The sequence below is a fragment of the Streptomyces sp. YJ-C3 genome, from assembly GCF_053891275.1.
In genome coordinates, this window is the sequence record NZ_CM132685.1 from 227,023 (window position 1) to 283,343 (window position 56,321).

Annotated in this window: 55 protein-coding genes (1 of these 55 running past the window's edge); 36 read left to right on the plus strand and 19 right to left on the minus strand. The window is 72.4% G+C overall.

From position 1 onward, the window contains the following. The 8 genes from ACVHNB_RS01025 to ACVHNB_RS01060 form a co-directional block, all read left to right on the plus strand. Positions 1–569, plus strand: partial view of an SRPBCC family protein gene (locus ACVHNB_RS01025; protein WP_428953380.1) — the 3' portion only. Its footprint begins 256 nt before the window's first position; only the last 569 of its 825 coding nucleotides appear in the window; the start codon falls outside the window, past its left edge; its stop codon occupies positions 567–569. A gap of 35 nt (positions 570–604) precedes the next feature. Beyond that, positions 605–1,393 (plus strand): aldose epimerase family protein, encoded by a 789-nt coding sequence (locus ACVHNB_RS01030; RefSeq protein ID WP_428953379.1) that lies wholly within the window; start codon positions 605–607, stop codon positions 1,391–1,393. A gap of 24 nt (positions 1,394–1,417) precedes the next feature. Beyond that, on the plus strand, positions 1,418–1,972 hold the full coding sequence (pyrE, locus tag ACVHNB_RS01035; protein ID WP_428953378.1) for an orotate phosphoribosyltransferase: 555 nt from the start codon (positions 1,418–1,420) through the stop codon (positions 1,970–1,972). Between the two features lie 189 nt (positions 1,973–2,161). Continuing rightward, positions 2,162–3,193 carry a class II fructose-bisphosphate aldolase gene (gene fbaA, locus ACVHNB_RS01040; protein ID WP_428953377.1) on the plus strand — a complete coding sequence of 344 codons (1,032 nt, stop codon included), beginning with the start codon at positions 2,162–2,164 and terminating at the stop codon, positions 3,191–3,193. Positions 3,194–3,265: 72 nt separating this feature from the next. Continuing rightward, a complete protein-coding gene (locus ACVHNB_RS01045; protein WP_428953376.1) occupies positions 3,266–4,432 on the plus strand; it encodes a MalY/PatB family protein in 1,167 nt (388 codons plus the stop codon). Positions 4,433–4,478: 46 nt separating this feature from the next. After that, positions 4,479–4,892, plus strand: a complete 414-nt coding sequence (locus ACVHNB_RS01050; RefSeq protein WP_428953375.1) for a DUF3151 domain-containing protein — start codon at positions 4,479–4,481, stop codon at positions 4,890–4,892. 146 nt (positions 4,893–5,038) lie between these two features. Beyond that, positions 5,039–5,863 (plus strand): tryptophan 2,3-dioxygenase family protein, encoded by an 825-nt coding sequence (locus tag ACVHNB_RS01055; RefSeq protein ID WP_428953374.1) that lies wholly within the window; start codon positions 5,039–5,041, stop codon positions 5,861–5,863. Beyond that, on the plus strand, positions 5,856–7,064 hold the full coding sequence (locus ACVHNB_RS01060; RefSeq protein WP_428953373.1) for a kynureninase: 1,209 nt from the start codon (positions 5,856–5,858) through the stop codon (positions 7,062–7,064). The genes ACVHNB_RS01055 and ACVHNB_RS01060 overlap by 8 nt, the downstream gene beginning before the upstream one ends. 6 nt (positions 7,065–7,070) lie before the next feature. Here ACVHNB_RS01060 and ACVHNB_RS01065 read toward each other — a convergent pair whose 3' ends face one another. Continuing rightward, positions 7,071–7,679, minus strand: a complete 609-nt coding sequence (locus tag ACVHNB_RS01065) for a TetR/AcrR family transcriptional regulator (protein WP_428953372.1) — start codon at positions 7,677–7,679, stop codon at positions 7,071–7,073. Positions 7,680–7,850: 171 nt separating this feature from the next. On the opposite strand from ACVHNB_RS01065, the gene ACVHNB_RS01070 reads away from it, so the two are divergent. From ACVHNB_RS01070 to ACVHNB_RS01105, 8 genes are all read left to right on the plus strand, one after another. Next, a complete protein-coding gene (locus ACVHNB_RS01070) occupies positions 7,851–8,726 on the plus strand; it encodes an alpha/beta hydrolase (protein ID WP_428953371.1) in 876 nt (291 codons plus the stop codon). Positions 8,727–8,899: 173 nt separating this feature from the next. Next, complete coding sequence (locus ACVHNB_RS01075) at positions 8,900–9,874, plus strand: alpha/beta hydrolase (RefSeq protein ID WP_456227216.1); 975 nt, start codon at positions 8,900–8,902, stop codon at positions 9,872–9,874. Continuing rightward, a complete protein-coding gene (locus ACVHNB_RS01080; protein ID WP_456227217.1) occupies positions 9,867–11,207 on the plus strand; it encodes an acyltransferase family protein in 1,341 nt (446 codons plus the stop codon). The genes ACVHNB_RS01075 and ACVHNB_RS01080 overlap by 8 nt, the downstream gene beginning before the upstream one ends. Before the next feature lie 47 nt (positions 11,208–11,254). Then, on the plus strand, positions 11,255–12,592 hold the full coding sequence (locus ACVHNB_RS01085) for a sensor histidine kinase (protein ID WP_456227218.1): 1,338 nt from the start codon (positions 11,255–11,257) through the stop codon (positions 12,590–12,592). Further along, entirely contained in the window at positions 12,592–13,272 is a 681-nt protein-coding gene (locus ACVHNB_RS01090) for a response regulator (RefSeq protein ID WP_456227219.1), read from the plus strand. The genes ACVHNB_RS01085 and ACVHNB_RS01090 overlap by 1 nt, the downstream gene beginning before the upstream one ends. Positions 13,273–13,358: 86 nt before the next feature. Next, positions 13,359–14,675: a sensor histidine kinase gene (locus ACVHNB_RS01095; protein WP_456227220.1), complete on the plus strand. Its 1,317-nt coding sequence runs from the start codon at positions 13,359–13,361 to the stop codon at positions 14,673–14,675. Next, a complete protein-coding gene (locus ACVHNB_RS01100; protein WP_428953365.1) occupies positions 14,672–15,337 on the plus strand; it encodes a response regulator in 666 nt (221 codons plus the stop codon). The genes ACVHNB_RS01095 and ACVHNB_RS01100 overlap by 4 nt, the downstream gene beginning before the upstream one ends. 19 nt (positions 15,338–15,356) lie before the next feature. Further along, positions 15,357–16,568, plus strand: a complete 1,212-nt coding sequence (locus ACVHNB_RS01105) for a cytochrome P450 (RefSeq protein ID WP_428953364.1) — start codon at positions 15,357–15,359, stop codon at positions 16,566–16,568. On the opposite strand, the gene ACVHNB_RS01110 is transcribed toward ACVHNB_RS01105, so the two are convergent. The 3 genes from ACVHNB_RS01110 to ACVHNB_RS01120 form a co-directional block, all read right to left on the minus strand. Further along, positions 16,531–16,779 carry a hypothetical protein gene (locus tag ACVHNB_RS01110; protein WP_456227221.1) on the minus strand — a complete coding sequence of 83 codons (249 nt, stop codon included), beginning with the start codon at positions 16,777–16,779 and terminating at the stop codon, positions 16,531–16,533. The two genes, ACVHNB_RS01105 and ACVHNB_RS01110, sit on opposite strands and share 38 nt — an antisense overlap. 67 nt (positions 16,780–16,846) lie before the next feature. Continuing rightward, positions 16,847–18,466: an ABC transporter permease gene (locus tag ACVHNB_RS01115; RefSeq protein ID WP_456227222.1), complete on the minus strand. Its 1,620-nt coding sequence runs from the start codon at positions 18,464–18,466 to the stop codon at positions 16,847–16,849. Beyond that, entirely contained in the window at positions 18,463–19,386 is a 924-nt protein-coding gene (locus tag ACVHNB_RS01120; protein WP_428953361.1) for an ABC transporter ATP-binding protein, read from the minus strand. The genes ACVHNB_RS01115 and ACVHNB_RS01120 overlap by 4 nt, the downstream gene beginning before the upstream one ends. Positions 19,387–19,477: 91 nt before the next feature. Here ACVHNB_RS01120 and ACVHNB_RS01125 point away from each other — a divergent pair, with 91 nt between their 5' ends. Both ACVHNB_RS01125 and ACVHNB_RS01130 read left to right on the plus strand, forming a co-directional pair. After that, positions 19,478–19,954: a GbsR/MarR family transcriptional regulator gene (locus tag ACVHNB_RS01125; RefSeq protein WP_428953360.1), complete on the plus strand. Its 477-nt coding sequence runs from the start codon at positions 19,478–19,480 to the stop codon at positions 19,952–19,954. 198 nt (positions 19,955–20,152) lie between these two features. Further along, positions 20,153–20,572, plus strand: coding sequence for a MarR family winged helix-turn-helix transcriptional regulator (locus ACVHNB_RS01130; protein ID WP_428957600.1), 420 nt, complete (start codon positions 20,153–20,155; stop codon positions 20,570–20,572). Between the two features lie 43 nt (positions 20,573–20,615). Here ACVHNB_RS01130 and ACVHNB_RS01135 read toward each other — a convergent pair whose 3' ends face one another. Next, entirely contained in the window at positions 20,616–21,455 is an 840-nt protein-coding gene (locus ACVHNB_RS01135) for a diacylglycerol kinase family protein (RefSeq protein WP_428953359.1), read from the minus strand. 172 nt (positions 21,456–21,627) lie between these two features. Here ACVHNB_RS01135 and ACVHNB_RS01140 point away from each other — a divergent pair, with 172 nt between their 5' ends. Beyond that, complete coding sequence (locus ACVHNB_RS01140; RefSeq protein ID WP_428953358.1) at positions 21,628–22,911, plus strand: adenylosuccinate synthase; 1,284 nt, start codon at positions 21,628–21,630, stop codon at positions 22,909–22,911. Between the two features lie 91 nt (positions 22,912–23,002). On the opposite strand, the gene ACVHNB_RS01145 is transcribed toward ACVHNB_RS01140, so the two are convergent. Then, entirely contained in the window at positions 23,003–24,871 is a 1,869-nt protein-coding gene (locus tag ACVHNB_RS01145; protein WP_456227223.1) for a serine/threonine-protein kinase, read from the minus strand. 194 nt (positions 24,872–25,065) lie between these two features. On the opposite strand from ACVHNB_RS01145, the gene ACVHNB_RS01150 reads away from it, so the two are divergent. Together ACVHNB_RS01150 and ACVHNB_RS01155 are read left to right on the plus strand one after the other, a co-directional pair. Then, positions 25,066–25,617, plus strand: coding sequence for a DUF4956 domain-containing protein (locus ACVHNB_RS01150; protein WP_428953356.1), 552 nt, complete (start codon positions 25,066–25,068; stop codon positions 25,615–25,617). Beyond that, positions 25,614–26,411 (plus strand): polyphosphate polymerase domain-containing protein, encoded by a 798-nt coding sequence (locus ACVHNB_RS01155; RefSeq protein ID WP_428953355.1) that lies wholly within the window; start codon positions 25,614–25,616, stop codon positions 26,409–26,411. Before ACVHNB_RS01150 ends, ACVHNB_RS01155 begins: the two co-directional genes overlap by 4 nt. A 125-nt stretch (positions 26,412–26,536) precedes the next feature. On the opposite strand, the gene ACVHNB_RS01160 is transcribed toward ACVHNB_RS01155, so the two are convergent. Next, positions 26,537–26,686, minus strand: coding sequence for a hypothetical protein (locus tag ACVHNB_RS01160; protein WP_456227224.1), 150 nt, complete (start codon positions 26,684–26,686; stop codon positions 26,537–26,539). Positions 26,687–27,014: 328 nt separating this feature from the next. Here ACVHNB_RS01160 and ACVHNB_RS01165 point away from each other — a divergent pair, with 328 nt between their 5' ends. Beyond that, the gene (locus ACVHNB_RS01165; protein WP_428953353.1) at positions 27,015–28,370 is read left to right on the plus strand and encodes an aspartate aminotransferase family protein; all 1,356 of its coding nucleotides are present in this window, start codon (positions 27,015–27,017) and stop codon (positions 28,368–28,370) included. 55 nt (positions 28,371–28,425) lie between these two features. On the opposite strand, the gene ACVHNB_RS01170 is transcribed toward ACVHNB_RS01165, so the two are convergent. The 3 genes from ACVHNB_RS01170 to ACVHNB_RS01180 all read right to left on the minus strand — a co-directional run bounded on the left by ACVHNB_RS01170 (position 28,426) and on the right by ACVHNB_RS01180 (position 30,720). Continuing rightward, positions 28,426–29,076: a hypothetical protein gene (locus ACVHNB_RS01170; RefSeq protein ID WP_428953352.1), complete on the minus strand. Its 651-nt coding sequence runs from the start codon at positions 29,074–29,076 to the stop codon at positions 28,426–28,428. 98 nt (positions 29,077–29,174) lie between these two features. Further along, entirely contained in the window at positions 29,175–29,867 is a 693-nt protein-coding gene (locus tag ACVHNB_RS01175) for a GntR family transcriptional regulator (protein WP_428953351.1), read from the minus strand. 97 nt (positions 29,868–29,964) lie between these two features. Further along, positions 29,965–30,720, minus strand: a complete 756-nt coding sequence (locus ACVHNB_RS01180) for an SLATT domain-containing protein (RefSeq protein ID WP_428953350.1) — start codon at positions 30,718–30,720, stop codon at positions 29,965–29,967. A gap of 278 nt (positions 30,721–30,998) precedes the next feature. On the opposite strand from ACVHNB_RS01180, the gene ACVHNB_RS01185 reads away from it, so the two are divergent. From ACVHNB_RS01185 to ACVHNB_RS01215, 7 genes are all read left to right on the plus strand, one after another. Further along, on the plus strand, positions 30,999–31,343 hold the full coding sequence (locus tag ACVHNB_RS01185; RefSeq protein ID WP_428953349.1) for a YbaB/EbfC family nucleoid-associated protein: 345 nt from the start codon (positions 30,999–31,001) through the stop codon (positions 31,341–31,343). 61 nt (positions 31,344–31,404) lie between these two features. Further along, positions 31,405–32,004 carry a recombination mediator RecR gene (gene recR / locus ACVHNB_RS01190; RefSeq protein WP_428953348.1) on the plus strand — a complete coding sequence of 200 codons (600 nt, stop codon included), beginning with the start codon at positions 31,405–31,407 and terminating at the stop codon, positions 32,002–32,004. Continuing rightward, positions 31,997–32,662 carry a DUF5063 domain-containing protein gene (locus ACVHNB_RS01195; RefSeq protein WP_428953347.1) on the plus strand — a complete coding sequence of 222 codons (666 nt, stop codon included), beginning with the start codon at positions 31,997–31,999 and terminating at the stop codon, positions 32,660–32,662. The genes recR and ACVHNB_RS01195 overlap by 8 nt, the downstream gene beginning before the upstream one ends. A gap of 232 nt (positions 32,663–32,894) precedes the next feature. Beyond that, positions 32,895–34,169, plus strand: a complete 1,275-nt coding sequence (locus tag ACVHNB_RS01200; protein ID WP_428953346.1) for an aspartate kinase — start codon at positions 32,895–32,897, stop codon at positions 34,167–34,169. Continuing rightward, positions 34,169–35,248: an aspartate-semialdehyde dehydrogenase gene (locus ACVHNB_RS01205; protein ID WP_428953345.1), complete on the plus strand. Its 1,080-nt coding sequence runs from the start codon at positions 34,169–34,171 to the stop codon at positions 35,246–35,248. Before ACVHNB_RS01200 ends, ACVHNB_RS01205 begins: the two co-directional genes overlap by 1 nt. 371 nt (positions 35,249–35,619) lie before the next feature. After that, positions 35,620–36,297: a SigE family RNA polymerase sigma factor gene (locus ACVHNB_RS01210; protein ID WP_428953344.1), complete on the plus strand. Its 678-nt coding sequence runs from the start codon at positions 35,620–35,622 to the stop codon at positions 36,295–36,297. Beyond that, a complete protein-coding gene (locus tag ACVHNB_RS01215; protein ID WP_428953343.1) occupies positions 36,294–37,418 on the plus strand; it encodes a hypothetical protein in 1,125 nt (374 codons plus the stop codon). The genes ACVHNB_RS01210 and ACVHNB_RS01215 overlap by 4 nt, the downstream gene beginning before the upstream one ends. A gap of 6 nt (positions 37,419–37,424) precedes the next feature. Here ACVHNB_RS01215 and ACVHNB_RS01220 read toward each other — a convergent pair whose 3' ends face one another. The 3 genes from ACVHNB_RS01220 to ACVHNB_RS01230 form a co-directional block, all read right to left on the minus strand. Then, positions 37,425–38,195 carry an SURF1 family protein gene (locus ACVHNB_RS01220; protein WP_428953342.1) on the minus strand — a complete coding sequence of 257 codons (771 nt, stop codon included), beginning with the start codon at positions 38,193–38,195 and terminating at the stop codon, positions 37,425–37,427. A 59-nt stretch (positions 38,196–38,254) separates the two neighbouring features. After that, the gene (locus ACVHNB_RS01225; protein ID WP_456227225.1) at positions 38,255–40,078 is read right to left on the minus strand and encodes a prolyl oligopeptidase family serine peptidase; all 1,824 of its coding nucleotides are present in this window, start codon (positions 40,076–40,078) and stop codon (positions 38,255–38,257) included. Positions 40,079–40,530: 452 nt separating this feature from the next. Beyond that, positions 40,531–41,901 carry a tetratricopeptide repeat protein gene (locus ACVHNB_RS01230; RefSeq protein ID WP_456227226.1) on the minus strand — a complete coding sequence of 457 codons (1,371 nt, stop codon included), beginning with the start codon at positions 41,899–41,901 and terminating at the stop codon, positions 40,531–40,533. Positions 41,902–42,054: 153 nt separating this feature from the next. Between ACVHNB_RS01230 and ACVHNB_RS01235 the strand changes: the two genes are divergently transcribed. Together ACVHNB_RS01235 and ACVHNB_RS01240 are read left to right on the plus strand one after the other, a co-directional pair. Beyond that, a complete protein-coding gene (locus ACVHNB_RS01235) occupies positions 42,055–43,377 on the plus strand; it encodes a M64 family metallopeptidase (protein ID WP_456227227.1) in 1,323 nt (440 codons plus the stop codon). Between the two features lie 138 nt (positions 43,378–43,515). Then, a complete protein-coding gene (locus ACVHNB_RS01240; protein WP_456227228.1) occupies positions 43,516–45,615 on the plus strand; it encodes an MMPL family transporter in 2,100 nt (699 codons plus the stop codon). Between the two features lie 321 nt (positions 45,616–45,936). Here the strand turns inward: ACVHNB_RS01240 and ACVHNB_RS01245 are convergent, their stop codons facing one another. Beyond that, a complete protein-coding gene (locus tag ACVHNB_RS01245; protein WP_428953337.1) occupies positions 45,937–46,242 on the minus strand; it encodes a hypothetical protein in 306 nt (101 codons plus the stop codon). Beyond that, a complete protein-coding gene (gene ctaD, locus ACVHNB_RS01250; protein WP_456227229.1) occupies positions 46,239–47,864 on the minus strand; it encodes an aa3-type cytochrome oxidase subunit I in 1,626 nt (541 codons plus the stop codon). Before ctaD ends, ACVHNB_RS01245 begins: the two co-directional genes overlap by 4 nt. Positions 47,865–47,970: 106 nt before the next feature. Between ctaD and ACVHNB_RS01255 the strand changes: the two genes are divergently transcribed. Together ACVHNB_RS01255 and ACVHNB_RS01260 are read left to right on the plus strand one after the other, a co-directional pair. Then, positions 47,971–48,525, plus strand: a complete 555-nt coding sequence (locus tag ACVHNB_RS01255) for an RNA polymerase sigma factor (RefSeq protein WP_428953335.1) — start codon at positions 47,971–47,973, stop codon at positions 48,523–48,525. After that, positions 48,518–49,426, plus strand: a complete 909-nt coding sequence (locus ACVHNB_RS01260; protein WP_428953334.1) for a CU044_5270 family protein — start codon at positions 48,518–48,520, stop codon at positions 49,424–49,426. Before ACVHNB_RS01255 ends, ACVHNB_RS01260 begins: the two co-directional genes overlap by 8 nt. Before the next feature lie 7 nt (positions 49,427–49,433). Here the strand turns inward: ACVHNB_RS01260 and ACVHNB_RS01265 are convergent, their stop codons facing one another. The 4 genes from ACVHNB_RS01265 to ACVHNB_RS01280 form a co-directional block, all read right to left on the minus strand. Further along, positions 49,434–50,234 (minus strand): SDR family oxidoreductase, encoded by an 801-nt coding sequence (locus ACVHNB_RS01265; protein WP_428953333.1) that lies wholly within the window; start codon positions 50,232–50,234, stop codon positions 49,434–49,436. Further along, positions 50,231–51,895 (minus strand): FAD-binding dehydrogenase, encoded by a 1,665-nt coding sequence (locus ACVHNB_RS01270; protein ID WP_428953332.1) that lies wholly within the window; start codon positions 51,893–51,895, stop codon positions 50,231–50,233. The genes ACVHNB_RS01265 and ACVHNB_RS01270 overlap by 4 nt, the downstream gene beginning before the upstream one ends. Beyond that, complete coding sequence (locus ACVHNB_RS01275) at positions 51,892–52,500, minus strand: TetR/AcrR family transcriptional regulator (RefSeq protein ID WP_428953331.1); 609 nt, start codon at positions 52,498–52,500, stop codon at positions 51,892–51,894. The genes ACVHNB_RS01270 and ACVHNB_RS01275 overlap by 4 nt, the downstream gene beginning before the upstream one ends. A gap of 91 nt (positions 52,501–52,591) precedes the next feature. Continuing rightward, complete coding sequence (locus ACVHNB_RS01280; protein ID WP_428953330.1) at positions 52,592–53,173, minus strand: TMEM165/GDT1 family protein; 582 nt, start codon at positions 53,171–53,173, stop codon at positions 52,592–52,594. 371 nt (positions 53,174–53,544) lie between these two features. Here ACVHNB_RS01280 and ACVHNB_RS01285 point away from each other — a divergent pair, with 371 nt between their 5' ends. From ACVHNB_RS01285 to ACVHNB_RS01295, 3 genes are all read left to right on the plus strand, one after another. Further along, positions 53,545–54,348, plus strand: coding sequence for a thioesterase family protein (locus tag ACVHNB_RS01285; protein WP_456227230.1), 804 nt, complete (start codon positions 53,545–53,547; stop codon positions 54,346–54,348). A gap of 151 nt (positions 54,349–54,499) precedes the next feature. Next, positions 54,500–55,195, plus strand: a complete 696-nt coding sequence (locus ACVHNB_RS01290; protein WP_456227231.1) for a hypothetical protein — start codon at positions 54,500–54,502, stop codon at positions 55,193–55,195. Between the two features lie 397 nt (positions 55,196–55,592). Further along, positions 55,593–56,225, plus strand: coding sequence for a C1 family peptidase (locus tag ACVHNB_RS01295; protein WP_456227232.1), 633 nt, complete (start codon positions 55,593–55,595; stop codon positions 56,223–56,225). The last annotated feature ends 96 nt before the right edge of the window (positions 56,226–56,321 follow it).

Here is a 56,321-nt window from a genome sequence, read left to right on the forward strand (position 1 = left end):
TGAGCGCCCGCGTCGCCGCGTCCGGCGGCGGCTGCGCCCTGGTCTTCACCGGCACCGCCTCCGGCGACGGCCGCGTCGCCGAACTCCCGCAGGACGCCGTGGAATCGGCGGCCCACCGACTGCTGAACCGTTTCGCGGGGAACCTCGGCGCGGCGGTCCAGGAGCCCGGCTCCGAGGAACCGGACGAGGAACCGCGGGACGACACGGACACCCCCGCGGAGCAGCACGTGTCCGTCCACGAGACCGAGGTGCCGCCGTCCTCCCTGGCCCCCGGGGCTGATGCCGGCGTGATCGACGGCATCGAGGAGATGGCCGACCTCGACGGCATCGAGGTCGCGGAGAGCACCGGCGACCTCCCGGCCGAGCCCGCCGCCGCCCACGCCCGCCGCACGATGATCGGCCGCAGCGCCGAGGAGGTCGACCACGCGCCGCCGCGCGGCCGGTACGCCCCGGTGCCCGCGCCGGAGGGCGTCACCGCGAGCGCCACGCTGCGCTGGGCCGCGCCCGCCGCCGCCCTCGCGGTCGCCTCGGCGATCGTCGTCGGCCGGGCCCTGCGCAGGCGCCGGTAGCGCGGCCGGGAGGCCCGGGTCATAGGGTCGGCGTCGTGACGACAAAGGAAACGACGCTGACCGCGGGCGACGCGGAAGTGACCGTGGCGCCGGGCAACGGCTGCCGGGTGAGCAGTCTGAGGATCGCCGGCACCGAACTGCTGCGGCAGGGCGAGCGCTACGGCTGCTTCCCGATGGTGCCGTGGTGCGGGCGCATCAGGGACGGCCGGTTCCGGGACGGCACGCACGTCCACCAGATGCCGCTGAACTCCCCGCCGCACGCCATCCACGGCTTCGCCCGCGACGCCGAGTGGACCACCGCGCGCGTCAGCGACACCGAGGCCGTGTTCACGTACGACCTCGCCGAGCCCTGGCCGTACACCGGCCGGGTCACGCAGCTGGTCGCCCTCACCGAGGACTCGCTGACCCTGACCCTGGGCATCGAGACGTACGGCGACTCGTTCCCCGCGCAGGCCGGCTGGCACCCCTGGTTCAACCGGCAGCTGGGCGACTCCCAGGTGGAGATCGCCTTCGACGCCGCCTGGCAGGAGCAGCGCGGCGAGGACCATCTGCCCACCGGCAAGCGCATCGACGTACAGCCCCAGCCGTGGGACGACTGCTTCGGCATGCCCGACGGCGTCGACGTCACGCTGACCTGGCCCGGCGAGCTGGAGGTGAACGTGAAGAGCCGCGAGCAGTGGGTCGTCGTCTACGACGAGCAGGAGGCGGCGGTGTGCGTCGAACCGCAGACCGGCCCGCCGAACGGGCTGAACACCGCGCCCCGCCTGGTCACCCCGGTCGAGCCGCTGGAGGCGAGCACCACATGGACCTGGCGGCGGCCGTAAAACCGGGCCTTTAAGCTCGTAGGCATGACGACGAACGACGTGCGCGACGCGCTGCTCCAGCAGATCAAGGACAAGGCCGTGGTGCACGGCAAGGTGACGCTCTCCTCCGGTCTGGAGGCCGACTACTACGTCGACCTGCGCCGCGTCACCCTCGACGGCGAGGCCGCCCCGCTCGTCGGCCAGGTGCTGCTCGACCTGACCGCCGACCTGGACTTCGACGCGGTGGGCGGCCTGACCATGGGCGCCGACCCCGTCGCCGGCGCGATGCTGCACGCCTCCGCCGCCCGCGGCGAGCGGCTGGACGCGTTCGTCGTCCGCAAGGCCGCCAAGGCGCACGGCATGCAGCGCCGGGTCGAGGGTCCGGACATCAAGGGCCGTCGGGTGCTCGTCGTCGAGGACACGTCCACGACCGGCGGCTCCCCGCTGGAGGCCGTCCAGGCGGTGCGCGAGGCGGGCGCCGAGGTGGTCGGCGTCGCCACCATCGTGGACCGGGCCACCGGCGCCGCCGAGAAGATCACCGAGGGCGCCGGGGTCCCGTACCTCTTCGCGTTCTCGAAGGACGAGCTCGGCCTCGACTGAGGCCGGACCTCGGGCCAGGTCCTATGACCCGCCATGTCAGGCCTTCCCCGGACTGGAGCATTCGCGCAAGTCTGGAAGGATGGGGGCGACGATGATGTCACCCCATGGTGCTTGGTGAGGGTCGGACCACCGGTCGAGACACCTGAACAACCCAAACCCGCAATCGCGCGCTTCACGAGGAGTCGGCAGATGGCCATCGCAACCCCGGATCAGTACAACGAGATGCTCGACCGGGCCAAGGCGGGGAAGTTCGCCTACCCGGCCATCAACGTCTCGTCGACGCAGACCCTGAACGCCGCGCTGCAGGGCTTCGCGGAGGCCGAGTCCGACGGCATCATCCAGATCTCGACCGGTGGCGCCGAGTACCTGTCGGGCCAGGGCGTGAAGGACATGGTGCCGGGCGCCGTCGCCCTCGCCGAGTTCGCGCACGTCGTCGCCGAGCGCTACCCGAACAAGATCGCGCTGCACACCGACCACTGCCCCAAGGGCAAGCTGGACGGCTACGTGCGCCCGCTGCTCGACATCTCCGCGGCCCGCGTGGCCGAGGGCAAGAACCCGCTGTTCCAGTCGCACATGTGGGACGGCTCGGCCGAGACCCTCGCCGACAACCTGGACATCGCCCAGGAGCTGCTCGCCAAGGCCAAGGCCGCGCACATCATCCTGGAGATCGAGATCACCCCGACCGGCGGTGAGGAGGACGGCGTCTCGCACGAGATCAACGACAACCTCTACACCACGGTCGACGACGCGGTGCGCACCGTCGAGGCCCTCGGCCTGGGCGAGAAGGGCCGCTACCTGCTGGCCGCCTCGTTCGGCAACGTGCACGGCGTGTACAAGCCGGGCAACGTCGTGCTTCGCCCCGACCTGCTCGCCGAGCTGAACGCGGGCATCGCCGAGAAGTACGGCAAGCCGGCCGGCTCCAAGCCGTTCGACTTCGTCTTCCACGGCGGCTCGGGCTCCACCCTGGAGGAGATCCGCACCGCGCTGGAGAACGGCGTCGTGAAGATGAACCTCGACACCGACACCCAGTACGCCTTCACCCGCCCGATCGCGGGCCACATGTTCGAGAACTACGACGGCGTCCTGAAGGTCGACGGCGAGGTCGGCAACAAGAAGACGTACGACCCGCGCGTGTGGGGCAAGAAGGCCGAGACGGGCATGACCGCCCGCATCGTCGAGGCCTGCGAGAGCCTGCGTTCGACGGGTACGCGCATCAAGTAACCCGTATCAGCCCGTGTGCGGGCCCGGCGTTCCTTCGGGGTGCCGGGCCCGTGCCATGCCCGGAGGTATGCAGTGACGCCGACGTACGACTTCGACACCCCCGTCGACCGGCACGGCACCTGGTGCGTGCAGTGGGACGGCATCACGGACCGCTTCCCGGTGCCGGACCTGCTGCCGTTCACCATCTCCGACATGGACTTCGCGTGCGCGCCCGAGGTGCTCGGCGCCCTCGGCACCCGGCTCGCGCACGGCGTGTTCGGCTACACGGACTGGCAGAACGAGGACTTCCGCGGAGCGATACGCGACTGGTTCCGCACCCGGTACGCCACCGAGGTCGACGTCGACCGGCTGGTGTACGCGCCGTCCGTCCTCAACCAGGTCTCCCAGCTGCTGCGCATGTGGACCGGACCGGGCGACGGCGTCGTCCTGCACGCGCCGACCTACGACGGCTTCCGCAAGGCGGTCACCGGCCTCGGGCGCGAGATGCGCACCGTCGGGGTCGACGACTGGGCCGGTCTGGAACGGGAGCTGGCCCGCCCGGACAGCCGCGTCCTGATCCTCTGCTCGCCGCACAACCCGACCGGGCGCGTGTGGACGGACACCGAGCTGCGGCGCCTCGCGGACCTCGCGCGGACCCACGACGTGGCGGTGATCAGCGACGAGATACACGCCGACCTGACCCACGACGGACACCTGCACCTGCCGTGGACGCGGTACGCCGACGGGCTGCGCTGGGCGCTGGTCACCTCGGCCACGAAGTCCTTCAACTTCCCCGCGCTCAGCGGAAGTTACGGGTTCATCGGGGACCCGGACGACCACGCCGAGTTCGTCCGGCGGATGAACACCGGCGAGGGCCTCGCCTCCCCGGCCGTGCTCTCGCTCACGGCCCACGTCGCCGCGTACCGCGAGGGCGGCGCGTGGCTGGATGCCCTGCGCGCGTACACGTACGGCAATCTGCGGCTGCTGGAGGAGCGGCTCGACGCGGCCTTCCCCGAGCTGAAGTGGCGTGTCCCGCAGGCCGGATATCTGGCCTGGATCGATCTGCGCCCGCTCGGCGTCACGGCGGACGAGGAACTGCAGCGCATCCTCGTCGAGCAGGAGAAAGTCGCCGTCATGCCGGGCGGCACGTACGGCGCTCCCGGTTTCGTGCGGCTGAATCTCGGCTGTCCGCGCGCCAAGGCGGAGGCCGGGATCGACGCGGTGGTGCGGGCCGTGCGGACGCTCACCGCAGGTGACTGATTGGCGCCGTGGAGCGCAGCCACCCGGATGGCGCAGACTGGAACCCATGAGCCTTCACGAGAACCTCCTCGGGGGACCGCCCCCGACCCACCTGCCCGACGACCCGGAGCCGCGCGAGCTGCTCGCGAACGGCACGGCCCCCGCCGATGTCGCCGCGAAGTACCCGACCTCCTCGCTCGCCTGGGCGCAGCTCGCCGACGCCGCGTACGAGCGGGGCAGCGTCGTCGAGTCGTACGCGTACGCCCGCACCGGGTACCACCGGGGCCTGGACGCCCTGCGCCGCAGCGGCTGGAAGGGCCACGGGCCCGTGCCGTGGGAGCACGAGCCGAACCGCGGCTTCCTGCGCGCCCTGCACGCCCTGGCCCGGGCCGCCGGAGCCATCGGCGAGCAGGAGGAGTACGAGCGCTGCTCGCAGTTCCTGAAGGACTCCTCGCCGGCCGCCGCGCAGACGCTCGGCTAGTCGCCCGCACCCGTGAGGCCCGCCTGTGATCAGGCGGGCCTTGCCGTTTCGGGGGACGATTGTGAAGGATGCGAGGCGGGGACCGGGGCCCCGTGCCGGTAACGGCAGGGCGGACCGCTACCCGGAGTACGCAACAGGAGACAGCGATGTCCCACGACGCGGAAGCAACACCGCATCTCGACTTCGCGGGCACCACGCCTTACGAGGACTACGTCCAGGCCGATGTCCTCACCCACCTTCAGCACCTGCGCTCGGACGATCCCGGCGAGATGGTCTTCCTGGTGACGACCCAGGTGATGGAGCTGTGGTTCACCGTCATCGTCCACGAGTGGGAGACCGCGGCCCGGGCTCTCGCCGACGACGACGTGCCGGCCGCGGTGGCCGCGCTCAAGCGGTCCGTGCGCGAGCTGGACGCGCTGAACGCCTCGTGGCGTCCGCTGGCGCAGCTCACCCCGGCCCAGTTCAACTCCTACCGGTCGGCCCTCGGCGAGGGCTCCGGATTCCAGTCGGCGATGTACCGGCGCATGGAGTTCCTGCTCGGCGAGAAGTCCGCGTCGATGCTGGTGCCGCACCGCGGCGCGCCCCGTGTCCACGCCGAGCTGGAGAAGGCGCTGCACGAGCCCAGCCTGTACGACGAGGTGCTGCGGCTCCTCGCGCGGCGCGGCCACCACGTGCCGCGCGCCGTCCTCGACCGGGACGTGTCGCAGCGCTACGAGCCCTCGCCGGAGGTGGAGGCCGCCTGGACGGCCCTGTACGCCGGGGACGAGAGCGCCGAGCTGGCCCGGCTCGGCGAGGCGCTGACGGACGTGGCCGAGCTGGTGTGGCGCTGGCGCAACGACCACCTGGTGGCCACGCGGCGCGCCATGGGCGCCAAGACCGGTACCGGCGGCTCCGCCGGGGTGGCGTGGCTGGAGAAGCGCGCGCAGAAGAACGTGTTCCCCGAGCTGTGGACGGCGAGGTCCCATGTCTGACGCTTCTGACCTGTCCGAGCGGGCGCGGAAGCTCGACGCCGACGATCAACTGGCTGATGTGCGAGGCGACTTCGTCCTGGACGACGTGGTCTACCTGGACGGGAACTCGCTGGGCGCGCTGCCCGCGAACGTCCCCGGACGGCTCGACGACGTGGTGCGGCGCGAGTGGGGCCGGCTGCGCATCCGCTCCTGGACCGAGTCCGGCTGGTGGACGGCGCCCGAGCGGATCGGCGACCTGATCGCCCCGCTGGTCGGCGCGGCGCCCGGCCGGATCGTGGTCGGCGACTCCACCAGCGTCAACGTGTTCAAGGCGCTGGTCGGCGCGGTGCGGCTGGCGGGGGGACCCGAGGCGGGCCGGGACGAGATCCTCGTCGACGCCGCGACGTTCCCGACGGACGGGTACATCGCCGCGTCCGCCGCGCGGCTGACCGGCTGCTCGGTGCGGGCCGTCGCCCCGGACGAGGTGCCGGGCGCGCTGAACTCCCGTACGGCGGCGGTGCTGTTGAACCACGTCGACTACCGCTCCGGCCGGCTGCACGACCTGCCGGGTCTGACGGCGGCGGTCCGCGCGGCGGGCGCCGTCGGCGTCTGGGACCTGTGCCACAGCGCGGGCGCGCTGCCGGTCGGCCTCGACGAGCACGGGGTGGACCTCGCGGTCGGCTGCACGTACAAGTTCCTGAACGGGGGCCCGGGTTCGCCCGCGTACCTGTACGTGCGCGGTGAGCACCAGGACGCCTTCGACTCCCCGCTGCCGGGCTGGAACTCGCACGCCGAGCCGTTCGGGATGCGCCCCGCGTACGAGCCCGCCGACGGGGCGGTGCGCGGCCGGGTCGGGACGCCGGACATCCTGTCGATGCTGGCCCTGGAAGCGGCGCTCGCGGTGTGGTCGCGGCCGGACGTCTCCGTCGCGGCGGTCCGCGCCAAGTCCCTCGCCCTGACGGACTTCTTCCTGGAGTGCGTCGCGGCGTACGTGCCCGAGGGGCGGGTCGAGGTCGTCACCCCGGCCGCGCACGCGGAGCGGGGCAGCCAGGTGGCGCTGCGCTGCGCGGACGCCGGTGCGGTGATGGAGCGGCTGATCGCGGCCGGTGTCGTCGGCGACTTCCGGGCGCCCGACGTGCTGCGGTTCGGCTTCACACCGCTCTACCTGGGGTTCGCCGAGGTGGAGCGGGCGGCGCGGGTCCTCGCGGACACGCTCGGCTGACCGGTCTCAGCTGACGTAGGCGCCCGCCGCGACCGCCGCGAGCGCGGCCTCCACGGCCCGGGCCGCGTCCGCCTCGGTGGGCGCGGCCCCGGTCGTCAGCAGGCGGTAGTAGAGCGGCGCCGAGACGGCGCGGACGACCTCCGGGGCGTCCGTGCCGGCCGGAGCCTCGCCCCGGGCGACGGCCTCCTCGACGGCCGGCGCCCACTCGGCGACCCGCACCTCGTAGAACCGGCGCAGCGCCTCGGCCGTGCGCGCGTCGCAGGTCGCCGCCGCGATCACCGCGCGGAACAGCGGGCCCTGGCGCGCGTCCGCCAGCGTCCGGCGCACCAACTGCGCGTTGGCCGTCAGGTCGCCGCGCAGCGAGCCGGTCGCCGAGCGGGGCAGCGACTCCTGCGCCATCTGCGCGAGGAGATCGGCGACCAGGCCGGTGGGCGAGCCCCAGCGCCGGTACACCGTGGTCTTGCCGACGTCCGCGCGGCGCGCGACATCCGCCAGGTCGAGGCGGTCGAAGCCCTGCTCGGCCAGCACGTCGCCCGCGGCGTCGAGCACCGCGGCGCGGACACGGGCCGTACGGCCGCCGGGACGGAGCGTGCCGGGTTCGGGTTCGCTGGTCATGACAGCCAGGGTAACGGCACGGCAGGACCGTTTATTCGGTCACTGTACGTGTCGGCGCACGTCATCGGCCTGGTAGCGTCCGCTTACCTGCTGATCCCTGCTGATTCCCCGCTGGTTCACCGATTCACCATGGGGTCGCGCAATTCCATTGCGACGTCGAGAGGTTGGAGCATGCCGGACGAAGCCGCCGCGCGCGACGAGGCGGAGGAGGCGTCGGCCTTCTCGCACCCCGCTGTCCCGCCGGACGTCACCGTCGCGTACGGCGATCACCCGGATCAGGTCGTCGACTTCTACGCGCCCCGGGACGGTTCGACCGCGGCTCCGCTGGTCGTGGTTCTGCACGGCGGCGCGTGGCGGGCGCCGTACGACCGGGAGCATCTGAGCCCGTTCGCCGGCTTCCTCGCCCGGCGCGGCTTCGCCGTCGCCAACGTCGAGTACCGGCGCGGCAGTTCCCTGCCGCACCAGGGCGCCGACGGGCCGGTCGCCGGGCGCTGGCCGGAGACCTTCGACGACGTGGCGGCCGCGCTCGACGCGCTGCCCGCCCTGGTCGCGGAGCATCTGCCGACGGCGGACGCGCGGCGCACCGTGGTCACCGGGCACTCGGCGGGCGGCCACCTCGCGCTGTGGGCCGCGGCCCGGCACGTGCTGCCCGCGGACGCGCCCTGGTACACCCCGGCCGCGCCCGCGCTGCGCGGCGTCGTGGCGCTGGCCCCCATCGCGGACCTCGCCCTCGCGCAGGAGCTCGGCGTGTGCGGCGGGGCGAGCGCCCAGCTCCTCGGCGGCGAAGGGGAGTCGTTCGACACGCGGCGGCCGTGGGCCGATCCGGCGGAGCTGCTGCCCACCGGCATCGCGACGACGCTCGTCCAGGGGCGTACCGACACGACGGTGCCCTTCGCCGTCGCCGAGGCGTACGCCGACGCGGCGGCCAAGGCCGGCGAGGTCGTCGGCGTCACGTTCCTGGAGGAGGTCGGCCACTTCCCGCTGATCGACCCGGCGGCGGACGCGTGCGCGGTGGTGGCGGAGGAGATCGCCCAACTCGCCTGGTGAGAGCCCGCTTTCGCACCCCCGTCGTCCGCCCGGAGGCGGTCGCACCCCCTACCCGGGGATGAGGGAGTGATACCGGGGAGCTACGCGCGCAGTTGGCTCCGTGGTGTGATGCCGACTACGCCCTGTGATCAATAACTTCCTTTCCAGAGAAGACAACTGGAAGGGAGCGGCTCATGGGGATCCGGTCGGGAAGGGTGCGTCGCGCGCTGCTCGCGGCGCTGGTGACGGGCGCGGTCGTCGTGCCGGTCTCCGCCGCCGCGCACCCCGCGGTGCCCGCCCCCGCGCCCGCGCACCTGGGCCCGGTCACGGCGGCGACGCTGGGCACGGCGTACCGGAAGAACCGGGCGACGGCCGCGCGGGCCGCCGAGACGGCGGCGGCGCACGGTGACCGCCACCGGGCCCGCGCGCTGCGCGGCATGGCGTCCACGGGGCGGGAGTTCCTGACGTTCGACGCCCGGGGCGCGGGCCGGGCCGCCGAGGTCTTCGGCGATCTAACGCACGCGGACCGGATCGCCGTCCTCGTTCCCGGCTCCGACACCTCGATCGACACCTACGACCGGTTCCGCGCGGGCGCCCGCGCGCTGCACGACCGGCTCGGCGACCGCGCCGCCGTCGTGGCCTGGCTCGGGTACGAGACGCCGGGCACGGTCAGCGCGGCCGTCGCGACGACGGGCCGCGCCGAGGAAGCCGCGCCCGAACTAGTGCGTTTCATAAGCGAGTTGCGGGACATCGCGCCCGGCTCGACGGTGTCGCTGCTGTGCCATTCCTACGGGTCCGTGGTGTGCGGGCGCGCGGCGCCCCGGTTCCGCGGCGCCGCGCGCGTCTGCGACCTGGTGCTGATCGGCAGCCCGGGCACCGGCGCGGACAGCGCGGCCGGGCTCGGCACCCCGGCCACCGTCTGGGCGGGCCGCGGCGGCGACGACTGGATCGCCGACGTGCCGCATGTGCGCACCGACCTGTTCGGCCTGTTCGACAGCGCGCTCGGCTTCGGCGCCGACCCGGTCTCCCGCTCGTTCGGCGCGCACGTCTTCGCCGCGGGCGACGGCGGACACAGCGACTACTTCAGACCCGGCTCCCCTTCCCTCGCCAACCTCGCCCGGATCGCCCTGGGCCGGTACGCCGACGTCACGGAGGTCTCCCATGGCTGAACTCACCCTCCCCGTCCGGGCCCTGGCCCGCCGGATCGACGCGGCGACCCCGGCCCACCGGGACCGCGCGGTCGACGCGCTGCGCGCCCTCGCGATCTGCGGCGTCGTCCTCGGCCACTGGTTCGTCACGGCGCTCGTGCCCCGCGGCGACGGCACCCTGCGCACCGCGAGCCCGCTCCAGCACCTGCCCTGGCTCGCCCCGATCTCCTGGCTCTTCCAGACGCTCGCCGTCTTCTTCCTGGTGGGCGGCCATGTCGCGACGAAGAGTTACGCGTCGGCGCGGGAGCGCGGCGACACGTACGGGCAGTGGCTGCGGGCCCGGCTCGGCCGCCTGTTCCGGCCGGTCGCGGCGGTGCTGGGCCTGTGGACGGTGGCGGCAGGCGGCATGCTCCTCGGCGGGGTCCCCTTCACCACCCTCCACACCCTGGGGAAACTGGCGCTGTCCCCGATGTGGTTCCTGCTGGTCTTCGCGGGCCTGACAGCGGCGACCCCGCTGGTGGCCCGGCTCAACCCGCTGTGGCCGGTCGCCGTCGTCCTGCACGTCGACCTCATACGGTTCGGGCTCGGCGGCCCCGCCTGGCTCGGCTGGGTGAACGTGGCGGCGGGCTGGCTCGTGCCGTACACGCTCGGCGCGGCCTGGACGCGGGGCGAGGTGACCCGGCGCTCGGGCTGGGTGCTGCTGCTCGGCGGCGCGGCGGCGACGGCCGGCCTGATCCTCTTCGCCGGGTACCCGGCGTCGATGGTCGGCGTGCCCGGCGCGGCGGTCTCGAACCTCAACCCGCCCACGCTCGCCGCGGTCGCCTTCGGCCTCGCCCAGTGCGGCCTGGCCCTGCTGCTGCTCGATCCGCTGCGGCGCTGGATGCGGCGGCCCGCGGCCTGGGCGGCGGTGGCCCTGGCCAATCTCTCCGCGATGACGATCTTCCTCTGGCACCAGACAGCGCTGATGGCGGTCACCTCGACGGGCCTCCTGGCCGGCCGCCTGCCCGGCCTGCACACCAGCCCCGACTCGCCGACCTGGGTCGCGGCGCGGGCAGCTTGGTTGCCGGTGTTCGCGCTCGGCCTCGCGGTGTGCTGCGCGGCGTTCCGGGTGTACGAGGGTGCCGGGTCGCGGTCTCGTGGGCGGGCGCGGCCCGGCGGGGCTTCTCGCGCAGTTCCCCGCGCCCCTGAGATGCGCACTTCGTGCGCCGTCTCATCGGGGAAGGCGCGGCGAAGCCGCATGCCTTCAGGGGCGCGGGGAACTGCGCGACCAGCCACGACGTATGCCGCACTCGGCGACGAAACGGTCTTCGCCACGGCGAGCAGCCGGATCCCGACGACGGCGGCCGGCCGATGAGGCGGAAGCGGCCGCACAAGATCACGGCCGCGCCTAGGCTGGGCGCCGTGAGCGACGGGGAGGACTTCGGTGCCGCGCTGCGCACCCTCGCGCGGCGGCTGCGCCGCGACCTGTGGACCCTCGCCCCGACGCCGCTCCCGCCCCTGCCCCGACCGCGATGGCTGCGCTGGGCCCCCCACCTGCTGGTTTTCTGGATCGCACTCGGCGCGACGCTGTCGAACATCGACCAGATCGGCGTCCGCTACAACCGGGGCATCGCGTTCGGCGTGCTCTTCGCGCTGGTGCAGGGCGCGGCGATGGTGCTCGCGCTGTGGCGGCCGGTCCCCGCGTTCTGGGTGTCGCTGCTCGACATGGTGGTCGTCGCCCAGCTCACCAAGCCGTGGCTGGCCACATCGGCCGCCGACCCCGACACACCGTGGCCCTGGGCGGGCCCCTCGCTCGTCGCGCACGCCACGGTGCTGCTGCTCCTGGCGCTGCGCGTGCCGACCCGGGCCGTCGTCGTCGCGGCCGGCCTGAGCGTGGCGGCAGGACCGCTGATGCAGCGCACGGTCTCGGGCGTCGCCGCCTACTCCTCGACGACCGCGAGCGCGGCGACCGCGTTCGTGGTCGTCGCCGTCCTCGGCATGATGGTGCGCGGCCTCAGCGAGACCCGCACCCGGCTCGTCGCCCAGGAGGAGATCACCGCGGAGGAGCGGGCCCGGCGCACGGTCCTGGAGGAGCGCAGCCGCATCGCCCGCGAACTGCACGACGTGGTCGCCCACCACATGTCCGTCATCTCCATCCAGGCGCAGGTCGCCCCGCACCTGGTCAAGGACCCGCCGGACGAGCTGAAGGAGAACCTGGAGGGGATCAGGCGCAGCGCCCTGGAGGCGCTCACCGAACTGCGCCGCGTCCTCGGCGTGCTGCGCGCCGACCCGGCCGAGGACCCCGCCGACGAGACGGACCCGGGCACCGCCGCCGCGCCGCAGCTGCCGCAGCCCACCCTCGACCGCCTCGACACCCTCGTCGCGGGCACCCGCGCCGCCGGGCTCACCGTCACCACCCTGGAGACCGGCGAGCGGCGGGCCCTGCCGCCCGGCGTCGAGCTGTCGGCGTACCGGATCGTGCAGGAGGCGCTGAGCAACGCCCTGCGGCACGCCCCCGGGGCGACGGTCGAGGTCGGCATCGACCACGGCCCTGACGGCGTGCGGGTCCGCGTCACGAACACGGCGCCGCAGGGCCCGGTGCCGGACTCGCCGGGCGCGGGCCACGGCCTGCTCGGCATGCGGGAGCGGGCCGCGATGCTGGGCGGCACGCTGCAGGCAGGACCGGTCCCGGAGACCGGCGGCTATGAGATCCGCGCCTTTCTCCCCGCTCTCCCCGCTCCCCCCGAAGGAGGCAGTTGATGGTGACCGCGCCGATCAGAGTCCTGATCGCCGACGACCAGATGATGGTCCGCCAGGGCTTCACGGTCCTGCTGAACACCCAGCCGGACATCGAGGTCGTCGGGCAGGCGGTCGACGGCCTCGACGCCCTCGCCAAGATCGCCGAGCTGGCCCCCGACGTGGTCCTGATGGACATCCGCATGCCGGAGCTGAGCGGCATCGAGGCGACGCGACGGGTCACGGCGTCCGACGCGACCGTGCGGGTCCTCGTCCTGACCACCTTCGACCTCGACGAGTACGTGTACGAGGCGCTGCGCGCGGGCGCCTCCGGGTTCCTCCTCAAGGACGCCTCCGCGGACCAGCTGGCCGACGCGGTAAGGGTGGTGGCGTCCGGCGAGGCGCTCCTCGCGCCCACGGTGACGCGCCGCCTGATCGCCGAGTACGCGCGCCTGACGGACGGCCCGGGCGGTGGCCCGACGGGACCGAAGCCGGCCGAGCTGACCGACCGCGAGACGGAGGTCCTCGTCCTGATCGCGCAGGGCCGGTCGAACGCGGAGATCGCCGGGAAGCTGGTGGTCGCCGAGCAGACCGTGAAGACGCACGTGGGGCGGATCCTGGTGAAGCTGGGGCTGCGCGACCGCACGCAGGCGGCGGTGTTCGCGTACGAGTCGGGGCTCGTGCGGCCCGGGGCGGCGCCGTAGCGGGGGCGTGTAGTACTCAGGTCGGACCCCTGGAACCCGTCTCCCTGGGGACGACCCGGCCGGTCCGGGGGCCGTACGGTCGTGCCATGAGCGAGACGACCACCACCACGGCTCCCCGGGAACGCAGCCCCGAGTTCAGCCTCTTGCAGACGATGCTGCGGGGGCTGCGCGCGGATCTGTTCCGGGACGTGCTGGCGTACCGCCCGCTGCCGAAGTCGTCCACGGACAGGCCGCTGGCCCAGCTGTTCCCGGCCCGGATGCGCAGGGAACTGGACATCCTGCCGCACCTCGGTGTGCTGGGTCTGGCCCTGGTCACCATGGTCGTCGGCGCGGGGGCCCTCAACGACGACTTCCTCTCCCCGATATCCGGGCTGACAGCGGCGGCGCCCGTCGCGCTCACCCTGATCCGGCCGATCCTCGCCTGGTGGCTCTCGCTCGCGGCCGCCCCGCTTCTTGTCATGGCGAGCTCCGCCGAACTCTCCCCGTGGACGGTCGGCAGCATCGTGGGGCACACCGCCGTGATGGCGGTCGTCGCCGCCCGCACCCGGCCGCGTACGGCGGCGTGGATGTGGGTCATCAGCGGGGTGTACGCGCTCTTCGCCGGTGAGGTCTTCGGCGGCTGGTACGGCAGCGACGCCTTCCCGATGGCAGTGTTCTCCGGCGTCGTCCTCGCCCTCGTCTGCATGGTCCAGGTCAGCAGCAGCGCGAAGCGCCAGGTCGCCGAGGAGCGCACCGTCACCGCCGTCGAACGTGACAAGCGCACCCTCCTGGAGGAGCGCACCACCATCGCCCGCGAGCTGCACGACGTCGTCGCCCACCACATGTCGGTCGTGGCGATCCAGGCGGAGGCGGCGCCCTACCGCGTCGAGAACCCGCCGCCCGAGCTGGAGCAGGCGTTCGTCACGATCCGGGAGAACGCGGTGGCGGCGCTCACCGAACTGCGCCGCGTCCTCGGCGTCGTACGCGCGGAGGACTACGAGGCGCCGGACGCCCCGCAGCCCACGCTCGCCGACCTCGACAGGCTCCTGGAGAACGTGCGGGACGCGGGCCTGACCGTCAGCAAGACCGTCACCGGCGCGGTCCGTGAACTGCCGTCCGGCGTCGAGCTGTCGGCGTACCGGATCGTGCAGGAGGCGCTCAGCAACACGCTGCGCCACGCGCCCGGCGCTGAGGCCGCGGTCGAGGTGTCGTACGTACTCGGCGGGCTCGGCCTGCGCATCGTCAACGGCCGGCCCGACAGCCTGGCCAAGACCAGCCCCGGCTCCGGCCACGGCATCACCGGCATGCGCGAGCGCGTCTCCATGCTCAGCGGCGAGATGACGGCGGGCGAGACGGCCGACGGCGGCTACGAGGTCGCGGTGTTCCTCCCGGTGGCCGCGTCCCGCACGGAGGACGACGCATGATCAGGGTGCTGATCGCCGACGACCAGATGATGGTGCGCGAGGGCTTCTCGGTCCTGCTGAACGCGATGCCGGACTTCGAGGTCGTCGGCGAGGCGGTCAACGGGGTCGAGGCGGTCGCCAAGGTCCGCGAGCTCCGCCCCGACGTGGTCCTCATGGACATCCGCATGCCGGAGCTGAACGGCATCGAGGCGACCCGCGAGATCGTGGCGGCCGACGAGGGCGCGAAGGTCCTCGTGCTGACCACGTTCGACCTCGACGAGTACGTGTACCAGGCGCTGCGCGCGGGCGCGTCCGGCTTCCTCCTCAAGGACGCCTCGGCCCGCCAACTCGCCGACGGCGTACGGGTGGTGGCGAGCGGGGAGGCGCTGCTCGCGCCGTCGGTCACCCGCCGTCTGATCACCGAGTTCTCGAAGCTGTCCGAGACGCCGAAGCTGCCCGCGGTGCAGAACCCGGACGCGTACGGGGAGCTGACCGACCGCGAGACGGAGGTGCTGGTGCTGATCGCGCAGGGCCTGTCGAACGCGGAGATCGCCGAGCGGCTCGTCGTCGCCGAGTCGACGATCAAGACGCATGTCAGCCGCGTCCTGGTGAAGCTGGGCCTGCGCGACCGCACCCAGGCGGCCGTCTTCGCGTACGAGGCACGTCTGGTCACACCGGGCTGACCGGCACTAACGTCCCTCCATGGACGCCACCGCCCCGTTCGACCCCTGGTCCCCGGCCTTCGTCGCCGACCCGTACCCCGCGTACGCGGCGCTGCGCGCGGCCGGCCGGGTCCACTGGTTCGAGCCCACCCGCCAGTACCTGATCCCGCACCACGCCGACGTCTCGGCGCTGCTGCGCGACCGCCGCCTCGGCCGCACCTATCAACACCGGTACACGCACGAGGACTTCGGCCGCACGGCGCCGCCGCCCGAGCACGAGCCGTTCCACACCCTCAACGACCACGGCATGCTCGACCTGGAGCCGCCGGACCACACGCGCATCCGGCGCCTCGTCTCGAAGGCGTTCACGCCGCGCACGGTCGAGCAACTGGTGCCGTACGTCGAGAAGCTGGCCGGTGAGCTGGTGGCCGGCCTGGTCGCGGACGGCGGCGGCGACCTGCTCACCGACGTCGCCGAGCCGCTCCCGGTCGCGGTCATCGCCGAGATGCTGGGCATCCCCGAGTCCGACCGGCCGCTGCTGCGCCCCTGGTCGGCGGCGATCTGCGGCATGTACGAGCTGAACCCGCCGGAGGAGACGGCCCGCGCCGCGGTCCGCGCCTCGGCCGAATTCACCGAGTATCTACGCGAGTTGATACGGGTCCGGCGCACGGCACCCGGAGACGACCTGATCTCGGGCCTCATCGCCGCCCACGACGAGGGCGACCGCCTCACCGAGCAGGAGATGATCTCGACCTGCGTCCTGCTGCTCAACGCCGGTCACGAGGCCACGGTCAACTCCACGGTGAACGGCTGGTGGGCCCTGTTCCGCCACCCCGGCCAGCTGGCGGCCCTGCGCGCCGACCACGCGCTCGTCCCCGGCGCCGTCGAGGAGCTGATGCGCTACGACACCCCGCTCCAGCTCTTCGAACGCTGGGTCCTGGACGACATCGACGTCGCGGGCGTCGGCATCCCCCGCGGCTCCGAGGTGGCCCTCCTCTTCGGCGCGGCCAACCACGACCCGGCGGTCTTCCCCGACCCGGCGCGCCTCGACCTGACCCGCACCGACAACCCCCACATCTCCTTCAGCGCGGGCATCCACTACTGCATCGGCGCGCCCCTGGCCCGGATCGAACTGGGCGCCTCCATGCGGGCGTTGCTGACCCAGGCCCCGACCCTGCGGCTCGCGGCCGAGCCGCGCCGGAGGCCGAACTTCGTCATCCGCGGTCTGGAGGGCCTGCCCGTCGAGCTGTGAGCAGCCGGTGGACAAGGGCCCACACCAGCACCCCGGCTGCGGCCCCGCCGCCCACACAGAGCGGCAGCTCGACGAAGAGCACCCGCCACCGCGGCCCCTGCTCGAACGGATGGAACCGCCCCTGCGCGTACGCGGCCCACACCGCGAGCCCGGCGCCGGACCCGGCGATCGCGGTGAGGCAGCCGGCCGCCGCCTGTGTTCGTTGCCCCATGCCGGACACAGACGCGCGACGCCCCGCCGGGGTTCCGGCCGGGGCGTCGCGGTGCCGTGCGGCGCCCTCAGGCGGAGAGGTCCCGCCGCCGCAGCCCCACCAGCCCGACCCCCACGAGCGCGGCCGCCAGCGCCGTCAGCACCAGCACCGGGCCCCAGGCCATCTCCCCGCCGGGCAGCTTCGGCAGATGCCCGAAGGGGGAGAGGTCCAGCACCGCCCGGGGCACCTTCAGCGCCGGGCCGATCCAGCCGAGCAGCAGCGCCGCGCCCGCCACGCCCCACGCGGCCGGTGCCGCCCGGGGCGCCAGGCCGTACAGGAGCACCGCCGCGCCGCCGAGCGTCCACACCGCCGGGAGCTGGACGAGGCAGGCGCCCACGAGGGACCCGGCGTCCTGCCCGTGGCCCAGCGCCAGGCCGAGGCCGCCGAGCAGCATGATCAGCGCGGCGCCCGCGAAGCCGATCGCCAGGTGGCCCGCGGCCCAGCCGAGCCGCCCGACCGCGTTCGCGAGCACCGGCTCCGCCCGCTGCGAGGTCTCCTCGCCGTGCAGCCGCAGCACGGACTGGACGACGTACAGCGCCGCGACCATGCCCAGCATGCCGGCCATCGTGGCGAGGAAGGCGTCGGTGATGCCGGACTGTCCGCCCATCCGCTCGATGATGTCGACGGTCTTCTGGTTGTCGCCGACCAGGTCGGCCGCCCCGTCGGCCATCCCGCCGAAGACGGCACCGGCCGCGAGGAACCCGGCCGACCAGCCGATCACGCTGCCCCGCTGCAGCCGCCGGGCAAGCGCGCCGGCCGTGCCGAGCCGCCCGTGCGCGGGGCCCGGCCGGCTCGGCAGGAAGCTCATCCCGATGTCGCGCCGCCCGGTCAGAGCGAACGCCCCGGCGCCCTGGAGCGCGACCGCCGCGACGAACAGCAGCAGCACCCACCACCGTTCGTCGGCGAACGACCGGACGTTCTCGACCCAGCCGACCGGCGAGAGCCAGGTCAGCGGCGACGAGGCGCCGCCGGTCCCCGCGTCACCGGCCGCCCGCAGCACGAACGCGGCCCCGAGCAGCGCCGCCGTCACGCCCCGCGCGAGCCGCGCGCTCTCGGTGAACTGCGCGACGATCGCCGCCATCGAGGCGAACACCATGCCCGCCCCGCCGATCGCGGCCCCGAAGGCGAGCGCCCCCGCTCCGCCCTGCGCGGCGAGACCGCCCGCGAGCAGCAGCGCCAGCACGCCGTTGGCCACCAGTGCCGTGAGCAGCGCGGCGGCCAGGGGCGCGCGCCGCCCCACCATCGCCGACGACACCAGCTCCTGCCGCCCGCTCTCCTCCTCGTCGCGGGTGTGCCGGACGACGACGAGCAGGCTCATCACGGCGGCGAGCACCGCCGCGAACGTCCCGATGCGCCAGGCGGTCAGCGCGCCCAGCGAGTCGGCGAAGACGGGCCCGTACAGGGCGCGCATCGAGCCGTTGGTGTTCATGGTGCGCACGACGTCGGCGCGCTCGGCGGCCGTGCCGTACACGCTCTTCAGCGAGTTCGGCATGGACAGCACCATCATCGCGACGATCGCGACCCAGACCGGGATCAGCACCCGGTCGCGGCGCAGCGCCAGCCGCAGCAGGGCTCCGGTGCCCGCGAGTCGACGGGGGCCGGCGGTCCGCGGGGCGTACCGCGTGCCGGGCGCGAGGGCGGCGGTCATCGCGACACCGCCTCCTTCTCGGGGAGCCGTACGTCGTCCTGGTAGTGCCGCAGGAACAGCTCCTCCAGGGTCGGCGGGGTGCTGGTCAGCGACCGCACGCCCGACGCGGTCAGCGACCGCAGCACCGCGTCCAGCTTGTCGGTGTCGACCTGGAGGCGGACCCGCGTGCCCCGGACGTCGAGATCGTGGACGCCCGGCAGCCGGTCCAGCCCCTGTGGCGCGCCCGCGAGTTCGGCGCTCACGCTGGTCCGGGTCAGGTGCCGCAGCTGGGCCAGCGAACCGCTCTCGACGGTCCGCCCCTTGCGGATGATGCTGACGCGGTCGGACAGCTCCTCCACCTCGCTGAGGATGTGCGAGGACAGCAGCACCGTCTGGCCGCGCTCCCGGGCGGCCTCCTCGACGTACGACTGGAAGACCTCCTCCATCAGCGGGTCGAGGCCGGAGGTGGGCTCGTCCAGGATGAGCAGGTCGACGCCGGACGCGGCGAAGGCGGCGACGAGGGCGACCTTCTGCCGGTTGCCCTTGGAGTAGGTGCGGCCCTTCTTGGTCGGGTCGAGTTCGAAGCGTTCGACGAGCTCCGCCCTGCGGGCCTTGTCGAGGCCGCCGCGCAGCCGCCCGTACAGGTCGATGACCTCGCCGCCGCTGAGGTTGCGCCACAGCGTGACGTCGCCGGGGACGTACGCGACCTTGCGGTGCAGTTCGACGGTGTCGGCCCAGGGGTCGAGGCCCAGCATCTGCACGGCGCCGGAGTCGGCGCGCAGCAGCCCGAGCAGCACCCGCAGGGTGGTGGACTTCCCCGCGCCGTTCGGCCCGAGGAAGCCGTGCACCTCACCGCTCTCGACGTCCAGGTCGAGGCCGTCCAGCGCACGCGTCCTGCCGAACGACTTGTGCAGTCCGGAGACCGTGATTGCCTTCGTCATGTTTTTGAACGTACGCTGATTTCACAAAGTTGTGAAGTTAAGGAAGTGTATAAACTCGGGGGCACGGAACGCAGGGGAGATGATGCAGGGCATGAGCAGCAAGGACGACACACGGGCGCGCTTCGTCGAACGGTTCGCGGGCCAGCTCGTCGAGGCCGGCCTGCCCCGGATGCCCGCACGGGTCTTCGCCGCGCTGCTCTCCTCCGAGGCGGGCGCGCTCACCGCGGCCGAGCTGGGGGAGCGGCTCCAGGTCAGCCCCGCGGCGGTGTCCGGCGCGGTGCGCTATCTGACGCAGGTGCACATGGTCACCCGCGAGCGGGAGCCCGGCACGCGGCGGGACCTGTTCCGGGTGCACGGGAACCAGTGGTACGAGGCGCTCGCCAGCCGGGACAGCGTCATGAAGCGCTGGGTCGACTCGCTGACGGAGGGCGTCGACAGTCTCGGCGCGGACACCCCGGCGGGCAGGCGCCTCGGCGAGACGCTGGCCTTCTTCGAGTTCGTCCAGACCGAGCTGGGCGGGCTCATGGAGCGCTGGCGGGAGCACCGCAAGACGCTCGGCCTGGACTGAGGTCCCCTTCGCCGTACCTCAGGGCCGCGGCGGCCACCGCGACCCCGCACCGTACAGCGCATGTGCATGATGCACATTATGTGTATGGTACATACCTCTCGTGATATACCTGCTGGGCAGGCGGTACGAGAAAGGCGGGCGGGCGACGTGGGCGAGGCGGCCAAGGACAGGACCACGCGGCAGGTCGAGTTCGAGACGATGCTGCTGAGCCGGCACGGCTATCTCTTCGGCTCGCGCGCCAGATCCGACCGCTGGCACCTCGACCGCAGCGCGTACATCCTGCTCAGCCGCATCCAGATGGACGGCCCGATGTCGATCGGCCAGCTCAGCGACGCGTTCGGCCTGGACACCTCGACGCTCAACCGGCAGACCGCGGCGATGATGCGGGCCGGCCTGGTCGAGCGGATCCCGGACCCGGAAGGCGGCATCGCCCGCAAGTTCCGCATCACCGAAGAGGGCCTCAAGAACCTGGACGGCGACCGTGGGCTCAACGTCGACGTGATCGGCGGACTCATGGAGGAGTGGAGCGCGGACGAGATCGCCGACTTCGCCACGAGCCTGGAGCGGCTGAACCGCGCGATCGAGCGCCTCGAAGGGCGCCCCTGGCCCCGGCCCTGACGCCCCCACACCCCGCGGCCAGGCCGGGACAGGGGCCGGCGCCTCACGGAAGCGCCAGCCCCCACGCCCCCGCCCGCACGGTCCAGGTCCGGCTGCGCACCGGCCCGCCGATCGCCACCGCGTCCGCCCGGTAGCGGAAATCCGGCCCGGACACGGTGACCGTGCGGGCCGCCACGCACAGCGGCGCCGCGTCCGCCGCCTGCCGCACCTCGATCCGCGCGAGGCCCGTCCCCGTGGCGGGCCCCACCGAGACGCCCTCCACCGGCTGGTCCAGGTCGATCAGGGTCACCCCGTCCGCCTCGATCCGCAGCCGCGCCGGCGGCCCGGCCTCCGGCGCCGCGGGACGCACCGGCCGCGCCGCGAGGGTGCGCACCAGCGAGCGGCACGTCCGCAGCCACGGCCGGGCGGCGCCCGCCGTCACCGGTTCCACGGCCGGCGGGATCCGCAGGTCCCCGAGGACCACCCCGTCGCTGTCGTCCACCAGCAGATCGAGCCGCCGCTCCGCCCCGTCCAGCGCGGCCCGCGCCGCGGCCACCGTTCCCGTCGGCACCCCGAGCGACCGGGCGAGCGACACCGCGCCGCCCACCGGGACCATCGAGAGGACCGCGCCGGACAGCTCGCGCTCCCGGTGCAGCAGGGACACCGCGCGCAGCAGCGCCCGGTCGTCACCGACCACGACGGGCCGCCGCGCACCCCGTCTGGCCAGCGCTTTCGCGAATTCCTCGGGTCCTTCCGGCAGGCACACCTTGGCGGTCGAGCCCGCGCACAACACGTCCTTGGCGATGCGGACGGACTCCCCGTCCGCGCGTCGGGCGAGGGGGTCCACGAGCACCAGAACCTGCCGCGACAGCCCCTCGTCCGCACGGTCAGATGGATGGTCCAAAGCCGCCACCTCGGCCTTGCCTCGCTTCCTCGGGTAGCATCTTTGTGCAAGAGCCCCTTGCGCTATTGCGCCAGGGGCTTCGTCTATTCCGGGGCACCCCAAGGCTTACGCATTCATCAGTGGCTGCGGCCCCTGACCTTGGACATGCCCCGCCCGGAAGGGGTGTACGCCTGTGCCCGCACTTGTGCTGCTCGGTGCTCAGTGGGGTGACGAAGGCAAGGGAAAGGCCACCGACCTGCTCGGTGGATCCGTGGACTACGTAGTGCGCTACCAGGGCGGCAACAACGCCGGCCACACGGTCGTCGTGGGCGACCAGAAGTACGCGCTGCACCTCCTCCCTTCCGGGATCCTCTCGCCGGAGTGCACGCCGGTCATCGGAAACGGTGTCGTCGTCGACCCGTCGGTCCTGCTCTCCGAGCTGAGCGGTCTGAACGAGCGCGGCGTCGACACGTCCAAGCTCCTGCTCAGCGGCAACGCGCACATCATCACGCCGTACAACGTGACCGTCGACAAGGTGACGGAACGCTTCCTCGGCAAGCGCAAGATCGGCACCACCGGCCGCGGCATCGGCCCGACGTACGCGGACAAGATCAACCGCGTCGGCATCCGCGTCCAGGACCTCTACGACGAGTCGATCCTCACTCAGAAGGTCGAGGCGGCCCTCGAGGTCAAGAACCAGCTGCTCACCAAGCTCTACAACCGCCGCGCCATCGAGGCCCAGCAGGTCGTCGAGGAGCTGCTCGGCTACGCCGACAAGATCAAGGGCTACGTCGCCGACACCACCCTGATCCTCAACAACGCGCTCGACGAGGACAAGGTCGTCCTGTTCGAGGGCGGCCAGGGCACGCTGCTCGACATCGACCACGGCACGTACCCCTTCGTGACCTCGTCGAACCCGACCGCGGGCGGCGCCTGCACGGGCACCGGCGTCGGCCCGACGAAGATCAGCCGGGTCATCGGCATCCTCAAGGCGTACACGACGCGCGTCGGCGCCGGTCCGTTCCCGACCGAGCTGTTCGACCAGGACGGCGAGGACCTGCGGCGCATCGGCGGCGAGCGCGGTGTGACCACCGGCCGTGACCGCCGCTGCGGCTGGTTCGACGCGGTCATCGCCCGCTACGCGACCCGCGTGAACGGCCTGACGGACTTCTTCCTCACGAAGCTGGACGTCCTGACGGGCTGGGAGCAGATCCCGGTCTGCGTGGCCTACGAGATCGACGGCAAGCGCGTCGAGGAGCTCCCGTACTCGCAGTCGGACTTCCACCACGCGAAGCCGATCTACGAGACGCTGCCGGGCTGGTCGGAGGACATCACGAAGGCCAAGACCTTCGCGGACCTCCCGAAGAACGCGCAGGCGTACGTGAAGGCGCTGGAGGAGATGTCCGGCGCCCCCATCTCGGCGATCGGCGTCGGCCCCGGCCGCACCGAGACGATCGAGGTCAACTCGTTCCTGTAGGGAGCGGGTCAGGCAGCCGAGGGCCCCGGTCCGCCGCACGGCGGGCCGGGGCCCTCGCCGTGTCCACCGCGTCCTGACGTGTCCGGCGGTCTCACTCCGACTTGTCGAACGTCAGGGTCTGCTCCTTGCCGGTGGAGTCGATCATGACCCGTCGCAGCTGTCCCGAGGGCAGGACGGTGATGGTGCTCGGCTCGCCGGGCCGGCAGGCGTCCCGCGGTTCGGCGACCACCGGGTCCGTGCCGCCGACGCGCAGCGTGGAGTCCGTGACCGACGTCAGCTCGCCCTGGAACACGCAGTGGTAGGAGTCCCCGTTGTTCTGCGTGCCGTCGGCCGTCATGGACAGGACCGTGTCGCCCGGCTCGCCCTGCTGGATGACGATGCGGCGCGGATGGTGCCCGAGGGAGTTGTCGATCGCGCCCGTCCACGTGCCCAGGAACTTCTCCGGGACCTTCCCGGCGGCCGACTGCGGGGTCCGCTCCGGCTCGGTGGACGGCGGGGACGTGGACGCCGGGGAAGACGGGCCCGACGGGTCCGACGGGGAGGGGCCCGTGGCGGACGGGGATCCCTTGCCGTCCCGTGCCGTCGTGCCCGGCGTGCCGTCGTCCTTCATCAGGGCGTACACCGAACCGCCCGCGCCGATCGCCACTATCAGGGCGACCGCTATCAGCGCCGCCGTGGAGCGGCCGCGGCGCACAGGCTCCTGGTGCGGGGCGACGAGGGGCCCGACGCCGGGGCCGTAGGGCGGGGTCTGGCCCCAGCTCCCCTGCGGATAACCGTAGGAGGGCGGCTGCGGTGCGGCCTGGGGCAGTGGCTGCGGTGCGGCCGGGGGCAGCGGCTGGGGCGGGTAGCCGTACGCCGGGCCGGGGGGAGGGGCCGGGGCCGGGTCCGGTGCGGGCGCCGGGGGCCCCTGGCCGACCACCGCCGTCGGCAGATGGTCCAGCTGGGCCGCGCCCGGCTCGCCCGGGGGCGGCGGCGTGTCCCCCTCGGGGCTCTTCGGCGGGGCGGGCGGCAGCGCGGGCGGCCCCTGCTCCGGGTCCTCCGAGTCGAGCAACTGCACCGCGTGACGGCCCAGTTGGGCGACGAGCGCGCCCGGCAGCCAGGGGTCGCGGGTCCGCCCGCCGTCGCCCAGGGTGTCCTCGGCGCCGGTGCGCTCCAGGATCTCGTCGAGCGAGGGACGCTCGGCGGGCGCCTTGCGCAGACAGTCCCGGACGAGGTCCTGCAGGCCCTCCGGAAGGGCGGTCAGGTCCGGCTCCTCCTGGGCGATGCGGAACATCAGGGCGTGCACTCCGCTGTTGGCCGTGCCGAAGGGCAGCGCGCCCGTCGCCGCGTACGCCAGCACGGAGCCCAGGCAGAACACGTCGCACGCCGGGGTGACCCGGTCCCCGCGCACCTGCTCGGGCGCCATGAACCCGGGCGAGCCGACCAGCGCGCCGGTGCGGGTGAGACCGCCGTCGGTGACGGTCTCCAGGGCGCGCGCGATGCCGAAGTCGATGACGCGCGGCCCGTCGATGGTGACCAGCACGTTCGACGGCTTCAGGTCGCGGTGGATCAGCCCCGCCTCGTGGATGTCCTTGACCGCGTGCGCGAGGCCGGCCGCGAGGATGCGTACGGAACGCTCCGGCAGTGCGCCGTGGTCGTGCGAGACGACCTGCTGGAGGGACGGGCCCGCGACGTATCCCGTCGCCACCCAGGGGATGTCCGCCTCCGTGTCCGCGTCGAGCACGGGCGCCGTCCACGCGCCGCCGACCCGCCGCGCGGCCTGCACCTCCTGCCGGAAGCGGACTCTGAACTCCTCCTGCTCCGCGAGCTCCTGACGGACCAGCTTCACCGCCACGGTCCTGCCGCGCTCCGAACGCGCCAGGTACACCTGCCCCATACCGCCCGCGCCGAGCCGGCCCAGCAGCCGGTACGCGCCGATGCGCTGGGGATCCCCCGATCCCAGCGACTCGAGTCGCTCCATGTCGCGCCACCCTCCCCCGTACGTGTGCAACAAACCGAGAATAGTGCGGGCGAAGGACACAGAGACCAGGAGCGGCTTCTACGGTTCCGTAACGGCCGCGGGCGGGACGCGGGCGGCTCGCGCATGTGTTCCACGAAGGGGTGTCGACCCGCGCCGGGGGAGCCGTCAACCCGCGGTTCCCTGGCGTCCGTTCCATGGAAAGCACCCACTCCGTCGGCCAACTCGCCGCGCATCTGGGCCTCGACCTGCTCGCCGTGGCCCTGCTGACCTTCGGGATCTTCTCCCCGCGCCATCGCGGACGGGACCTCGTACCGGCCTATCTCGCCCTGAACGTCGCCCTGTTCGCGGTCGTCGCCGCGCTCGGCGAGGCCGGCGGCGGGAGCGGACTCGCCCTGGGATTCGGCCTGTTCGGCGTGCTGTCGATCGTGCGGCTGCGCTCGGACGCGCTGCGCCACCAGGAAGTCGCCTACTACGTCGTCACGCTGGTGCTCGGGCTGCTGTGCGGGCTGCGCGCGCTCGGCCTCGACGCCGTCCATGCCGACGAGGACGCGCTGCGGGCGGAGCTGGCCCGCCGCCTCGGACGGCCGTACGCCTGGACCGTGCGGGAGATCGACTACGTACGCGACCTGATGGTGTTGGAAGTTCACTTCCGGCAAACGGAAGTTCGGGAACAATGGGCCGCGCCCGTACGTCCCTCTCGTAGTACGACGAAGACCGCTGCCCCCTCTTCCCAGGAGACCGTGTGACCCCCGCCGTACGCGCCATCGGGCGCGCCGCACTGGCCGCCCGGCCGCTCTCGCTCGACGAACTCAACAGCAGGGCCGAGCTGTTGGCACGCCAGGACCGCAGCTATCTCGTACCGGTCGAGATCTTCGCGGACTTCGCCGCGCTGCTCACCGATCCCCGGCGGGCGGGCGGCCCGTTCCGGGCGCTGTCGCTGGGCGGGCGCCGCTGGTTCGCGTACCGCTCCACGTACTACGACACCGCTGACCTGCGCACCTACCACGACCACCGGCAGGGGCGGCGGCTCCGGTACAAGATCCGTGAGCGGCTCTACCAGGACTCCGGGGAGCGGCAGTTCGAGATCAAGCTGAAGAACGGCCGCGGCGAGACGGTCAAGCACCGCCACCGCCTCACCGGCGAGGAGCAGGTCCTCGACCCGGCCGGGCGCGGCTTCCTGGCCGGGGTGCTGGGCGGCGCGTACGGGGTGACGGCGCCGCAGGACCTGCGGCCCTCGCTCGTCACCGACTACCAGCGCGCCACGTTCGTCGCCGACGGGCAGCGGGTGACCTGCGACGCGGGGCTCGTCGTACGGGACGTCTCCGACGGGCGGACGGTCCGGGCGGACAGCGGGCTCGTGCTGGTGGAGACGAAGACGCGGGGGCAGCTGACCGAGGCGGATCGGGTGCTTCACCGGTTCGGGGTGCGGGCGGCCGAGTTCACCAAGTATTGCGGAGGGTTCGCCGCGTTGCGGCCCGAACTGGGGGTGAACCGGTGGGCCCGGGCGGTGAGGCTGGCGTTTCCCGGGGGTGCGTCCTAGATCGGGTGGCGGTGGGCTTCGTGGGCGGGTGCGGGCCGGTGGGGCTTCTCGCGCAGTTCCCCGCGCCCCTCAGGGGCGCGGGGAACTGCGCGACCAGCCACGACGAAAGCCGCACCCGGCAACGGTCACCCGTGGGGCAGACGGGTCGGCCAGCGCAGGGTCACCACCGCCCCCGGTCCGCCGTCCGCGAAGGACACCTCGCCGCCCGACTCCTCCGCCGTGCGCCGCACGATCGGCAGGCCGAGGCCGGTGGAACCGGCGCCGGAAGCCGACACCAGGTACACGCTGCCGTCCGCCCGGGCTCCTCGGAGCGCGCCGAGGCCAGCGCCCGGTGCACGGCCGCGTCGTCCAGGGCCCGGCCGTGCGCACCGGCCCCGGAATCCGCGTCCGCACCCGCCGGCTGCCACGCCCCCAGGCCCCCGGCGACCGTGCCGACGGCCACCCATGCCGCGGTCGCGGCCACGCTGCGCCATCTCATGGCGTCACCCTGCCGGACACTTCCCTGACGCCACGCCAAGAGCCGACAGACTGTCGCGTTCGCCCGCGTCCCACAGACAGGACGCCGATGGTGTGCGGGTGCACCGCGCATTTACCCTCGGCCCCATGACCCCTCAGCCGAATCCCCAGGTCGGCGCCGCCGTCAAGGCCGCGGACCGCAAGCACGTGTTCCACTCCTGGTCCGCACAGGAGCTCATCGATCCGCTCGCCGTCGCCGGTGCCGAAGGCTCGTACTTCTGGGACTACGACGGCAACCGCTACCTCGACTTCACCTCCGGGCTCGTCTACACGAACATCGGCTACCAGCACCCGAAGGTCGTCGCCGCGATCCAGGAGCAGGCCGCGACGATGACGACGTTCGCGCCCGCCTTCGCCATCGAGTCGCGCTCCGAGGCCGCACGCCTCATCGCCGAGCGCACCCCCGGCGACCTCGACAAGATCTTCTTCACCAACGGCGGCGCCGACGCCGTCGAGCACGCCCTGCGGATGGCCCGCCTGCACACGGGCCGCCCGAAGGTCCTCTCCGCGTACCGCTCGTACCACGGCGGCACCCAGCAGGCCATCAACGTCACCGGCGACCCGCGCCGCTGGGCCAGCGACACCGGCACCGCCGGCGTCGTCCGCTTCTGGGCGCCCTTCCTCTACCGCTCCCGCTTCTACGCGGAGACGGAGGAGCAGGAGTGCGCGCGCGCCCTGGAGCACCTGGAGTCGACGATCCAGTTCGAGGGCCCCTCGACGATCGCCGCGATCATCCTGGAGACCGTCCCGGGCACGGCGGGCATCATGCTGCCGCCGGCGGGCTACCTGGCCGGCGTCCGCGAGCTCTGCGACACGTACGGCATCGTCTTCGTCCTGGACGAGGTCATGGCGGGCTTCGGCCGCACCGGCGAGTGGTTCGCCGCCGACCTGTACGACGTCACGCCGGACCTGATGACCTTCGCGAAGGGCGTGAACTCCGGCTACGTGCCGCTGGGCGGTGTCGCGATCTCCGGCGCGATCGCCGAGACGTTCGCCAAGCGCCCCTACCCCGGCGGCCTCACCTACTCCGGGCACCCGCTGGCCTGCGCCGCCGCCGTCGCCACCATCAACGTGATGGAGGAGGAGGGCATCGTCGCGCACGCGGCGAAGCTGGGCGCGGAGATCATCGAGCCGGGCCTGCGGGACCTCGCCGAGCGGCACCCGTCGGTGGGCGAGGTGCGCGGCGTCGGCATGTTCTGGGCGCTCGACCTCGTCCGGGACAAGGAGACGCGGGAGCCGCTGGTGCCGTACAACGCGGCGGGCGCGGACAACGCCCCGATGGCCGCGTTCGGCGCCGCCGCCAAGAAGAACGGCCTGTGGCCCTTCATCAACATGAACCGCACGCACGTCGTGCCCCCGCTGAACATCACGGAGGCGGAGGCCAAGGAGGGCCTGGCGGCCCTGGACGCGGCGCTCGCCGCCGCGGACGAGCACGTGGCGTAGGTCCCTGCCGGGTGAGGGGGACCCGGGGCCGCACCTCCGCCCCCCTCACTCCGGATCAGCTGAAGATGATCATCGAGCCCTGGGCCAGGCTGCGCGTCGCCGCCTGGTGCAGGCCCAGCCAGACATGGCGCTCGCGGGCGAACGGGCTGTCGTCCGGCGGGACGGGCGCGGCCGGCTCCTCCAGGGCCGTGGGAGCCGCGGGCGGGGCCGGCGGCCCGGGCGGGTTCGCCGGGTCTATCCCGATCGACGGCGCCACGTACTCCAGCTCGCGCAGCAGGGCGTGGGACGAGCCCAACGGGCCGCCGCCCTCCAGGAGTTCGTCGTTCGACAGGGGTGCCGGGAAGTCCACGGGGACGTACGCGCCCGCGTGGTCGTAGTGCCACACCAGATGCGAACTCTGCGCCGTCGACTCGAACATCTCCAGCAACTGCTCGTAGTCACCGCCCAGTTCGTCCACCGGCGTGACGGCGAGCCCGCACATCTGCAGCAGATACGCCCGGCGCAGGAAGTGCAGGGCGTCGTAGTCGAACCCCGCGACCGGCGCCACGTCGCCGGACAGGCCCGGCATGTACGCGTAGACCGGCACCGGTGGCAGGCCTGCCTCGTGCAAGGCCTTGTCGTAGACCGCGAGTTCCTCTGCGAAGGGATTGTCGGGGCTGTGGCACAGCACGTCGACGAGCGGGACGAGCCACAGGTCACAGGCCAAGGGGGCTCCTTAGGACTCCGGTTGAGCGGCGTGTTCTCGGCGTACGCCAGAGTAGTGTGCGCCGGCCCGCCGCAGCCCTGTCTTGCAGGGACCGGGCCTCAGGCGGTCCGCTCGCCCGCGAGGTGCTCGATCAGTCCGAGGGAGTCCTGGTTGTACGCGGCGATGATCGCCTGCGCGGCCGGGGCGTCCCGGCGGGTCAGCGCGTCCACCAGGTCGCAGTGGCCGGACCACAGGCGGCCCCGGAGATCGCCGGCCCGGCGCAGGTGCGGGACCGCGCACATCCAGGACTGGACGCGCAGCCGGTGGAAGAAGTCCGAGAGGTACGGGTTGCCGAAGAGGGCGGACAGCTCGCGCCAGAACCGCAGGTCGTAACCGATCAGGACGTTCAGGTCACCGGCCCCGGCGGCGCGGGCCGCCTCCTCGCCCCGGCGCCGCACGCCGTCCAGGGTGCCGGGGGCGCGCGGGCTCTGCGGGGGGTTCTCGGCGAGGCCGCGGAAGATGCCGTCGGCGACCAGGCTGCGGGCCTCGATCATGGCGCGGTAGTCCGTGAGGGAGTACTCGTGGACGCGGAATCCGCGGTGCTGGGCCGAGTCGAGCAGGCCCTGCGCGGTGAGGTCGACCAGCGCCTCGCGCACCGGGGTGGCCGACACCCCGTACCCCTCGGCGATCTCCTTGACCGTGAACTCCTGGCCGGGGCTCAGGCGGCCCGCCAGGATCTCGTCGCGCAACGCGTCCGCGATCTGCTGGCGCAGGGTGCTGCGGGTGACGGCGGGGCCGTCGAAGGCGGGCACGGGCGGGGTCCCCCGGTTCGGCTGGCGGTGGGTACTGCTCGAACGACAGGCCACCCTACGCGCTCGCCCCCGGTGGCCGGCCCCTGGAGGCACGCGCTCAGCGCGGCTCCGGAGGGCGCTGCCTCGGCATGTTCGGGCGGGCTCCCGGCGGCAGCGGGAAGCGGCCCTGGGGCTGCTCCGCCGGACGGGCCGCGCCCGGGACCGCGGACTGCATGACCAGCGGCGCGGGACCGGACCGGAACTCCACCATCCAGTCCGCGGTCTCGGCCCGCACCAGCTCCGTCACGTCCTCGGTGAAGCGCCGCAGCACGGACAGGCACCGCTCGGCGGCCTCGCTGGCCGTGCCCTCGGTCGGCCCGAGCACCTCGCGGACGCTCTCCGAGGCCCAGTCGAACTGCAGCACCTGCAACCGCCGCTGTACGGCCTGCGCCGTGGCGACGTCCCTTATCCAGCCGGACGTCAGCCCGAAGTACCGGTCGCACCCGGCACAGGCCACCGCGAGCAGCAGCGCGACGTACCCCCAGATCGCGGCCCCGCCCGCCGCCCCCGTCAGATCGAGCAGCGGCAGCACGCCCCCGGCGACCGCCCCGAGGGCCGCACCGCCGCGCAGCGCCCGGGCGCCCCGCCGCTTCCACACCCGGTCGGCGAGGTACCAGGAGGCGGTCCGCAGGGCCCCGTCCTCGACCCACCGGTACAGCTCGTCGAGCCGGTCGGCGGGCTCGCCCCAGTCGCCGAGCGGGAACGCCCGCCCCAGCAGATCGCCCGCGCGCCCGCCGTCGCCGTCCGAGGTGCCCCGGCCCTCGCCCTGCCCCTCCTGGGGCGGTCCTTCGGGCTGCATCTCCGGCTGACTCACCCGGAACTCCCTCGACTGGTGACGGCTGGGGCTGAATGTGCAGCATCTTCCTACCGCCCAATGGGTGGCCAAGGTCCCGTTATCGCGGGTTTTCCGCTCAGAAGTGGGCCTTCATCAGGTATAGGAAAGCAGCCCATCTCACTCGAAAGAGTGCAGTGCGACGTGCCGGGGCGGTCGACACCCGGACCACGTAGGCTCGTTTCGGGGGTTACGACCCCCGGACGGACCCCCAGACGAACCCCCAGACGAACCGCGACGAACCGGAACAGGAGCTGATCGTGATCCCCGGTGGTGGCCAGCCCAACATGCAGCAGCTGCTCCAGCAGGCCCAGAAGATGCAGCAGGACCTCGCGCAGGCTCAGGAGGAGCTGGCCCGGACCGAGGTCGAGGGCCAGGCCGGCGGCGGCCTCGTCAAGGCGACGGTGACCGGCTCCGGCGAGCTGCGCGGCCTCGTCATCGACCCGAAGGCGGTCGACCCGGAGGACACCGAGACCCTCGCCGACCTGGTGGTCGCGGCGGTCGCGGCGGCCAACGAGAACGCGCAGGCGCTGCAGCAGCAGAAGCTCGGCCCGCTCGCCCAGGGCCTCGGCGGCGGCAGCGGCATCCCGGGCCTCCCCTTCTAGCCCCGGCGCCAACTACCGTACGTACCAGCAGCAGAGCGGAACTCAGGAAGGCGATCGAGCCGTGTACGAAGGCGTGGTCCAGGACCTCATCGACGAGTTGGGCAGGCTGCCCGGCGTCGGTCCCAAGAGCGCGCAGCGGATCGCCTTCCACATCCTGCAGGCGGAGCCCACGGACGTACGGCGGCTCGCGCAGGCCCTGATGGAGGTCAAGGCGAAGGTCCGCTTCTGCGCGACGTGCGGCAACGTGGCGCAGGAGGAGCTGTGCAACATCTGCCGCGACCCGCGCCGCGACCCGAGCGTCATCTGCGTGGTCGAGGAGCCCAAGGACGTCGTCGCGATCGAGCGCACCCGTGAGTTCCGCGGGAAGTACCACGTGCTCGGCGGCGCCATCAGCCCGATCGAGGGGGTGGGCCCCGACGATCTGCGGATAAGGGAGCTCCTCGCCCGCCTCGCGGACGGGGCGGTCACCGAGCTCATCCTCGCCACCGACCCGAACCTGGAGGGCGAGGCCACGGCGACGTACCTCGCCCGCATGATCAAGCCCATGGGCCTGAAGGTCACCCGCCTGGCCAGCGGCCTCCCCGTCGGGGGCGACCTGGAGTACGCGGACGAGGTCACCCTCGGCCGCGCCTTCGAGGGGAGACGACTCCTAGATGTCTGACGCCACGCTGCACGCCACCGCTCAGGACCCGAACGACTTCGCGGTCCAGATCTCCGACCAGATCGAGTCCTTCATCGTCGCGGTCGCCGAGATCGCCAAGGGCGACGAGCCGGACTCGGCCGTCCCGTTCCTGCTGCTCGAGGTCTCCCAGCTGCTCCTCGCCGGCGGCCGGCTCGGCGCGCACGAGGACATCGTCCCGGACGAGCGCTACGAGCCCGACCTGGGCCCGGAGCAGGACGTCGACGAGCTGCGCGAGCGGCTCGCGGTGATGCTCGACCCCGTCGACGTCTACTCCGAGGTCTTCGACCCGTACGAGCCGCGCAAGGCGCCGGTGGCCGCCCGGATCTCGGACGACCTGGCCGACGTCGTCACCGACCTGCGCCACGGCATGGCCCACTACCGCGCGGGCCGTGTCACCGAGGCGCTGTGGTGGTGGCAGTTCTCGTACTTCTCCAACTGGGGGTCCACCGCGTCGGCGACGCTGCGCGCCCTGCAGTCCCTGGTGGCGCACGTGCGGCTGAACCAGCCGCTGGACGACCTGGACGGCCTGGACACCGACGAGGACCTCTCGGCCGGTGAGGACGCCCTCGCGGAGGAGGCCGGCAAGGTCATGGCCGAGGAGATCGCCGGGCCGCTGGGGCTCCGGCCGGTCAAGTAGCACCGGCCGGGACATGTGACCCGCCCCACTATTCCGCTTGCGCCCGGCAGAGCCTGGGCATGCGCTTGATCGGGCGGCCGGAACCCCCCAACGAAACCCCGGTGATCACGTCGTGAGCGGGACATCTCACGATGCGATATGGCCGGGGCGGATTTCGGCCGCTCGTTAAACTGAGCCGACCGCAGTACGCGTACGTACATGCGGTGACAGACGGACTGAGCGAGGAGCGCACGTGGGCCTTGTCGTGCAGAAGTACGGAGGCTCCTCCGTAGCCGATGCCGAGGGCATCAAGCGGGTCGCCAAGCGCATCGTGGACGCCAAGAAGAACGGCAACCAGGTGGTTGTCGTGGTGTCCGCGATGGGCGACACGACGGATGAGTTGATCGATCTCGCCGAGCAGGTATCTCCGATCCCTGCCGGACGAGAGTTCGACATGCTGCTGACCGCCGGAGAGCGGATCTCCATGGCCCTGCTGGCCATGGCGATCAAAAACCTGGGCCACGAGGCCCAGTCGTTCACGGGCAGCCAGGCCGGCGTCATCACCGACTCGGTCCACAACAAAGCCCGGATCATCGACGTCACGCCGGGGCGCATCCGGACCTCCATCGAAGAGGGCAACATCGCCATCGTCGCGGGGTTCCAGGGCGTCAGCCAGGAGGGCAAGAACATCACGACCCTGGGTCGTGGCGGTTCTGACACCACCGCCGTGGCCCTGGCCGCCGCGCTCGACGCCGAGGTCTGCGAGATCTACACGGACGTCGACGGCGTGTTCACCGCCGACCCGCGCGTCGTGAAGAAGGCGCGGAAGATCGACTGGATCTCCTTCGAGGACATGCTGGAGCTGGCCAGCTCCGGGTCCAAGGTGCTGCTCCACCGCTGCGTGGAGTACGCCCGCCGCTACAACATCCCGATCCATGTGCGGTCCAGCTTCAGCGGACTGAAGGGCACCTGGGTCAGCAACGAGCCGAAGCAAGGGGACAAGCCCGTGGAGCAGGCGATCATCTCCGGTGTCGCGCACGACACCTCCGAGGCGAAGATCACCGTGGTCGGTGTCCCGGACAAGCCGGGCGAGGCCGCGAAGATCTTCCGGGCCGTCGCCGACGCCCAGATCAACCTCGACATGATCGTGCAGAACGTGTCGGCCGCGTCGACCGGTCTGACCGACATCTCCTTCACGCTCCCCAAGACCGAGGGCCGCAAGGCCATCGACGCCCTGGAGAAGCAGAAGGCCAACGTCGGCTTCGACTCCCTGCGCTACGACGACCAGATCGCCAAGATCTCGCTCGTGGGCGCCGGTATGAAGACGAACCCGGGTGTCACGGCCGGGTTCTTCGAGGCGCTCACCGACGCGGGCGTCAACATCGAGCTGATCTCCACCTCCGAGATCCGCATCTCGGTCGTCACGCGGGCCGACGACGTGAACGAGGCCGTGCGCGCCGTGCACTCCGCCTTCGGTCTCGACTCGGACTCCGACGAGGCCGTGGTCTACGGAGGCACCGGCCGCTGATGGACCGGCCTGCTGGGGCACCTGTGCGGCGTCCGACGCTCGCGGTCGTGGGAGCGACCGGGAGCGTCGGCGCCGTTCTGCTGCAGATCCTGTCGCAGCACGCGGACATCTGGGGGGAGATCCGGCTCGTCGCCTCGGCGCGCTCGGCGGGGCGCAAGCTCGGCCTGCGCGGCGAGGAGGTCGAGGTCGTCGCCCTGGAGGAGTCCGTCTTCGACGGGGTCGACGTCGCCATGTTCGACGTGCCCGACGACGTGGCCGCCCAGTGGGCGCCGATCGCGGCCGCCAAGGGCGTCGTCGTCGTGGACAACTCGGCCGCCTTCCGGCTGGACCCGGACGTGCCGCTCGTCGTCCCCGAGGTCAATCCGCACGCCGCGCGCGTGCGGCCGCGCGGCATCGTCGCCAATCCCAACTGCACGACGATGTCGATGATCGTCGCCATCGGCGCGCTGCACGCCGAGTTCGGGCTGCGCGAGCTGGTGGTGTCGAGCTACCAGGCGGTGAGCGGCGCGGGCCGCGCCGGCGTCGAGACGCTGCGGGCGCAGCTGGACCTCGTCGCCGGTACGGAGCTGGGGACCAGCCCGGGCGATGTGCGCCGGGCCGTCGGCGAGGAGACCGGGCCGTTCCCGGAGCCGGTCGCGCTGAACGTCGTGCCGTGGGCCGGGTCGCTGCGCGAGGACGGCTGGTCCTCGGAGGAGATGAAGGTGCGGGACGAGTCCCGCAAGATCCTCGGGCTGCCCGATCTGAAGGTGGCCGTCACGTGCGTGCGCGTACCGGTCGTCACCACGCACTCCCTCACCGTCCACGCCCGCTTCCAGAGCGAGGTCACCGTGGACAAGGCGCGCGAGATCCTCGCGACCGCGCCCGGTGTCGTGCTCTTCGACAATCCGGCCGCCGGTGAGTTCCCCACGCCCGCCGACGCGGTGGGCACCGATCCGACGTGGGTGGGCCGGGTGCGGCGCTCCCTCGACGACCCGACCGGGCTCGAACTCTTCGTCTGCGGGGACAATCTGCGCAAAGGTGCCGCTCTGAACACCGCGCAGATCGCGGAGTTGATCGCCACGGAGTTCGCCGGCGCGTGAACCGCGCGTGATCTGCGCCTCTCCTGATGTCCGCCTTACGGTCAGCCCCTTCCCATATGCGGATTGACTCGTAGGATCTGTGTAAGTTCTGTGGAGGCCAGTGGTCCACACCACGTGGCCGGACCGCATGAACCAGGGCCTCTGATCGTTCAAAGATTCCCTCCCCGTCCTGCAACCGCATGCAGGGCGGGGAGCGTCTTTGCGGTCGCCTTCAGGGGGCGACCGAACGCACAGGGCAATTGGGGCATAGGGGAAGAGTAGGTACGCATGTCGGCATTTGACGGTTCGTCATCGGTGGGGATGACGAGATCTGTCGCAAATGACTCGCCGGAGGCGTACAACCCTGACGGGGGGAAGCGTGTCCAACAGGCGTGGCAGAGGTACTCGACTTCACAGCGGTACAGGCGAGGGGCGCGGCCCTTCGCCCACCCCTCGCACCCCTTGGGACCCGGCGTCCCCGCGGGGGCGCGGCCGGCGGCATGCCGGTGATCGCCCCCATGCCCGCAGCGCGGCCGGCGCAGCTTCCGGCTCAGGGCGTTGACGACGTGACGGCGGCAGGCACCACGGTCGACCACCTCACCGAGACGTACCGCGCCCACTACCGCTCCCTGCTGGGACTCGCGGCGCTCCTGCTCGACGACACGGCCTCCTGCGAGGACGTCGTCCAGGAGGCGTTCATCCGGGTCCACTCCGCGCGCAAACGCGTCCGTGACCCGGAGAAGACGCTGGCGTACCTGCGCCAGACCGTCGTCAACCTGTCGCGTTCGACGCTGCGCCGCCGCATCCTCGGGCTGAAGCTCCTCACCAAGCCGATGCCCGACATGGCGAGCGCCGAGGAGGGCGCGTACGACCTCCTGGAGCGCGACGCCCTGAAGGCCGCGCTGCGCGGGCTGCAGCGGCGCCAGCGCGAGGTCCTCGTCCTGCGGTACTTCGCGGACATGACCGAGGCGCAGGTCGCCGAGGCGCTCGGCATATCCCTCGGGTCGGTGAAGGCGTACGGTTCACGCGGTATCGCGGCCCTGCGCGTCGCCATGGAGGCGCCGGCATGAGCCCCGGGAGCCACGAGCCGGACGAGCGGTTCACGAAGCACGAGCACGACGAGCACGACGAGCACGCTGGGAACGCAACTGTGAACGACGGACCCAGTCGTCCGGCCGATGCGGCGGCCGACGACGAGCTGGAACTGCGGCGGATGATGCGGCAGGCCGTGGCCGACATCTCCGTCTCGGACGAGGCCCTGGACCATCTGCGCCGCGCGGTGCCCGCCCGGCGGGCCCGGAAGCGGCAGGCCGTCGTCGGCGCCGTCGCCGCCGGGGTGTTCGTCGCGATGGCGGTGCCCGCGGTGCTGCACGTGGCGAACTCGGGTTCCGCCGGCGACCGGCCGTCCATCGCCGGCCACAGCGAGGCCACGCACGGCGGTGTCGAGGGCGGGCGGACCGCCGGCACCGACGGCCGGGACACCGACGGCTCGCCCTCCCACTCCAAGGACAAGGACAAGGGCGCCGGCAAGGACAAGGACAAGGGCGGCAAGGGGAAGGACACCGGCGGCGGCGCCACCGGCGGCCCCGGCCCCGCGTCCACGGCCGCCGCCAGCTCCCCGGTCTGCGACGCGAACGATCTCTCCGACGCGGTGGCGAGTGTCGGCCAGCCCGACGCCGGCGGCACGGTCTACGGCACGTTCCGCGTCTCGAACGGATCGGACGCCAACTGCACGGTCGACAGCCCCGGCAGCGTGGTCACCGTCGCCGAGGGCGCGGCCGACCCCGCCAGGGTGAGCGTCGTCGACCACACCGCGGGCGACCGGGCGACCGGCCTGCCCGACCCGGCGACCGAGCCCAGCCAGCTGATCCTGGAGCCCGGGATGGCGTACGAGGTGCGCTTCGCCTGGGTGCCGTCCGGGAGCTGCCCGGCGACGGGCGGCGGCACCGGTGGCACCGGCGGCGGCGAGTCGCCCGCGCCGACGCCCTCCGGGGACAGCACGGGTTCGGCCGGCGAGACGGCCGCGTCGACCGGTTCGGGCCTCACGGCGCAGTTCGGCGGCGAGGACACGGCCGACGGCAGCGTGGTGGTCTCGCACACGGCGGAGCCGGGAGCGCCGAGCGCCGCCGCGACCATTCCGGACGCGTGCGCGGGCACCGTGTACCGCACGGGCGTGCTGCCCGCGTCGTAGCCCGCGTCAGGCCGTTTCCTCGGTGAGGCCCAGCTCCGCGTCGCGGAGCGCTTCCGCCTCCCGGCGGACCAGCCGGAACCACATGAACAGGACGAAGCCCGCGAAGACGAACCACTCGCCGGTGTAGCCGAGGTTCTGGAACGCCTTCAGGTCGAGGCCGCTGCCCTCCGCGGTGGTGGCCGGGACCGCCGTCATCCGCCCGTCCGCCGTGTCGAGCGTGATCCAGGCGTCGTACACGTCGTACGACACCAGGTTCACCAGGGACGCCGCGCTGATCATGCCGACCTGGCCCGAGGGCAGGCCGCCCGCCGCGGTCACCCCGTTCGATCCCACGGACTCCGAGGCCTGCAGCGCCCCGGTCACCGTGACGTCGCCCTTCGGCGGCGCCGGTGCCTTCGCGGCCGACGCCGTACCGGGCAGCCAGCCGCGGACCACGGGGAGCGCCTTGCCGGAGCCGTCGACCTTCAGCAGCGTCACGACGTAGAAGCCGCTGCGCCCGTCGAGGTCGCGGTCGGGCACCAGGAGCTGCCGGTCGTAGTGCCCGGTCGCCGTGGTCAGCCTGCCGGAGGTCTTCTTGTCCACGGGCAGCAGCGAGGCGAGCGGCGCGGCGGCCGCCTTCTCGTTGGCCGCCGTCTGCTCGGAGGCGGAGCGGTGGTCCTGCACCCGGTCCTCGAAGCGGCTGAGCTGCCACGAGCCCATGAACACGCAGAGCGGGACAGCCAGCAGGACGAAGATGTTGATCCCCCACCACCTGGGGGTCAGCAGGAACCGGTACACACCTCCCACGGTACGGGTCCGATATAAGGACCCGTCCCGCGGCCCCCGTCCGGCGGCGGTCAGCCCGGCAAGTGGCGCGTCACGAAGTCCAGTTCGAGACCGACCTGCTTGATGCGCTCCTCGACGACGAGCGAGCCGTGCCCCGCGTCGTACCGGTACACCTCGTGCACCGCCTCGCGAGCCGTGAGCCGGTCCACGTAGTTGTCGATCTGGCGGATGGGGCAGCGCGGGTCGTTGACCCCCGCCGAGATGAAGACCGGGGCCTTCACGTCGTCCACGTACGTCAGCGGCGAGGACGCCGTGAAGCGGTCGGGGACCTCGTCCGGGGAGCCGCCGAAGAGCGTGCGGTCCAGGGCCTTGAGAGCCTCCATCTCGTCCTCGTACGCCGCCACGTAGTCCGCGACCGGGACCGCCGCCAGGCCCACCGCCCACGCGCCGGGCTGGGTGCCGAGGCCGAGGAGGGTGAGGTAGCCGCCCCAGGAGCCGCCCGCGAGGACCAGGCGCTCGGGGTCGGCGAGGCCGGAGGCGACCGCCCAGGCGCGGACGGCCGCGATGTCCTCCAGCTCGATCAGGCCGACGCGGTGCTTGAGGGCGTCGGTCCACTCCCGGCCGTAGCCCGTCGACCCCCGGTAGTTGACCCGGACCACCGCGTATCCGTGGTCGACCCAGGCCGCCGGGCCCGCCGCGAACGCGTCCGAGTCGTGCCAGGTGGGGCCGCCGTGGATCTCGAAGACCGTGGGCAGCGGGCCGGTGGCGCCGGCCGGCTTCTGCACGAGGGCGTGGATGCGGCCGCCGGGGCCCTCCACCCACGCGTCCTCGACGGGGACCGACGCCGGTGCCTTCATGCCGGGCGGGTCGAGCACCACACCGCCCGCGGTGGAGCGGACGACCGGCGGCTGCTCGGCCGACGACCACAGGTACTCGACGCTGCCGTCCGGGCGGGCCGAGGCCCCCGACACCGAGCCGACCGGGGTCTCCACCTCGGTCAGCGCGCCGGTCGCGAACGTGTAGCGCCACAGGTCGGAGCGGGCCTCGAATTCATGGGCGATGAGCAGCGCCGAGCCGTCCGGGTACCACTCCGCCGACACGTCGCCCGGCAGGTCCAGGGCCAGGTCGGTCTGCTCGCCGGAGACCACGTCCCACACCATCGGCTCCCAGCGGCCGCGCCGCTGGTGCCCGACCAGGAGGCGGGTGTCGCCTTCGACGGGGGCGAAGCCGAGGACCTCCAGGCCCAGCTCCTCCTCGCCGCCCCTGGTGTCGTCCAGCTCGGCGACCGTCGAGCCGTCCAGCCGGACCACGCGCAGCGCCGAGTGCATCGCGTCGCCGTGCTCGGTGTGCTCGATCGCGATGAGCGTCCCGTCGTGGCTGAGGTCGCCGACCCCGGCCGACTCGCGGTGCCGGTAGATCTCCACGGGGGCCTCGGAGCCGGGGCGCACGACATGGATGGTCGTGCCGTCCTCGTCGGTGGAGCGGCCGACGACCGCCGTGTGCCCGTCGCGGCCGATCGCGAGGCCCGCCGGGTAGGAGGGGGCGAGGCCGGGGACGGCCTCGGTGTCGGCGCCGCCGGTGAACGGCTGGCGCAGCCACACGCCGAACTCGTCCCCGTCCTTGTCGCTGAACCACCAGATCCACGCGCCGTCGGGGGAGAGCACGCCGTCCGTCGTCCCGTTCGCCCGGTCCGTCGCCTGGCGCTGCTCGCCCGTGGCCCGGTCCCATGCGTACAGCTCGTAGGTCCCCGTCGCGTTCGACACGAACAGGGAGCGGTCCGGGGCGTCCTCCGCCCAGTCGGGCAGCGACACCCGCGGCGCGCGGAACCGCTTCTCCCAGTCCGGCAGGGCGGACACGGGCGACACGGACGGCTCGGACGGCATGCTCTCAGTCATGGCCCCATAGTGCCCGCCCGCACCACCGGTCCGCTGCCAGGGTCCCCAGCCTGTGGACAACCCGGTGCGGCGAGGTGTCGCCCGTACCGGTCGGATCAGTCAGGAGGACGGCGAATCCGTGGAGGCAGTGTCCCGGACGCCGGTTCGCGACGGCAGGGTCAGGGCCGACGCGACGCGGGATGGGAAAGATCGGCGTGACCCGGCCTAGGGGTCGTGCCTCCGGGGGGAGAGGCCGGGTCCGCCACGCAGGTGCTCCCGCTGAGCGTGCCTGCCGTCCGTCGGCGGGCCGGGTCGAGGAGGGGGAATGAACTGCACCGACGCGGTTCATCCGTACGACCCGGTGTGCGACGACGTGTGGGGAATGTACGCCCGCCCGGCCCGGTCCGGAATACCTCGCGCATATATCTACGCTTTTCTCCGTCAGGTCTCGAGCGCCGCACGACCCACCGCGGTCACACGGGCGGGCGGGCCGGCGCCGGGCCCAGGGTCGTCGTACCGGGGGCCGCCCGGTGGCCGAGGCCCGTGCGGTACGTGTCGAGGGCCGCCTCGATGCGGCCCGTGCGGCGGTACAGATCGCCCAGCAGACGGCACAGATCCGCCAGGTCGCCCGCCGCGCCGGCCCGTTCGAGCAGGCTGAGGGCGTTCACGTAGTGCTCCTCCGCCTCCTCCGTGGTGCCCGACTCCTGCGCGATCAGACCGAGCAGCCGGTGCGCGCCCGCCGCGTGCACGGCGCCCCGCTCCGGGCTCAGCTCGCCGAGCAGCGAGCGCAGCAGTCGCGCCGCCTCCTGGGGACGGCCGAGCCGGCGCAGCACATCGGCCAGTTCGACCTCGACCTGCTGGGTGTAGAGCGCGGCCCGCTTGGCGGAGAGCATGTCCCGGGCCGTCCGCAGCTCGGTCTCCGCCTCGGCGAGCCGGCCCGCCTGGGCGTGGACGTAGCCGCGCATCCAGTGGCAGTGCGCCAACTCGGTGCGGATCTGCAGCTGTTGATAGAGCTCGGCCGCCTTCGCGAGGGAGGCGTCGGCCTCCGTCACCTTGCCCTCGGCCAGCAGCGTACGGGCCACCGAGCGGTGCATCTGGGCGACGAGCGCCGGGTCGCCGACGCGCGGGGCGAGCGCCAGCGCCAGTTCGGCGGCCTGCGCGGCGCGCGCGTGCGCGCCCATGTCCATGTACGGGGCGATGGACGCGGTGTAGAGCAGGACGAGCGCGTCCGGGTCGTGCAGGCCGCCGGTGTTGAGGTCGTCGAGGGCGGACTCCAGCAGGTAGCAGGCGTACCGCAGGGAGCCGGAGAGGTAGTGGGCGACGGCGCGGGCGCGGATCACCGGCGCGCGCTGGGGCAGCGGTGCCCCCGACCGGGTCAGCAGTTCGTCGGCCGCGTCGAAGTGGCCCCGGGCCAGGGTCAGTTCGCCCGTCTCCAGGGCGCATTCGCCGAGCCCCAGCTCGGCGGCGGCGCTCTCCGCGTCGAGCCCGTGCCGGGACGCCTCCGCGCTCAGCTCGCGGTACAGCACGGCCGCCTCGCTCGCCGCGCCGGTCGCCAGTGCCCGCTGGGCCTCGGTGAGCCGGAGCCTCAAGTCCGTTGCCAGATAGGCCGGTCGGCCCGTGGCCAGTTCCTCGTACGTGACGCACAGGCGCTCCGCGATGTGCCGCAGCGCCGCCTCGGAAGGGCGGACGCGGCCCGCTTCGAGGGTGGAGATGTACGCGGGCGTGTAGGCGGGCTCGGCCACCTGCCGCTGAGTGAGGCCGCGTTCGGTGCGCAGCCGCAGGACACGGCGTCCGACGTGCTCCGTCGGTTCGTCGGGTGCTTCGTCCGGTGGTTCGTCCGGCATGACGCGGTGCGCCGCCTCTCACATGCGTACAGGGGGTCACATGAGTCTCACCTCTTGCCGCGCCTCCCGCCAACCCCCTAGGTTGTGCGATCAGTTAAGCCAAGTTAATTCGGCTTAACCGACAACTTATCGCCGACTTGCTGCGAGGTCCCCGTGCGCGTCCGCACACCTTTGGTCACCGCGATAGCCGCGGGCTCCCTCGCGATCGCGGCGCTCGGCGCCGCGGGCACGACGTCCCACGCGGCCGCCGGCGACGGGAGCGGGACACGGACCGTCGAGTACTTCCCGGACGCCCACGGCGAGGGCCGGCACGCGCAAGTCGCCACGGCCGTGCCGGACCGGATCGCGCGGGAGAAGAGCGCGCCCGCGAAGACGGCCGCCGCCACCACGGTCACCCCGCTGCAGCGGACCGGCCCCTCCGAGGGACGCCTGGACCTCGTCGTCATCGGCGACGGCTACACGGCCGACCAGCAGGACGACTTCACGGCGGACGCCCGGTCCAAGCTGGACGCGATCTTCGCGATCGAGCCGTACAAGAGCTACCAGGGCCTGTTCAACTTCTGGCTCGTGGACGCCGTGTCGAACGACTCCGGCGTCTCCGGCGACCCGACGCGGGACGTCGTCAAGGACACCGCCGTCAGCAGCTACTTCTTCTGCGCCGACACCGAGCGGCTGCTCTGCGTCGACGAGAAGAAGGTCGACACGTACGCCCAGCAGGCCCCGGACTCCGACATCGTCTTCGTCGTCTCGAACTCCACCAAGTACGGCGGCGCCGGATACAGCGGACTGACCTCGACGGCCGGGCACACGGGCATCGCCACCATGTCGTCCGACCACGACAGCTCGTACCTCATAGGCGCCCACGAACTCGGCCACTCCATAGGCCTGTTGGCGGACGAGTACCAGTACGCGGGCTACGGCACCTACCCCGGCCCCGAGCCGGCCGAGCCCAACACCACGAAGCAGACCGTCGACGGCATGCGCGACACGCAGACCAAGTGGTACCGCTGGCTCGGCCAGGACGACCCGTCGGGCGGCACCGTCGGCGCGTACGAGGGCGGCGGCTACTACGAGTACGGGATCTACCGCCCCACCCAGAACTCGATCATGCGGGCCCTGGACACCGACGTCTTCAACCTCCCCGGCCGGGAGGCGATGATCGCCGGCTTCTACCGCGACGCCGACCTGCTCACCGCCCGCACCTCCACGGCCCGCACCCTGAGCGCCTCCAGCACGCTCCGCGTCGACCTGGCCCCGCTGCCGCAGGGTCTCTCCGACGTGCGCGTGCACTGGTACGTGGACGGGGCCGAGGTCCGTCGGGCCGAGGGCCTGAGGACGCTGAAGGCGAGCTCCCTGGGGCTGCGCAAGGGCACGCACAAGGTGACCGCGAAGGCCGTCGACCGCACGGCGGCGCTGCGCGACCCGGCCGCGCGGAAGGCGGCGACGAACAGCGTGAGCTGGACCGTCTCGCGCTAGGACCCGATCCGCCGGACCTTCACCAGCATCCGTCGCCCCGGTCACCGCCGCATGTCGAGCCGCTCCCGAGTGGCAGGTGCGCGGGGCCCGGGTGAGGCTGACGGGGTGACCCGGGGGCGGTGACGGGAGGCGTGAGCGATGTTCGCAGCACTCGGTCGGTTCGTGGTGCGCAGGCCCTGGTGGGTCATCCTCGGCTGGGTCGTCGTGGCGGCGGCCGTCATCTCGCTCGCGCCGAAGCTGACGTCCAGCTCGGACGAGGCGAGCTTCCTGCCCGACACCTACGAGTCGATCAAGGCCTCCGACATCCAGGAGTCGAAGTTCCCGCAGCAGCAGAACGTCGGCGCCGTCATCGTCTTCCAGCGGTCCGACGGCGGGCGGCTGAGGACCGCCGACTCGGCGGAAGTCGTCCGCATATCTCGGCAGTTGGCCGCCAAGGACGTTCCCGAGGTCGAGGCCGTCGTGCCCGGCAAGCCGTCGCCCAACAGCCTGGTGCAGACGTCGATGGTCGCGATGCCGAAGCTGACCGACCCCACCGACACCTCCCAGCAGGACGCCGTCAAGACGCTCCGCACCGACCTCCAACAGGAGCTGAAGGGGACGGACTTGAAGGCGGGCGTGACCGGCTCCGCCGCGACCGCGCTCGACGAGTCGGAGGCGTCCGAGCGGGCGGGTCTGCTCGTCGGCGTCGGCACGATCGTCATCATCATCGTGCTGCTCCTGATCATCTTCCGCAGCCCGATCATCGCGCTGCTCCCGGTCGTCCTGATCGGGCTGATCTCGCCCCTGGCCACCGGCCTGATCGCCTCCGCCAACAAGGCGTTCGACATGAAGGCGGACTCCTCGATCCAGGAGCTGCTCACCGTCGTCCTGTTCGGTGTCGGCACGGACTACATCCTGTTCCTGCTCTTCCGCTACCGAGAGGCGCTCCGGGCCGGGGAGGACCCGAAGACCGGCATGGTGCACGCCGTGGAACGGGTCGGCGAGGCCATCACCTCGGCGGCCGGCGCCGTCATCGTCGCCTTCGCGGCGCTCGCCCTGTCCACCCTCGGCATGCTCAAGTCGATGGGCCCGGCCCTCGCCATCGCCGTGTTCGTGACGCTGTGCGCGGGCCTGACCCTGGTCCCGGCCGTGGTCTCACTGCTCGGCACCAAGGTCTTCTGGCCCTCGAAGTCCTGGCAGCGGGAACCGCAGGGCACCGGCTTCGCCAAGCTGGGCGCGTCGATCGCCCGCCGCCCGGCCGTCTGGGCCGTCGCCTCGGCGCTCGTCATGGCGGTCCTGGCGCTCGGCGCCCTCGGCTACAAGGCCAACTTCGACCTGGCGACGTCGTCGCTGCCCAAGACCAAGGAGTCCATGGTCGCCCTCCAGGACCTGGAGAAGGGCTTCCCCGCGGGCACCACGGACCCCACCAGCGTGTATCTGACGTCCACGTCGGACGCGCCGCTGACGGCGGCCCAGGCGGCGGAGTTCCGCCGGTCGCTGTCCGAGGTCGACGGCGTCGGCACGGTCGGCGCGGCCGCGCTCAGCAAGGACGGCACGGCGGCCGCGTACAGCGTGGTCCTCGACGACCCGCCCGCCTCCGAGTCGGCGATGGCCACCGTGAAGGACGACCTGCGCCCGGCGGCCCACGCGGACGCCCCGGACGGTACGCAGGCCAAGGTCGGCGGCATCACGGCCGTCTACGTCGACATCAACAAGGCCGTGGACCGCGACTACTCGGTGGTGTTCCCCGTCGCGGCGCTCTGCATCATGGTCATCCTGGGCCTGCTGCTGCGCAGCCTGGTGGCGCCCTGGTACCTGATGGTGTCGGTGGCGCTCGGCTTCGGCGCGACGCTGGGCGCGACGTCCTTCCTGTTCACGAAGATCGGCAGCCAGCCCGGCCTGATGTTCATGCTGCCCGTGATCATGTACTTGTTCGTGGTCGCGCTCGGCACCGACTACAACATCCTGATGGTGTCCCGGCTGCGCGAGGAGGCCCGCGCGGGCCGCGCCCCGCACGACGCGGCGGGCACGGCGGTACGGCACTCGGGGCCGACGATCGCCTCCGCCGGTGTGATCCTCGCGGGCACGTTCGCGACGCTCATGCTGGCCGGCAACTCGACGCTCTCCCAGATGGGTTTCGCCCTGTCCTTCGGCATCGTGATCGCGGCGTTCGTGATGGCGATGGTCTTCACGCCCGCGCTGACGGCCCTGATCGGCCACGCGGCGTGGTGGCCGGGCCACGGCGACCGCCGCAAGTAGAACGCCGGGTCCCGCTGCCCCGTCTGCCGGGTCCCGTTCGCGGGCGGGCGCGGGCCCGGTGGGGCTTCTCGCGCAGTTCCCCGCGCCCCTGGAGGCCTGCGGCTTCGCCGCGCCTCCATCGGCGATGCGCACTTCGTGCAGCATCTCCTCCTGAGATGGCGCACGCAGTGCGCGTCTCAGGGGCGCGGGGAACTGCGCGAGCAACCACGACGGGACCCGCACCCGCGCGCACTCCCCGTAGAGCTCACGGCGAGTGCGCCGGCGGCCGCGCCGCGGGGGCGCGACCGGCCACCACGAAAGCCGCGCCGTCCCCCGAAACCGTCACCCCCCGACAACCAGCACCCCGCACATCACCACGACCCCCACCACAAGCGCGGCCCCGACAAACCGGCGCCGCAACACCTGGTACCGCCCCTCGTACTCCGCCCGCAGCTCCCGCGCCCGTTCCGCACTCCGCCGCCACAACTCCCGCTGCTCACCCAAGTAGGCCTCCAGGTAAGCTCGTTGGACATCAGCCGCCTGCGACTCCGTCAGCCACGGCATCCGCTCGACGAACCGCCGGGCGGCCGACCGCCCCTCCGAACGGGCCGCCTCCACCATCAGATAGCCCTCGATCTCCCGGATCACCGCCCCGCCTCCACCAGCTCCGGCGCGGCAGCGCCCCCGTGGCGGAGGTCGAACGCCGGCGACTCCGAGCGGATCCGCGGCAGCGCCACGAAGTTGTGCCGCGGCGGCGGGCAGGACGTCGCCCACTCCAGCGAACGCCCGTACCCCCAGGGATCGTCGACCTCGACCGGCTCCCCGTACTGCGCCGTGCGCCACACGTTGTAGAGGAACGGCAGGAACGACATCCCCAGCACGAACGAGAAGATCGTCGAGACCGTGTTGAGCCCGGTCAGGCCCTCCACCGCCAGATAGTCCGGCACCCGGCGCAGCATGCCCTCCGCCCCCAGCCAGTGCTGCACCAGGAACGTCCCGTGGAAGCCGATGAACAGCGTCCAGAACGTGATCTTCCCGAGCCGCTCGTCCAGCATCCTCCCGGTGAACTTCGGCCACCAGAAGTGGAATCCGGAGAACATCGCGAACACCACCGTCCCGAAGATCACGTAGTGGAAGTGGGCCACCACGAAGTACGTCTCGCCCACGTGGAAGTCCAGCGGCGGCGCCGCCAGCACCACCCCGGTCAGCCCGCCGAAGGCGAACGTGATCAGGAACCCGACCGCGTAGAGCATCGGTGTCTCGAACGACAGCGAGCCCTGCCACATCGTGCCGATCCAGTTGAAGAACTTCACGCCCGTCGGCACCGCGATCAGGAACGTCATGAACGAGAAGAAGGGCAGCAGCACCCCGCCCGTCACATACATGTGGTGCGCCCACACCGTCACCGAGAGCCCCGCGATCGCGATCGTCGCGCCGATCAGGCCCGAGTACCCGAACATGGGCTTGCGGCTGAACACCGGGATCACCTCCGAGACGATCCCGAAGAACGGCAGCGCGATGATGTAGACCTCCGGATGCCCGAAGAACCAGAACAGGTGCTGCCACAGCAGCGCCCCGCCGTTCGCCGCGTCGAAGACGTGCGACCCGAACTTCCGGTCGGCCTCCAGGGCGAACAGCGCGGCCGCGAGGACCGGGAAGGCCAGCAGCACCAGGACGCCCGTGAGCAGCACGTTCCACGTGAAGATCGGCATCCGGAACATGGTCATGCCGGGCGCCCGCAGGCACACGATCGTCGTGATGAAGTTGACCGAGCCGAGGATCGTCCCGAACCCGGAGAACGCGAGCCCCATGATCCACATGTCGGCTCCCACGCCCGGCGAGTGCACCGCGCCGGACAGCGGCGCGTACGCGAACCACCCGAAGTCCGCGGCCCCCTGCGGCGTGAGGAACCCGCCGACCGCGATCAGCGACCCCAGCAGGTACAGCCAGTACGCGAACATGTTCAGCCGCGGGAAGGCCACATCGGGCGCCCCGATCTGCAACGGCATGATCCAGTTCGCGAACCCGGCGAACAGCGGCGTCGCGAACATCAGCAGCATGATCGTGCCGTGCATCGTGAACGCCTGGTTGAACTGCTCGTTGGACATGATCTGCGTACCGGGCCTGGCCAGCTCCGCCCGCATGAACAGCGCCAGCAGCCCGCCCAGGCAGAAGAACGCGAACGCCGTGACCAGATAGAGCGTGCCGATCGTCTTGTGGTCGGTGGTGGTCAGCCACGTCACCGACTTCGGATACCTCAGGGACTTCATGCCCGGTACGTGTCCGGACACGGCCCGCGCCTCACCGCCCCGGCCCGCCGCAAAGATCACACCCCGCACCTGTGAGGATCGGGGCCGTGCCGGACACCTACGCAGCATGAGTACGACGGACGACGCCTTCGCGGCGGCCTACCGCGCGCACTACTGGGCGGTCAGCCGCTTCGTGGCGCGCCGCCTCGACCCGGGCTGCGCCCACGAGGTCGAGGAGGTGGTCGCCGACGTCTTCTCCATAGCCTGGCGGCGCCGCGCGGAACTCCCGCCCGAGACGCCGCTGCCCTGGCTGTACGCCGTCGCCCGCAACTGCCTCGCCAACACCGTCCGGGGCCTCGGCCGCAGACGCCGCCTCCTCGACCGCATCGGCCACCACGAGAGCGCCCACCGCAGGCAGGTCGTGCCCGGCCCCGACGCCGACCGGCCCGGCGCCTGGGTGCACGAGGCGCTGGCCCGGCTGAACCCCGCCGACCAGGAGGCGCTGCGCCTGACCACCTGGGAGGAGCTGACGCTCGACGAACTGGCCGTCGCCCTGGAGTGCGGCAAGAACGCGGCGGCGATGCGGCTGCACCGCGCCAGGCGCCGGCTGCGCGCCGAGATCGACCGGATGAACATGACCGTTTCCGCAGGGACGACCGCAGGAGACCGCGACCGTGACTGACCCCCTCGACCCGCACGGCCCCCCGGCCGGTTCCGACGAGCTGGCCCTGCTGCGCGCGGCGAACCCGGTCCCCGCCGACGACCCGCGCTACGCCGACACCCGCCCCCTGCACCACCAGGCCGAACGCGCCCTCAACCAGCTCCTGCACGGCACCCGCTCCCGGCGCGCCCGCCGCACCCTGGTGCTGCGCGCCGAGGCCGCCGTGTGCGCGGTCGCCGCGCTGCTCGTGCTGGGCCTGTCCTACGTCGCCGCGCCCGCGGCGACCGCCGCCCCGGCCCCGCTGGACCCGGGCTCCACCGCCGCGGCGGTGCCGCTCGGCACGCTCGCCGACCGTGCGCTGCGGGCCGCGGCCGACGGCCGGCCGGAGCCGCGCCCGGGCACGCACGTCAGGACCTGGACGCTGGGCGCGCACGGCGAGCGGCCCGAGGAACGCGTCGTGCGCCGGCGGCCCGACGGCAGCCGCACCGAGCGCGTCACCCGGGCCGGCACACCGCTGCCCACCCGCACGTTCCCGCCGAGCCGGAGCGACGCGCCGCCCCGGTCGCGGCCGCCGGGCGACACCGCGGGACTGCGCCGCTACCTGACCGCGCTGCACCACGGCGACACCCGCAAAGCGCCCCAACTGATGGTCGCCGCAAGCGAGTTGCTGGACAACTGGACGCCCGGCGCCCGGCAGACCGCCGCGCTGGTCCGGCTCTTCGCCGCCGCCGACGGCCTGCGCCCGGCGGGCCCGGTCACCGACCGGCTGGGCCGCTCCGGACAGGCCTACGTCACCGTGGACGCGGCCACCGCCGTGTGCCGGATGCTGATCCTGGACCCGGCGGACGGCACCGTCCTCGGCATGGACGTGACGTCCGCGGACTCCGGTGAGCTGCTGTCCTACCGTGCGTGGCAGCGGTGACCGGGGGTCACGTCAGGCCGTGCCGCCGCGCCACCAGCCGCTCGCTCGCGCCGCGCGGCAGCAGCCGCCGCAGCGCGAACGCCACGGGCGCGTTGCTGCCGACGGCGTACAGCGGCCGCGGCCGGGGCGCCTCGATCGCCGTGAGGATCTTCGCGGCCACCTTCTCGGCCGAGATCCCCTTGGCCTCATTGGCGTTGAGGGCGGCGAGCATGGTGTCGTACGCGGCCCGGAACGGTGAGCCGGCGGCCACGTACTGCGTGCGCCGCTCGCTGATCCCGGTGGCGATGGCCCCCGGCTCGACGGTCGTGACGCCGACGCCGTACGGGCTGTACTCGCGCCGGGCCGCACTCGCGAAGCCCTTGATCGCGGCCTTCGAGGCGCAGTACGAGGAGCGGTAGGCGAGCGGGAAGCTGGCCAGCATCGAGCCGACCATCACCACCCGGCCGCGCCGCCGCTCCCGCATCCCCGGCAGCACCAGCTGGCTCAGCCGCACGGCCCCGAACACGTTCAGCTGGAACAGCCGGCGGACCGCCTCCATGGGCAGCTCCTCGAACGGGCCGCTCTGCGACTCGCCCGCGTTGTTGACGAGCACGTCGACCTCACCGGCCGCGGCGGCGCACGCCTCGACGCTCGACTCGTCGGCGAGGTCGAGAGCCAGGTAAGTGACCCCGGGAATCGGGGAGTTGACCTTCTCCGGGTTCCGGCTCGTGCCGTACACCTGATAGCCGCGCCGGACCAGCGCCGCCGCGACGGCCGCGCCGATCCCCGACGACGCGCCCGTCACCAGCGCCGTGCCACGGGCGCTCACACCAGGCTCCTGGCGAGCGCGCGCCCGGCGGCCCGGCCGGAGAAGATGCAGCCGCCGAGGAAGGTGCCCTCCAGCGCGTTGTAGCCGTGCACGCCGCCGCCGCCGAACCCGGCGACCTCACCGGCCGCGTACAGCCCGTCGAAGAGGGACCCGTCGGGCCGTACGACCTGCGAGTCGAGCGTCGTCTCCAGGCCGCCGAGCGTCTTGCGGGTCAGCACGTGCAGCCGGACGGCGATCAGCGGTCCCTGCGCCGGGTCGAGGAGGCGGTGCGGCTTGGCGACGCGGGTGATGCGGTCCGGCCAGTACGCGCGGGCGTTGCGCACGGCCATCAGCTGGAGGTCCTTGGAGTAGCCGTGCTCCGCCTCCCGGTCACGGGCCACGATCTCCCGCTCCACCTGCTCGTACTCCACGGGCGTCTCGGGCGTCAGCTCGTTCATCCCGGCGACGAGATCCTTCAGGCTCCGCCGTACGACGAAGTCCTCACCGCGGTCCAGGAACGCCTGGATCGGTCCGGGAGCGCCCTTCTTCACCCGCTGCAGCACCAGCTTCAGGTCCTTGCCGGTGATGTCGGGGTTCTGCTCGGACCCGGAGAGCGCGAACTCCTTCTCCACGATGGCCCGCGTCAGGACGAACCACGTGTGGTCGTGGCCGGTGGCGGTGATGTGCTTCAGCGTGGCGAGCGTGTCGTGGCCGGGGAAGAGGGGAGCGGGCAGCCGCTTGCCGGTCGCGTCCAGCCACAGCGACGACGGACCCGGGATGATCCGGATGCCGTGCCCCGGCCAGATCGGGTCCCAGTTCTTCAGCCCCTCCGTGTAGTGCCACATCCGGTCGCGGTTCACGAGGGAGGCGCCCGCGCCCTCGCTGATCTCCAGCATGCGCCCGTCGACGTACGCGGGAACGCCCGTCACCATCGACTCCGGCGCCTGCCCCATGCGATCAACAGGCCAGTTCTTCCGCACCAGTTCGTGGTTGCCGCCGATGCCGCCCGAGGTGACGACGACGGCCTGCGCGCGCAGCTCGAAGTCGCCGGTGGTCTCCCGGGAGGAGGCGACGCCGCGGGCCTCGGCGGAGGGCTCCAGCAGGGCGCCCCGCACGCCGACGGCGGCCCCGTCCTCCACGATCAACTCGTCCACGCGGTGGCGGTACTTGAAGGTGACGAGGCCGCGCGAGGCGGCTTCGAGGACGGGCTCCCGGAACACCCGCACGACCTCGGGACCCGTCCCCCACGTGATGTGGAAGCGGGGCACGGAGTTCCCGTGCCCGGTCGCGGTGCCCGCGCCGCGCTCGGCCCACCCGACGTTCGGCGTGACCTTCAGCCCGAGCCCGTACAGATAGTCGCGCTTCTCACCCGCCGCGAACCCCACGTACGCCTCCGCCCACTTACGGGGCCAGCGGTCCTCGCGCTCCCGGTCGAAACCGGCCGAGCCCAGCCAGTCGGCGAGCGCGAGGTCGTAGGAGTCCTTGATGCCCATCCGGCGCTGCTCGGGGCTGTCGACGAGGAACAGACCGCCGAGCGACCAGAACGCCTGGCCGCCGAGATTGGCCTCGTTCTCCTGGTCGACGAGCACCACGCGCTTGCCCGCACGGGTCAGTTCATAGGTGGCGACGAGCCCGGCGAGCCCGGCCCCCACGACGATGACATCGGCACTGGTGTCGCTCATGCGCTCTCCATGGGTGTGCTGTAGGCGTCGAGTACGTTCAGGAACAGGGCCTCGCGGCGGGCCCGGACGGCCGCGTCGTGCGGCTGCAGCAGGACCTGCACGGCGGTCCCGTCGTGCACGGCGACGAGTGCCTCACCGAGGGCGCTCTCGTCGGTCACCCGCCGGCCGAGCTGCGCCAGGGCGGTCACCAGGACCGGCAGGATCGCGTCCCGGATCGCTTCCTCGCGGGCCGCCATCACCCGGCGCAGCCCCGGATTGCGCAGCGCGTGCGCGGTGAACTCGGCGGTGATCCGGTACCAGGCGTCGTCCACCGGCGCCGCGGCGATCGCGGCCCGCACGGCGGAGGCGGGATCGGCCGGGTCGAGCTCGGCCAGGGCGCGGCGCACATCGTCGAGCATCCGCGCCGACCGCTCCTCCCACAAGGCGAGAAACAGCTCGTCCAGGGAGGAGAAGTTCGAGTAGAAGGCGCCGCGGGTGAATCCGGCCCGCTCGCAGACCTGCTCGACGGTGGAGCGCCCGAAGCCCACCTCGGCGAACACCTCGAGCGCGGCGTCGAGCAGCCGCTGCCGGGTGCGCGCACGCCTCTTGGTGACGGTGCCGGGCATCCTCGCCTCCTCCATCGGATACAGGAACGTATTCGATACGTTCCTGTATCCACAAGGGCCGGGACGGCGCCGGACACCGGGCCGGGCCGGATCAGACGAAGATCTCCACCAGCGTCCACACGGCGAGCAGCAGCATGCACGCGCCGCCCACCCGCTGCACGGTCTTCAGCGGCACCCGCTTGGCGATGAACCGCCCGGCGATGAGCGCGAGCCCGGAGACCGACATCAGGGCGGCCGCGGACCCGATGGCCGTGGACCACGTCCCGTTGGTCGCGGCGAGGTTGGCCGTGGTGATCTGCGTCAGGTCGCCCCACTCGCTGATGAAGACGGCCATGAACGCGGTGCCGAACACGGGCCAGAACCCGGTCACGGTCTTGCCGCCGGCCTCGTCGCCCTCGTCGTCGTCCCCGCCGCGCAGCAGCATGAAGGCGCCGAAGGCGAACAGCAGGGCGGAGACGACCTTCACGATCCAGTCCGGCAGCAGGCCGAGCAGGGATCCGGCGCCGACGGCGATGGCCACGTGCACGATGAAGGCGGTCGAGGTCCCGAACCAGACGTACAGGGGCTTCATCCGGGTGCCCATCGCCAGCGAGGCGAACATGGTCTTGTCCGGAAGCTCGGCGAGGAAGATCAGCCCGAAGGCGGTGAGGATCGCCAGGGGGTCGAGATGCATCAGCGGTGCTTTCTGTACGGGCCGGGTTCTCGCAACCCACCCGCTGCACGGAGAGGACCACTCGACCCGGCAGCGGAGACACGTGTGCGCCACGTGTCCGTCGTTCTGCCTGGTCGAAGGTCTCGCCCACCCGGTCCGGTCACGGTCCGAGCCCGGCCACCGGGAACCCGGGGGTTCCAGTGTGTCGACGACCGGTTCGCGGGGCTACTCCCCTTCGCTTGCACGTCAAGGGTACACGCCGACGGTCCGGAGCGTCGGTGACGGAACACTGTGCGGCAGATCACCGTGGCCGGCCGTGCGGCCCCTCCTACGATGTGTGACCGTTACACCTTTCATGGCGCCTGGCCGCCCGACCCGAGGAGACGGATCCCGTGACCACCGGTACCGGCGCGCGCGAGGGCTACTACGAGCGGACGGGCCCGAACCGCTACAAGCCCACGGCCCACGCGGGCGGCGCGTGGCACGCCGACGAGCAGCACTTCAGCCCGCTGGCGGGGCTCGTCGCCCACGAGATCGAGCGGCATCTCGCCGAGCGCCCCGGGAACCTCGCTCTCTCGCGGATCAGCTACGACATCCTCGGCCGCCTCGCCCTCGACGAGTGCGAGATCACCGTCGAGACGGTCCGGCCCGGCCGGACCATCGAACTCCTCGAGGCCGTCGTGGTCATCGGCGGCCGCCCGGTCGTGCGGGCCCGCGCCTGGCTGATGTCGGTCCAGGACACCTCAACGGTGGCGGACAGCCCCGTCGAGCCGCTCCTCGCGCCCGAGGAGCTCGTCCCCTGGGCGATGGACGAGGCCTGGGGCGGCGGCTACATCGCCTCGATCGACCTGCGCCGGGTGCCCCCGACCCGCAAGGGCCGCACGACGGCCTGGGTGTCCGCGCGCGTCGACCTGGTCGCGGGCGAGCCGAGCGGCCCGCTCGCCTCGTACCTCGCGCTCGTGGACACGGCGAACGGCATCGCCGTGCAGCAGGACCCGGCCGCGTGGATGTTCCCGAACCTCGACCTCACGATCCACCTGCACCGGCAGCCGCGGGGCCCGTGGACCGGCCTGGACACCACCGTCACCTTCGGCCCGACCGGGCAGGGGCTCACCAGCAGCGTCCTGCACGACACCGACGGCCCCGTCGGCCGCGCCGAGCAGATCCTCACCGTCCGCCCGCTGCAAGGGAGTTGACCCGCCCCCGCCCGGTCCCGGGGATCCCCCGGTCCGGACGGGTTCTTGATGGCTTCTTCATAGGTTCTTCAAAGGGCGCCTCGTACGGTCGTCGCGGTCCGGACACAGCGGGTCCGGACCCTGACGACGGCGACGTGAGGAGCTCGTGGGGATGAGTGCGCGGCGGTGGTTCGGGGGACGGCTCCTGGTCGGGGCGGCGGCCGTGGCGGTGATGACGGTGACCGGGTGCGGTGGCGGCGACGACAAGAGCGGCGAGGTCGCCTCCGCAGGGGGCGGCCGCACGAGCGCCGACCCGTCGAAGCAGGCGTCGAGCGAGCTGTCCGAGTACGTGGAGGGGCAGCGCAAGTGGGTCGAGTGCCTGCGGGACGCCGGGTTCGACGCGCCCGACCCGGACGCCGAGGGCTCCGTCGACCTCGGGGACGCGTCCAAGTGGAAGAAGGACCCGACGGCCCTGAAGGCGCAGGACAAGTGCGCGGACCAGGTGCCGCCGGTGCCGGACAGCGTGGAGAAGGGGCAGCAGCCCGACCTCTCCGAGGCGGAGATCGCCAAGAACCAGAAGTACGCCACGTGCATGCAGGAGAACGGCGCCCCCGACTTCCCCGACACCGACGAGACCGGACACTTCCGCGACGTCACCTGGGACTCCACCTCGGCCGGCGGCAAGCGGGCCGCCCGTGAGTGCGCCTCCATCATCGGGATCCCCGCCGACGCACGACCGGTCAGACGATCGCGCCCAGGCTCCGGAGCTGCGAAAACCCAGGCCGTCAAGTTCCCTGACAAGGCCCAGGGCGAGAAGATCGATCTTGACTCTTCCGCTAGGACCCCGCAGAAGCCGCCAACTCAGTGACTCGATGGTCGAGTCTTCGAGAAGATCAACCTATCGTGCCGATTCCGACGTGAAGCCGCGGCGAGAGCAGGATCCTCCCCCCAGTGTGACAAGTGCCTGAGCCGCTGCCCGTTCGCCTTCATCGTCACCGGACCCACGACCGGGCCGGGCGACTTCCTGTAGTCAGACGGACTGCGCGCCGGTGCGCAGTCGTGTCGTACCACCTGCCAGCGGGGTGACGTTATGTCCCTCTTGAGGTCGAAATATCCACGTCAGGGCAGAGTGAAGGGCGTACCCGCCGGGCCGCCTCATAGCCGGACACACAGGCCTTCGGCGACGCCGCCAATGCAGGCCCCGTCAGTCCGCGGGCCTCCAGGACAGGGAGTGTTGTATGCCCAACCGCTCGAAGATCAGCGCCGTGAGCACCATCGCAGCCGCTCTGTTCATGACGGCCGCCATGCCGTCCCACGCCGCTGACGCGCCCGACTCCTTGGACTGGAGAAACAAGGGCGCCGTCACCCCGGTCAAGGACATGCAGCACTGCCCGGATCACGGGGAAGCCTCGCGAACTGACGCGCTCGAAGGAGCCTGGGCGATCCAGGGGAATCCCCTCACGACGTTCCAGCCCCGTCCCGTCGAAGACCCCGACGCGCGATGGGAGTGTGATCTCATCGTTGAGGAAATCTCTCCCACCCCGTTTCCGCGTGAGCGGATCGAGAGCTGGAACTCAGTGGGGGCGGGCGAACGAGCCTTGCGTGATGCTGTCGCGGAACACGGGCCGACCGTCGCCTACGTCGATGGCAGCGGGTACGAGTACCAGCTCTACTCGGAGGGTCTGTTCGCAGGGCACTGCGGCACCGCGAACAACGTGGCTGTCACGGTGGTCGGTTACGGCACCACAGCCCAGGGACAGAAGTACTGGATCGTCAAGAGCACTTGGGGCGAGAGCTGGGGGGAGGGCGGGTACATGCGAATCATCCGCGGCGAGAACAAGTGCGGCATCGAGGAGGGGTACGAGACGACGTACCCCACTCTCAAGTCCAGCCGCTGACCTCATGGACGGCCTCCACATGAACCGCAAGAAAGAAGGCGCCTTGCCTTGCTGCATGTGTCCCCGTGTCCCATGTCGTGTCTCGTTCCGTGTTCT

Coding starts and splice junctions, on each gene's coding strand:
- ACVHNB_RS01290 (WP_456227231.1), top strand. CDS start 54,500: ATGAGTGCGCGGCGGTGGTTCGGGGGACGGCTCCTGGTCGGGGCGGCG.
- ACVHNB_RS01110 (WP_456227221.1), bottom strand. CDS start 16,779: ATGGGGCAACGAACACAGGCGGCGGCCGGCTGCCTCACCGCGATCGCC.
- ACVHNB_RS01215 (WP_428953343.1), top strand. CDS start 36,294: ATGAGCCCCGGGAGCCACGAGCCGGACGAGCGGTTCACGAAGCACGAG.
- ACVHNB_RS01080 (WP_456227217.1), top strand. CDS start 9,867: ATGGCTGAACTCACCCTCCCCGTCCGGGCCCTGGCCCGCCGGATCGAC.
- ctaD (WP_456227229.1), bottom strand. CDS start 47,864: ATGAAGTCCCTGAGGTATCCGAAGTCGGTGACGTGGCTGACCACCACC.
- ACVHNB_RS01225 (WP_456227225.1), bottom strand. CDS start 40,078: ATGACTGAGAGCATGCCGTCCGAGCCGTCCGTGTCGCCCGTGTCCGCC.
- ACVHNB_RS01120 (WP_428953361.1), bottom strand. CDS start 19,386: ATGACGAAGGCAATCACGGTCTCCGGACTGCACAAGTCGTTCGGCAGG.
- ACVHNB_RS01095 (WP_456227220.1), top strand. CDS start 13,359: ATGAGCGAGACGACCACCACCACGGCTCCCCGGGAACGCAGCCCCGAG.
- pyrE (WP_428953378.1), top strand. CDS start 1,418: ATGACGACGAACGACGTGCGCGACGCGCTGCTCCAGCAGATCAAGGAC.
- ACVHNB_RS01115 (WP_456227222.1), bottom strand. CDS start 18,466: ATGACCGCCGCCCTCGCGCCCGGCACGCGGTACGCCCCGCGGACCGCC.
- ACVHNB_RS01280 (WP_428953330.1), bottom strand. CDS start 53,173: ATGCATCTCGACCCCCTGGCGATCCTCACCGCCTTCGGGCTGATCTTC.
- ACVHNB_RS01055 (WP_428953374.1), top strand. CDS start 5,039: ATGTCCCACGACGCGGAAGCAACACCGCATCTCGACTTCGCGGGCACC.
- ACVHNB_RS01145 (WP_456227223.1), bottom strand. CDS start 24,871: ATGGAGCGACTCGAGTCGCTGGGATCGGGGGATCCCCAGCGCATCGGC.
- ACVHNB_RS01100 (WP_428953365.1), top strand. CDS start 14,672: ATGATCAGGGTGCTGATCGCCGACGACCAGATGATGGTGCGCGAGGGC.
- ACVHNB_RS01240 (WP_456227228.1), top strand. CDS start 43,516: ATGTTCGCAGCACTCGGTCGGTTCGTGGTGCGCAGGCCCTGGTGGGTC.
- ACVHNB_RS01060 (WP_428953373.1), top strand. CDS start 5,856: ATGTCTGACGCTTCTGACCTGTCCGAGCGGGCGCGGAAGCTCGACGCC.
- ACVHNB_RS01165 (WP_428953353.1), top strand. CDS start 27,015: ATGACCCCTCAGCCGAATCCCCAGGTCGGCGCCGCCGTCAAGGCCGCG.
- ACVHNB_RS01050 (WP_428953375.1), top strand. CDS start 4,479: ATGAGCCTTCACGAGAACCTCCTCGGGGGACCGCCCCCGACCCACCTG.
- ACVHNB_RS01090 (WP_456227219.1), top strand. CDS start 12,592: ATGGTGACCGCGCCGATCAGAGTCCTGATCGCCGACGACCAGATGATG.
- ACVHNB_RS01255 (WP_428953335.1), top strand. CDS start 47,971: ATGAGTACGACGGACGACGCCTTCGCGGCGGCCTACCGCGCGCACTAC.
- fbaA (WP_428953377.1), top strand. CDS start 2,162: ATGGCCATCGCAACCCCGGATCAGTACAACGAGATGCTCGACCGGGCC.
- ACVHNB_RS01075 (WP_456227216.1), top strand. CDS start 8,900: ATGGGGATCCGGTCGGGAAGGGTGCGTCGCGCGCTGCTCGCGGCGCTG.
- ACVHNB_RS01065 (WP_428953372.1), bottom strand. CDS start 7,679: ATGACCAGCGAACCCGAACCCGGCACGCTCCGTCCCGGCGGCCGTACG.
- ACVHNB_RS01275 (WP_428953331.1), bottom strand. CDS start 52,500: ATGCCCGGCACCGTCACCAAGAGGCGTGCGCGCACCCGGCAGCGGCTG.
- ACVHNB_RS01125 (WP_428953360.1), top strand. CDS start 19,478: ATGAGCAGCAAGGACGACACACGGGCGCGCTTCGTCGAACGGTTCGCG.
- ACVHNB_RS01150 (WP_428953356.1), top strand. CDS start 25,066: ATGGAAAGCACCCACTCCGTCGGCCAACTCGCCGCGCATCTGGGCCTC.
- ACVHNB_RS01105 (WP_428953364.1), top strand. CDS start 15,357: ATGGACGCCACCGCCCCGTTCGACCCCTGGTCCCCGGCCTTCGTCGCC.
- ACVHNB_RS01230 (WP_456227226.1), bottom strand. CDS start 41,901: ATGCCGGACGAACCACCGGACGAAGCACCCGACGAACCGACGGAGCAC.
- ACVHNB_RS01070 (WP_428953371.1), top strand. CDS start 7,851: ATGCCGGACGAAGCCGCCGCGCGCGACGAGGCGGAGGAGGCGTCGGCC.
- ACVHNB_RS01195 (WP_428953347.1), top strand. CDS start 31,997: ATGTCTGACGCCACGCTGCACGCCACCGCTCAGGACCCGAACGACTTC.
- ACVHNB_RS01130 (WP_428957600.1), top strand. CDS start 20,153: ATGCTGCTGAGCCGGCACGGCTATCTCTTCGGCTCGCGCGCCAGATCC.
- ACVHNB_RS01205 (WP_428953345.1), top strand. CDS start 34,169: ATGGACCGGCCTGCTGGGGCACCTGTGCGGCGTCCGACGCTCGCGGTC.
- ACVHNB_RS01270 (WP_428953332.1), bottom strand. CDS start 51,895: ATGAGCGACACCAGTGCCGATGTCATCGTCGTGGGGGCCGGGCTCGCC.